Genomic DNA, 57,671 nt, shown 5'->3' on the forward strand with positions numbered 1-57,671 from the left:
AGGTCCTCGACGAGGCACGCACCAACCAGTGCCACGACATGAAGAAGTCCGCCATCGTCGACAACTCCGACGCCCCGGCACTGCCCATCCTCGGCGGCGTCTTCTAAGCTCCCCGGAGCGCTGAGCCGCCAGCGCTGCGGTTACGAGGCTTTCCTCCTTGAGGGCCCCGATCTCGTGAATGAGTCACGGGAATCGGGGCCCTTTTCGTTGTCCGCTTTCCGGCCTACGGTGCCGAGCGTGGCGGCGCCATCGCGGGGAGCCGCAGCCCTATGCCAGGGATGCGCCGACCACCAGGGCGAAGCCCGCCGTGACCAGCAGCGTGCGTACCAGATGCAGGCGGTTCCACCGGGCCTCGAACGCCTTCCGTACCTCACGGTCGGTGCTGCCGGTCCGTTCGGAGGCGGCGAGTGCGTTGTTGAGGGGGATGTTCCCGGCAATCGTGACCAGGTGGTTGAGGATGACGAGCCCCAGGCCGACTGCCAGCAGGACCCACTGCGGCCCCGACCGGTCGTCGCCGGGGACTGCCAGCGCGGCGGCCGGGAAGACCACCGAGGCGAGCATGACCGACACGAACACGCCGCGCGGTACGTCCTCGTTGATACGCCGCATCGCCGCCACGAACTGCTCGTCCGTCAGCCGCCCCAGGGCGGGCATGATGCCGGTGAGGAAGATCAGCATGAAGCCGGCGTACAGCCCTGTGGCGACGACGGCGAGGGCGATCAGGAGAGTGGCCATGGCCCACATCATGGCCGAGCGGGATCAGGAAACGATGTCCTTGCGGCTGAATCCCCGGAACGCGAGCGCGAAGAGCACCAGTGCGTACGTCACCGACACCGCCGCCCCCTTGAGCATTCCGCCCCACTCAAGCTGCGGCTGAAGCGCGTCCGCCCACGCGAACTGCCAGTGCGCGGGAAGGAAGTCGCGCCAGGAGCCGAGTGCGGTCACCGCGTCCAGCACGTTGCCGACGATCGTCAGGCCGACCGCGCCGCCCACCGCTCCCAGCGGGGCGTCGGTCTTCGTCGACAACCAGAAGGCGAGGGCGGCGGTGACCAGTTGGGACACGAAGATGAAGGCCACGACCAGTGCGAGGCGCGGTATCGCGTCGCCGGCCGGCAGCGAACCGCCCGTCGGCAGCTCCAGTGGGCCCCAGCCGTACGCGATCGAACCGGTGACCAGTGCCACGCCCGGCAGCAGCACCATCGCCGCGAGGCTGAAGGCCAGCGCCACCGCGAGCTTGCTCCACAGCAACCGGGCCCGTGGCACCGGCGCCGCCAGCAGGTACCGCAGCGAGGACCAGTTGGCCTCCGAGGCCACCGTGTCGCCGCAGAACAGCGCCACCGGCACCACCAGCAGGAAGCCGGCGGACACGAACAGGCATGTCGCCGCGAAGTTGGCGCCGGACGCGGTGGCGGTGTCCATCAGGGTCACCCGGCCGCCTTCGCGGCCGGGTGTGCCGCCGATCGCGAATGCCGCGATCAGGATGAGCGGCAGCGCGCCGAGCACCACGGCCATGACCATGGTGCGCCGCCTGCGCCACTGCCGCATCGCCTCGACGCGCAGCGGCAGGGTGTGGCCGGCCCGGTAGCCGGGGGCCGATTCGGTGGCCGACTCGGTAGCCGGTTCAGTGGCCCGCTCAGTGGCCGGTGCGGTGACAGGGGTACTCATGCGGAGGTGCCTCCGATCAGGGTGAGGAACGCGTCCTCCAGGCGACGGTTCGGCCCGACACCCGTCAACGGAACGTCCAGGCGAACCAGTTCGCCGATGAGTGCGCTGGGCGATGCCCCGTCCAGCCGTACCAGCAGGCCTTCGTCGGTGCGTACGGCGGTCCCGATGCCCGGCAGCGCCGCCACCTTCTCGGCCAGCGCCTCGCTCACCTCGCCCTCCGTCGTCACGAGCAGCGTGTCCGTGCCACCGGTGATCTCCGCGACGGGTCCGGCCTGCATCAGCTGCCCCCGGTCCATCACGACGAGGTGCGTGCAGGACTGCTCGACCTCCGAGAGGAGGTGGCTGGAGACGATGACGGTGCGTCCCGCGGCCGCGTACCGGATCATCACGTCCCGCATCTCGCGGATCTGGGGCGGGTCGAGGCCGTTCGTCGGCTCGTCGAGGATGAGCAGGTCCGGCATGCCGAGCATGGCCTGGGCGATGGCGAGTCGCTGCCGCATGCCCTGCGAGTACGTCCGTACGGCGCGGTCGATGGGGTCTCCCCTGGTCGAGCGAAGCCGAGAGCTTGGGGAAGGGTCGCCGAGCCCCGCGATCTCCAGGGCCTCGTCCATGCGTGAGTCCTCGGCGGGCCGGCCGGTGGCCTGCCAGTACAGATCGAGGTTGGCCCGCCCGGTCAGGTGCGGCAGGAAGCCCGCGCCCTCGACGAACGATCCGACGCGCGACAGGACGGGCGAGCCCGGCCTGATGGCGTGCCCGAAAACCCGGATCTCGCCGCTGTCGGGCGTGATGAGACCCATGAGCATGCGCAGGGTGGTGGTCTTGCCCGCGCCGTTCGGCCCGAGGAGCCCGAGCACCTGGCCCCTCTCGACGCGGAACGACAGGTCCCGTACGGCATACCGGTCGGCGGACTTGGCGTACTTCTTCGTCAGGCCGGTGATCTGGAGCGGGACCTCGGCGAGCGCCGGGTCGGGCGCGGGCGCCACCGTCCGCCGCCGGGCGGTCAGCAGCAGCGCCACCGCCACGGCCGCGCCGATCGCCGGCAGCCCCCAGACCCACCAGGGCAGCGGGGCCGCCTGGGTCTTCACACCGGTCGCGGTGGGCACGGTGAGCGCCCCGTCCCCTTCGAGGGAGACGGTGTACGCCGCCGGGTCGGCCGGGGACGCGTACCCGAGGTCGGTGGCCGCGAGGACGACGCGCAGCCGGTGCCCGGCCCTCACCTCGTGGTCGATCGCCGGGAGCCGCAGTTCGACGGTGGCGCCGTCCTTCGCACCGGCGCCGCTGACGCGGACCGGCGAGACGAGCTGGGAGGGCAGCACCTGTTGGCGCCCGTCCGCGCTCACGTCGTACACCTTGCCGAACAGGACGGCGTCGTCGCGGTCCGATTTCACCTTGACCTTCACGGTCGGCGAGCCGGTGACGCGCAGGTCGGAGGCGAGCTTCGCGGTCTCGAAGCGCGCGTTCTGCCCGGGGAAGTCGAGGGAGAGCCCGACGCCGAGTCCGGAGAGCTGGGACAGCGCCCCGACCCCCGGTACGGCGGAGATGGCGGGCGGGTTCGCCCCGGCCGGGTTGGTGAAGTGCTGCTCGGGCTTGGCGGCCGCGAGCTTGAGCTGCCGCCGCCCGGCCTCCAGGCCCGGGTAGCGGTCACTCGCCGCGCCCCTCAGCTTGGCCGCGCCGTCCGTGGAGTCGACACCTCCGGTACGGGTGACGCGGAAGGCGGGCCCGGTGTCTGTGCCCTTCTCGCCCTTCAGGTAGCGGTCGAACCAGTCGGTGATCCGGCCCTCCACGCGGGCCGACTCACGGTCCCCGCCGTCGTGCCCGCCCGCGATCCAGTCGACGGCGACGGGCGCGCCGTTGCCGTCGATCGCCTTCGCCATGGCGTCGGCGTGGTCGAGCGGGAAGAGGGAGTCGTTCTGTCCCTGCACGATGAGTGCGGGCACCTTGATGCGGTCACCCACGGCGGACGGGCTGTGCGCCGTCAGCAGGTCACGGGCGGCGGCGTCCGGCTTTCCGGCGACGGCGACCCGTTCGTACATCTCGCACAGCCGATTCTCGAACTTCTCGCAGCCGCCGCCCGTGTTGATGAAGATTCCGGCCCAGAGCTTTTTGAAGACCCCGTCGGGGAAGAGCGCGTCGGCCAGGTTCCAGTAGGTGATCTGCGGTGCGACGGCGTCCACGCGCTTGTCGTGGCCCGCGGCGAGGAGCGAGATCGCGCCGCCGTACGACGAGCCGCTGACGCCGACGCGCGGATCGCCGTCCGCGTCGAGCCGCACCTCGGGGCGCTCGGCGAGCCAGTCGATCAGCCGCGATACGTCCTTGACCTCGCCGTCCGGGTCGTTCAGCCCGATCTTCCCGGTCGACTTCCCGAAGCCGCGCGCGGACCAGGTCAGCACGGCGTACCCGTCGCGGGCCAGTTGCTCGGCCTGCGCCTGTACGTCGCGCTTGCTGCCGCCGAAGCCGTGCCCGAGAAGGACGGCGGGCCGCTTCCCGGCCGCGCCGTCCACGCCGTCCGCGCCGTCCACCGTGAAGAACGAGGTGTCGATTCTCACCCCGTCCATGCTCATGATCCGTTCCTCGCGGTGCACGGTGGGCGCATCGCTGCCGGAGGCTACGGCCGTCCACGTACCGCCCCCGGCGAGGACGGCGAACGCGGCGACCGCACCGGCGAGCGCCCGGCTGCGGGGAATACGTAGCTTCATAACTGAACCCTAGGTCCCGGGTATGACAACCGAAGCTGCCCCCGGATGGAAGTCTCTGGAGTACTCAAGGAGTACGGTGCCCCCGCCCCGTACCGCAGTGGGAGTAGTGCGCGTAGCGAAGGGAGCCCCATGGACACCCGACCGGTCGTCCGCCGCGCGACGACAGTGGCCGAACTGACCGCCGCCGAGCACCTCTACGACGGCCCGGCCCGCCCGGAATGGGCGGAGCGTTTCCTGGCGGCCCCCGGCCATCTGATGCTCGTCGCGTACGTCGAAGGGGAGCCCGTCGGAATGGTCTCGGGCATCGAGATGAGCCACCCGGACAAGGGCACCGAGATGTGCCTGTACGAACTGTCCGTCGACGAGCCGTACCGGCGGCGCGGCATCGGCCGCGCCCTGACGCAGGCGCTGGCGGAGGCCGCGAAGGAGCGCGGCTGCTACGGCATGTGGGTGGGCGTGGAGCGCGACAACGACGCGGCGCTGGCGACGTACCGCTCGGCGCGGGCCGAGGACGACGGCGATTTCGCCATGCTCACCTGGACGTTCGAGTGAGCGGGAGCGGCAGCGCGAGCGCCACACCTTCCCCTTCACCTTCGCTGGCGACCGGCCAGCGCTCGCTCGGCGACCCCGAGGTCCGCTACCCGCTGTGGCCGGTACTCAGCGCCGGCTGCCCGGCACCAGCACCCCATCCATGGCGTACCCCGTCGAGGTGGACTACGCGTACGACGACGTACCGAGCACCCTCTTCGACCCCACGCGGGACACGGACGAGTCCCGCAACCCCACCTGGAGCCACAAGGACCGGCTGAACCGCTGCACGGTCAGCGCGGCGCTCGGGTCGGGCGCGCAGGGCATCGTGGTGGCCTCCTCCGGCAATCACGGCGCGTCTGCGGCGGCGTACGCGGCGCGCGCCGGCCTGCGGCGTGTGGTGCTGGCATCGGCGGGCGCCCCGCCGGCCGTTCAGTCGTTCCTGGACGCGTACGGCGCGGTCGTGCTGCCCGTACCCGAGCACGAGCGGTGGTCCCTGATGCGGCAGATCGTCGACCGCCTCGGCTACCACCCGGTCAGCAACCTCACCGCCGCCGCGCACACCGGCCACGCCTTCGACCCGGAGGGTTACAAGACCGTCGCGTACGAGATCTGCGCCGAACTCGGCGTCCCGGCACAGAGCGGCGGCCGGGCGCTGCGGGTGAGCGACGCGGAGATGGCTGCGGCGCGGGCGGAACTGGCGGCGGGCGGGCTGTGGGCGGAGGTCTCGTCGGCGGCGTCCCTGGCGGGTCTGCGCCAACTGGCGCCGCCGTCCGGCGAAGGGGCACTGGTCTGCGTGTCGACCTCCAGTGGCTTCAAGGACATGGACGTAGGCACGAATCCCCTCGAACCACTCTCTCCGCCCGACTGGGCGACGGTGGCCGGACGCCTCCGCGCCGCAGGCATCTCTTTGGCTTGATTCCGCCGGTAACGCGACCTTGTGCGCTTGTGTGCAGCACGAGACCCTGTGCTGCACATCGGCACCACGACGCACCACGACGCATCACCACGCGCCACGCGCCACGTGCCACCCGCACTCCGCACCCCCGCAATTGCCCGCGATCCGGTCAACGAAAGGTCAGGTGCACGACACATGAGACCCACTTTCCGCCGCGCAGGGGCCCTGATACCCGTCATAGCCCTCGCAGCCGGTCTCCAGCTCGTAGGCCCTCCCACAGCACAGAGCGCGCCCACCGGAGACCTCCGCCTGGCCCCGGCCTCAACGGCGGTCGAAAACAGCTGGATTGTCGTCCTGAAGGACGGCACGACGCGCGCCGCCGACCTGGGCGTCACGCCGAAGCACGTCTACCGCAGCGCCCTCAAGGGCTTCTCCACCACGATGTCCAAGGCACGGGCCGCAAAGCTCGCGTCGGACCCGAAGGTCGCGTACGTCGAACAGGACTCCCAGGTCCAGCTCAACGAGACGCAGACGAACGCCACCTGGGGCATCGACCGCGTGGACCAGCGCAACCTCCCGCTCTCCACGACGTACACCTACAACACCACCGCGTCGAACGTCTCGGCGTACATCATCGACACCGGAATCCGCACCTCCCACAGCGAGTTCGGCGGCCGCGCCACGGTCGGCACGGACACCGTGGGCGGCGGCCAGAACGGTCAGGACTGCCAGGGCCACGGCACGCACGTGGCGGGCACGGTCGGCGGCAAGACGTACGGCGTCGCGAAGGCCGTCAAGCTGGTCGCGGTGCGTGTCCTGGACTGCGCGGGCTCCGGTACGACGGCGGGCGTCATCGCCGGCGTCGACTGGGTCACGGCGAACGCGAAGAAGCCGGCCGTGGCCAACATGAGCTTGGGCGGCGGCGCGAACACCTCACTCGACAACGCGGTGAAGAAGTCCATCGCCTCGGGCGTCAGCTACGCCGTCGCGGCCGGAAACGGCAACATCCTCGGCTGGCCCGCCAACGCGTGCAACTACTCACCCGCCCGCGTCCCCGAGGCCATCACCGTCGGCGCGACCGACAGCAGCGACCGCCGCGCGTCCTTCTCCAACTACGGCACGTGCCTGGACCTCTTCGCGCCGGGTGTGAACGTCACGTCCGCCTGGAAGGACAACGACACGGCCACGAAGACCATCTCCGGTACGTCGATGGCCGCGCCCCACACCGCAGGCGTAGCCGCCCTCTATGTCTCCGTCAACCCGACCGCGACCCCGGCCCAGGTCCGCGACGCCCTGGTCAACAACGCGACCCCCAACAAGGTCCAGGACCCCCGCACGGGCTCTCCCAACAGGCTCCTGTACTCCCTCTTCTAGCCGCGTGATCCACTCCCCCGGGCGCGGCCAGGCGTCGCCGTGCCCGGCGGGAGGCCACGCGGTTGCGGGCGTCGCCTCCGCACGGGTTATCCTCACGCGCAATCTGTCATGCCCGTGACCGGGGGGTTCGCGGTCGGTCGCGGGCAGCCCGAACCATATGGGGATTCATGCGCGTAGCATCCACAGGCGCCCTTCTCGCCGGCGCCTTGGTACTTTCCGGCTCCGCTCTCACCGCCACCGCTCCGGCGGCGTACGCGGCGGAGACCGGTGTGGAGATCAAGAAGGTCTCCGTGAACGGTGGCAAGGCCATCGTCTTCGGCACCTCGCGGACGGAGTCGTTCACCATCTCGGTGACCGCCTCCGACGACTCGGGGATCAGCCACAGCGGCCACCGGTACCTCGGCATCGACCGCGAAGTGGGGGACGACTACTGGACGTACCACGGCACGCCGACGTGCACCGCTTCCAGCGCCACCACCTCGACCTGCAAGCTGACCGTCCGGCTCGAAAGTGACATCGACCTGCCGCGGAACACTCTCGCGGGGCCGTGGAAGGTGAAGGTCCAGCTCACCGCCAAGGACGGCGACTACTACGGGGAGACCTACGGCACCCACCCCGTGCAGCGGCGCTCCACCCTCAGCGTCAACGCCTCGCCGGAGCCGGTCACCAAGGGCAAGACGATCACGGTCACGGGCAAGCTGGCGCGCGCCAACTGGGACAGGTACATCTACGCGGGCTACACCAACCAGTCCGTCCGACTCCAGTTCCGCCCGGCGGGCAGCAACACGTACACGACCGTCAAGACGGTGAAGAGCAACTCGACGGGCAACCTCAAGACCACCGTCACGGCCGCCAAGGACGGCTACTGGCGCTGGAACTTCGCGGGCACGTCCACCACGCCGGCGGTCGTGGCAGCGGGCGACTACGTCGACGTACGCTGACGCCTCAGCTCCGCGGTACCGCTCCCCCGGGCGCCGGCGCTTACGCCGCGCCGCCCGGGGGAGCGAGCGGTTCCGCCGCCGCCAGGGCGAGGATTTCGTGGGCGAGTAATCCGCAAGAGCGGTCACTGACCTGCGGGTTCAAAGTTTTCACATGGTTTGCCACAGGTCGGCCGAGCAGAGTTGCCCACGTGCCTCACACCAGGCGGTCCGTCGCCCGGCAAGGGCGTGGACGGCAGAACACTGCTCGTTGACACCGACGAAAGGGACTGTCATGCGTACCCGCAAGATCCTCGTTGGGCTCGCCCTCGGAACCACACTCGCCCTGGGTGCCGTAGCGGCACCTGCCCAGGCAGCTCCCGCCGCGTCGTCCGTCGATACCAGGGGTCCGGCGGATGCCCGGAACGCGGCCGCGGTCAAGCATTTCTACAGTAGCCACCAGACCATCGGCGCCTGCTACAACCGTGGCAACTACTGGATGAGCCAGCATCCCAGTTGGACGGCGAGCTGCGAAAGGTTTCCCGGCCACGACGGGGTCGTGAAGTGGCACCTCTACATGTGGTACTAGAAGTTACTTCTCCCGTACGCCGCGCCGCCCAGCGGAGCGAGTAGTTCCGCCGCTGCCGGATAGACGCGCTCCTGCGGGAGGAGCCGCGCGGCGGCGTGTGGGTCTCCCGCTCGCACCAAGGCGTGGATCTCGTGGGCGAGCGGGGTTACGTCGGTGATGGACACCGTCCACTCGTCGGCGTACCGCCCCGCCGCCTCCCCCGCCAGCCCCAGTTGAAGCGAGCGGTACGGAAGCGGATTCAGGTGTACGTCGCGCTCCGGGTCCCACTGGACACGGGCCGGCGCCTGCCTCAACTCGCGCTTCCAGGCCGCCTGGTCGGCGTGGACGCCGGGTGCGTAGTGCGACAGGCAGGCGTTGCGCAGCGCCCAGTCGAAGCCGGCGCGGGTGATCTCGATGGCGAGGACGGTCTCCTGGTCCTGCTTCGTTCCCCAGCCGCAGCGGTACATCATCCACAGGAACGACGGCTTGATCCACGTCATCCGTTCCCGCTTCCAGGCAGCGGGGAACCGGCCTTCGCGGGCGGCCGGTACGCCGATTGCCGGTGCGTACGCCTGGTAGACGGTGATGGTCGTCTCCGTGTGCAGCGCGCGCATCTCGCGCATCTCGCGCGTACCGCTCATCAGAGGGCCATGTGCATGATGTGCAGACCGACATAGCCCTGAGTGGGGTGCTTGAATCCTTCGGGGAGCGTCCCGATCACCTCGAAGCCGATCGACTTGTACAAGTTCACCGCATGGACGTTGGTCTCCACGACCGCGTTGAACTGCATCGCCCGGAACCCCGCCTCCCGCGCCCACGCCACGCTGTACTCACACAGCGCCCGCCCCACGCCCCGCCCCGAGTGCTTCGGGTCGACCATGTAGGTGGCGCTGGCGATGTGGGAGCCGTTGCCCATGTGGTTCTGGTTCATCTTCGCCGTGCCGAGGACCGTACCGGCGTCGTCGACCGCGACGACCGTACGGTTCGGAGCGGCCGGGGACCACCACTCACGGGCTTCGTCCCTGCCGAGGTGGAGCGGGTACGTGAGCGTCTCGCCCGCGGCGACGATCTCGTGGAAGAACGGCCAGATGGCGGGCCAGTCCTCGGTGGTGGCTTCCCTGATCAACATGCGCTCAGCATGCCGGTACGTGCCACACGACTGCCAGCGTTTTTCGCCACCAGAGCGCCTGGCTGGGCGTTTCTCCGGGTCAGGCCGCGCCGGTCTTGATAGCGGGGCCCGTACGGAAGCGACATCCGTACGGGCCCAAGCGTGATCCGGTGGATCAGTGGTTGCGCGGGAAGCCCAGGTCGACGCCGGCCGGGGCGTCCGCCGGGTCCGGCCAGCGGGTCGTGGTGACCTTGCCGCGGGTGTAGAAGTGGATGCCGTCGTTGCCGTAGATGTGGTGGTCGCCGAAGAGCGAGTCCTTCCAGCCACCGAAGGAGTGGTAGCCGACCGGCACCGGGATCGGGACGTTGACGCCGACCATGCCGGCCTCGATCTCCAACTGGAAGCGCCGCGCCGCGCCGCCGTCGCGGGTGAAGATCGCGGTGCCGTTGCCGAAGGGCGACGCGTTCATGAGGGCGACGCCCTCTTCGTACGTGTCGACGCGCAGGACACAGAGGACCGGGCCGAAGATCTCGTCGCGGTAGGCGTCGGAGTCGGTGGAGACCTCGTCGAGGAGGGACAGGCCGATCCAGTGGCCGTTCTCGAAGCCCTCGACCGTGTGGCCCGTGCCGTCCAGGACGACCTTCGCGCCCTGCGCGGCCGCGCCCGTGACGTACGAGGCGACCTTGTCACGGTGGGCGGCGGTGATCAGCGGGCCCATCTCGGACGCCGGGTCGTTGCCGGGGCCGATCTTGATCTTCTCGGCGCGCTCGCGGATCTTGTCGACGAGCTCGTCGCCGATCGCGCCCACCGCGACCACCGCGGAGATCGCCATGCAGCGCTCACCCGCCGAGCCGTACGCCGCCGAGACCGCCGCGTCGGCCGCCGCCTCCAGGTCGGCGTCCGGCAGGACCAGCATGTGGTTCTTCGCGCCGCCGAGCGCCTGGACGCGCTTGCCGTTGGCGGAGGCGGTCTGGTGGATGTAGCGGGCGATCGGGGTCGAGCCGACGAAGGAGACCGCCGCGACGTCCGGGTGGTTGATGAGGCCGTCGACCGCGACCTTGTCGCCGTGCAGGACGTTCAGTACGCCGTCGGGCAGCCCGGCCTCCGACGCCAGCTCAGCCAGCCGGACCGACGCGGACGGGTCCTTCTCGCTCGGCTTCAGTACGAACGTGTTGCCGCACGCGATGGCCAGCGGGAACATCCACATCGGCACCATCGCCGGGAAGTTGAACGGCGTGATGCCCGCGACGACACCGAGCGGCTGGCGGATCGAGGAGACGTCCACACGGTTCGACACCTGCGTGGACAGCTCGCCCTTGAGCTGCGTCGTGATGCCGCACGCCAGCTCGACGATCTCCAGACCGCGCGCCACCTCGCCCAGCGCGTCCGAGTGGACCTTGCCGTGCTCGGCGGTGATCAGGGCGGCGATCTCGTCGCGGTGGGCGTCCAGCAGCGCGCGGTAGCGGAAGAGCACCGTGGTGCGCGCGGCGAGGGAGGAGGTGCCCCACGTCGCGTACGCGGCCTTCGCCGACGCCACGGCGGCGTCGACCTCCTCGACCGAGGCGAGCGCGACCTGCGTGGTCACTTCACCCGTGGCCGGGTCGGTCACCGGGCCCCAGTTACCCGACGCGCCCTCGACGGTCTTGCCGCCGATGAAGTGGTTGACGGTCTTCATCCCAGTACTCCTTGTAGTGCAGCGGGGGCGGTCAGAGATGGCGGCGTCGCGCAGCGGCTTGACGGTCGTACTCCTCCCGGGCCTTGACCGTCGACGGGCGGGTCGCGGTCTCGGCCACGGGAACATCCCACCACGCCTGGGCGGCGGGCGCGCCCGACACTGTGTCGGGCGTTCGCGTCTCGACGTAGACACATGTGGGGAGGTCGGACCGGCGCGCCTCCGCAAGAGCTTCCCGCAGGTCACGCACGGTCTCGGCGCGAAGGACCCGCATCCCCAGGGACGCGGCGTTCGCCGCCAGGTCCACCGGGAGCGGCGCGCCGGTGTACGAGCCGTCGGGCGCCCGGAAGCGGTACTCCGTACCGAAACGCTCGGCGCCGACGGACTCGGAGAGGCCGCCGATGGAGGCGTAACCGTGGTTCTGGAGGATGACGACCTTGATGGGGAGGCGCTCCTGCACGGCGGTGACGATTTCGGTGGGATTCATCAGGTACGTACCGTCGCCGACCAGTGCCCAGACCGGGCGGCCGGGGGCGGCGAGCTGCACGCCGATGGCGGCGGGGATCTCGTAGCCCATGCAGGAGTAGCCGTATTCGACGTGGTACTGGGTGCGGGAGCGGGTCCGCCAGAGTTTGTGGAGGTCGCCGGGGAGGGAGCCGGCCGCGTTGATGAGGATGTCGTCGTGGCTGACGAGGCTGTCGAGTACGCCGAGCACCTGGACCTGGGTCGGCCGTGCGTCCCCGTCGGGCGCGGCGTAGGCGGCGGTGACGCGGTACTCCCAGCGGGCCTTGGCCGCGCGGTATTCGGCGACGTAGGCGTCGGGGACGCGGTGGCCGTCCAGGGCGTGCTTGAAGGACTGGAGTGCGACGCGGGCGTCACCGACGACCTGTCGCGCGCCCATCTTGTGGGCGTCGAAACCGGTGATGTTGAGGTTGACGAAGCGGACGTCCGGGTTCTGGAACAGGGTCGCGGATGCGGTGGTGAAGTCGGAGTAGCGGGTGCCGACCCCGATCACCAGGTCGGCGTTACGGGCGAGTTCGTCGGCGGTGGCGGTGCCCGTGTGGCCGATGCCGCCGACGTCCGCCGGGTGGTCGTACGGCAGTGAGCCCTTGCCCGCCTGGGTGGAGGCGACGGGGGTGCCGGTCGCCTCGGCGAAGGCCTCCAGGGCCTGCTCGGCTCCGCTGTGGTGGACGCCGCCGCCGGCGATCAGCAGGGGGCGGCGGGCGGCGCGGAACGCCTCCACCGCCGCGAAGAGTTCGCGCTGGTCCGGCTCTTGGGCCCGTACCCGCCAGACGCGCTCGGCGAAGAACTCCTCCGGCCAGTCGTACGCCTGTGCCTGCACGTCCTGCGGCAGCGCGAGGGTTACGGCGCCGGTCTGCGCCGGGTCGGCCAGGACCCGCACGGCGGCGAGCGCGGCGGGGATGAGGGCCTCGGGGCGGGTGACCCGGTCGAAGTACCGGGACACCGGACGCAGGCAGTCGTTGACGGACACGTCACCGGCGTACGGGACTTCAAGCTGCTGGAGTACGGGGTCGGCGGGGCGGGTCGCGAAGGTGTCGCCGGGGAGGAGGAGGACGGGCAGGTGGTTGATCGTCGCGAGGGCGGCGCCCGTGACGAGGTTGGTGGCGCCGGGGCCGATGGAGGTGGTGACGGCGTGCGCGGAGAGGCGGTTGGACTGGCGGGCGTAGCCGACCGCGGCGTGCACCATGGCCTGCTCGTTGCGGCCCTGGTAGTACGGCATGTCGTCCGAGCCGGGTTCGAGGAGCGCCTGGCCGATGCCGGCGACGTTGCCGTGGCCGAAGATGCCCCAGGTGCCGGCGATCAGGCGGTGGCGGGCGCCGTCGCGCTCGGTGTACTGGCGGGCGAGGAAGGCGACCAGGGCCTGGGCGGTGGTCAGCCGGCGAGTGGTCGGGCGGCGGGTGCTCATCGCTCCTGCTCCTCGGGTCCGTACAACGGCAGTCTGGGGTCGACGGGCTGCGAAGCCCAGGTGTCGCGGATCCAGCGGTGGTCGGGGTGGTCGCGGATCAGCCACTCCCGTTCCTCCCCGGACCCCGGGCCCGCCATCACGTTGAGGTAGTAGAGGGTGTGGCCGGGCGCGGCGATGGAGGGGCCGTGCCAGCCGTCGGGGATGAGGACGGCGTCGCCGGTGCGGACTTCGGCGAGGACGTCCGTACCTCCGGGGCGGGACGGCGAGACGCGGTGATAGCCGAGGCCGCTGTCACGGCCGTGTCCGTCGGGGTCGGCCACCTCGAAGTAGTAGATCTCTTCGAGCTCGGACTCGACGCCCGGTTGGTACTCGTCGTGTTTGTGGGGCGGGTACGAGGACCAGTTCCCGCCGGGGGTCAGGACTTCGACCGCGATGAGCCGGTCGCACGCGAAGGCGCTCGCGGCGGCGAAGTTGTTGACCTGGCGCGAGCAGTTGCCGGTGCCGCGCAGTTCGACGGGTACCTCCGGCGCGGGGCCGTAGCGGGCGGGGAGTCGTCGCTCGCACCTCGCTCCTGCCAAAGCGAAGCGGCCTCCCGCGCCGGAGGTGATCTGGGCGTGGGCGTCACGGGGCACGTAGGCGAAGTCGGTCACCGACTTGAACACGCTTTCCCTGCCCAGCAGTTCAAAGCCCTCGCCTTCGCCTTCCACGTGCACCGCACAACCACCGTTCAGTGGCAGGACGATCCACTCGCTGTCTCCGGCGGCGAGCGAGTGCGAGCCGCCGGGCGGCAGCTCCAGCACGCGCAGGCTCGAATGGCTCCAGCCGGCCCGTTTCGGGTCGATGTCCAGGGCGTACGGACCCTGCGCGGCGGCTCCCGCCCGGAGTACGTGCCTGTCGTTGTCCGTCATGCCTTCTCCCTACCCCTCGGCCTTGTGCTGCAGCAGTCCCACGGCCGTGTCGACCGCGCCCGCCACGTCCCCGTCGGCCGGATAGAGCAGCGACCGGCCGACGACAAGACCCTGGACGGTCGGCAGCCGGAGCGCCTCGCGCCACTTCTCGTACGCCGCGTCCTGGTCGGCGCCGACCTCGCCGCCCAGCAGCACGGCGGGCAGCGTCGAGGTCTCCATGACCCGCGCCATGTCGTCGGGGTTCTCCGTCACGGGGACCTTCAACCAGGTGTACGCCGAGGTGCCGGCGAGGCCGGAGGCGATGGCGATGGAACGGGTGACGGCTCCGGCGCTCAGGTCGTTGTGGACTTTCCCGTCCACGCGGCGGGAGATGAACGGCTCGACGAAGACCGGCAGCCGCCGTTCGGCCATCGCGTCGATGGTGCGGGCGGTGGCGTGGAGGGTGTCCAGGGATCCGGCGTCGTCGTAGTCGATGCGCAGGAGCAGCTTGCCCGCGTCGAAGCCGCGGCGCTCCAGGTCCTGGGCGCGGGGGCCGGTGAAGCGGTCGTCGAGTTCGAACGCGGCGCCGGACAGGCCGCCGCGGTTCATGGAGCCGATGACGACCTTGTCGTCGAGGGCGCCGAGGAGGAGCAGGTCGTCGAGGATGTCGGCGGCGGCCAGCACGCCGTCGACGCCGGGGCGGGAGAGGGCGAGGCAGAGCCGCTCCAGCAGGTCGGGGCGGCCGGCCATCGCGAGTTCGTGGTCGCCGACGCCGAGGGCGCCGCGGGCCGGGTGGTCGGCAGCGATGATCATGAGCCGCCCGCTCGGGCCGATCAGGGGTCGGCGGGGGCGGCGGGCGGCGGCCTCAGCGATCGCTTCGGGGTGGTGGGTCCGTACCCGTACGAGGTCGGGGATGCGCAGGCCGGTGGTCACGACGTCGGCTCCTGCGCGGGGACCGGGCCGCCCGCGAGGACGTGTTCGACCTCGGCCGGGCGGGGCATGGCGGAGGAGCAGGCGAGGCGGGAGGCGACGATGGCGCCGGCGGCGTTGGCGTACCGCATGGTCCACTCAAGGTCCCAGCCGGCGAGGAGCCCGTGGCACAGGGCCCCGCCGAAGGCGTCGCCGGCGCCGAGGCCGTTGAGTACCTCGACGGGTACGGGCGGGACTTCGGCCGTCGTACCGTCGCGGTGCATGGCCAGCACGCCCTTGGGTCCCTGTTTGACGACGGCGAGTTCGACACCGGCGGCGAGCAGGGCGCGGGCGGCGGCGTACGGTTCGCGCTCACCGGTGGCGACTTCGCACTCGTCGAGGTTGCCGACGGCGACGGTGGCGTGGCGAAGGGCCCGGGCGTAGTACGAGCGGGCCTCAGCGGGGTCCACGTTCTTCCGGGCTGGGTCCTTCGGGGGCGCGTCCTTCGGGGGCGCGTCCTTCCGGGGTGCGTCCTTCCGGGGTGCGTCCTTCCGGTCCGCGTCCTTCCAGGCTGCGTTCTTCCAAAACATGGGCCGCCAGTCGAGGTCGAAGACCGTCGTACCGCACGCCCCCTGCGCCCCCCGCGCTTCCAGCGCCGCGAGCGTCGCCGAGCGGCTCGGCTCCTCGCACAGGCCCGTGCCCGTCATCCAGAAGATGCGCGCTGAACGGATCGCGTCCAGGTCCAGCTCCTGGGCCCGCAGCTCCAGGTCCGGCGCCTTCGGCTGCCGGTAGAAGTAGAGCGGGAAGTCGTCCGGCGGGAAGATCTCGCAGAACGTCACCGGCGTCGGCAGGTCGGCGACCCCGGTCACCCAGCGGTCGTCGACCCCGAACTCCCTGAGTGCCTCGTGGAGGTAGTCACCGAAGGGGTCGGTCCCGGTGCGGGTGATGAGGGCCGTGCGCCGGCCCAGCCTGGCCGCCGCGACCGCCACGTTCGCGGCGGAGCCGCCGAGGAACTTGCCGAACGCGTCGACCCGCGCCAGCGGGACACCGGCCCGCAGTGGATAGAGGTCGACTCCGATCCGGCCCATCGTGATCAGGTCGTACGGCTCGTACGAATTGGGCAGCATGCGCGTCCCTCCGGTCCGGCGACTGCACCCAGGTCTAGTGGGCGTCGGCGCATGCTGTCAACGCTTTGTCCTTACATTCGGACGAACCCTTGACACGTTTCACGGGCGGCCGGAAAGCTGGCGCCCATGACGTCTCCTGCACCCGCGCCGACCCGCATCCGCGTCGGTTCCGCCCCCGACTCCTGGGGAGTGTGGTTCCCCGACGACCCACGGCAGGTGCCCTGGGAACGGTTCCTCGACGAGGTCGCCGAGGCCGGCTACCGCTGGATCGAGCTCGGCCCGTACGGCTATCTCCCGACCGATCCAGCCCGCCTCGCCGACGAGACCCGCCGACGGGAACTGTCCGTCTCGGCGGGGACGGTCTTCACCGGACTGCACCGGGGGCCGGAGGTCTGGGACGCCACCTGGCGGCACGTCGCGGACGTCGCCGAGCTGACCAGAGCCATGGGCGCGGAGCATCTGGTCGTGATCCCGTCGTTCTGGCGGGACGACAAGACCGGCGAGGTGCTGGAGGAGCGCACGCTGACGCCCGCTCAGTGGCGGACGCTCGCCCGGCAGACGGAGCGGCTCGGGCGCGAGGTGCGCGAGCGGTACGGGCTGAAGATCGTCGTCCACCCGCACGCGGACACCCATATCGACAGCGAGGAGAACGTCACCCGCTTCCTGGACGCGACCGACTCGGCGCTGGTGTCACTCTGTCTGGACACCGGCCACTACGCGTACTGCGGCGGGGACAGCGTCAAGCTCATCGAGACGTACGGGGAGCGGATCGGCTACCTCCACCTCAAGCAGGTGGATCCGGAGATCCTCGCCGAAGTCGTCGCGAACGAGGTGCCGTTCGGGCCCGCCGTGGGGCGGGGCGTGATGTGCGAACCGCCCGCCGGGGTGCCGGCGCTGGAGCCCGTACTGGCGGCGGCCGGGCGGCTGGACGTCGACCTGTTCGCGATCGTCGAGCAGGACATGTATCCGTGCCCGCCGGACAAGCCGCTGCCGATCGCCCGGCGTACGCGCCACTTCCTGCGCTCCTGCGGCGCCTAGCAGCCCGCGACGCGCCGATCCGCCAACCGCCGACCGCACAGGACCGTCCCGCCCGCCACAAGCGTCACATTCGTTGAACTCCTGTCACACATGTCTCCGTTGTGCGGGTCTTCCGTCACAGGCGTACGACAGCCCCTCCCCGAACATCACCCTGCGTCGTTCAACGAGCACAGGCTGAGTGATCGCCAGCGTTCGCGCCCCAGCCCCCCCGACGGCCCCCCGGCCGCCGCTGAGGCGCGCGCAGGGAGGTGCCACAGATGACTGACCGAAGACTCTGGTCGTACAAGGAGATCGCCGCGCACATCCGGGTCCAGCCGGACACCGTGCGCTCCTATCGCAAGCACGGACTGCTTCCCGCGCCCGACCACGTGGAAAGCGGCAAACCGTATTGGTACGCGGACACCATCCGCACCTGGGTGTCACGCCGCCCGGGCAACAGAGGCCGCAGGGAATGAGCCGCGCGGCGTCGGTCTCCAAGCGCTTGGAGACCGACGCCGCACGCGGCCGATTCCGCCGCTAAATGCCGTTTTCACTTCACCTGTGCATCGATACACCCAAGATCTGGACATCTCACGCCCATCCCATTGCTGATATGCCACGCCCGTCATTAGCGGACTATTTCGTGAGGGCAAAAGTGCAGGTCAGGGGGATGTTGTGGTGCCGAAGTGTGCACCATAAGGAGACCTGGGAGTAAGTTGCCGGGTGGCCCGCGGGCGTGATTGCATCCGCTTCGGGAACCCCATCGCATTTAATGAAAGGGCGAGTAATGCGCAATCACTTCACCTCCGAGGTCGAGACCAGCGAGCTTTCCGACAGCGCGCTGGACAGCATCTCGGGTGGTATGGCCAGCGCCAGCGCCGACGTCTCCGGTCACGCCGCCTCCGCGAGCGTCGGCGACGTCGCCGGTGCTGCCGGTTCCGTCGTGGCCTCCCTTCCCCTTTCGCGGGTCACCGGCCTCGTCTCGGTGCAGACCAACTGCATCTGACAGTAGGCCTGCCAGGACCCCGGAGCTTCCAGCTCCGGGGTCCTGCGCGTTTAGAGATCGTCTCAACTGGCTTGATCGCCAGGCTGCCAACCGCCTTCGCCGGAATCGCCGCCGCCCACATCAAGGAACTCAGGACGGACTATCCGGCCGCCGCGATGGCGATGCTCGGCCCGGCTCAGAACCGCTATGCGGACCCGGCTGCCATGCCTTTGATCCTGGCCGGAGTTCCGTCCGGGGCGAACGAGTGGTGGAAGGTGAAGGCGTGCGGCGCGGAGCCGTGGTCGTGGAGGTGCTCCAGCCTGGAAACCCCGTCCTGCCAGGTGGGTATCACGTCGTTGTCGACCCACCAGAACACGTAACCCGGATGTCCTGTCCTCTCGAACCAGTCGTAACGCCTGTTCAGCGCCTCACGGTGCAGGCCGGTGTAGATGGCGTCGAAGGCGGGGCGCAGGTCGGTCCAGAGCGAGAGGGTCGCGGCCAGGGCGGTGGTTTCCACCGTACGGCCCTTGCCGTACCAGGTCGGTACGGCGAACTCTCCCCATGCACCCCAGTCCGCCTCGAAGTGTGAGCCCCGGTCACCGTCTGCCGCTTCAGCACGCGCGAGGTATCCGGGGTGCTGACTGATCTTCCGGTAGACGGCCTCACCAGTGTCGTACAACTCGCGCGTGAGAGGTGCGGGATCGGCGAGAGGTGACTTCAGGACGCCGAATGTGTACAGAGCAAGATGGGGCATGCTTCTCTCCCTGGTCGGGGTGCCCGGTGTGGACCCGGTTCGGTGGCTTACGCATGGGGGCGAGGATTCGGGGGCGTGACCAACTCATCCCGTCGCGGGTGGCTCAGCCTGAAGGAACTCCCGTACGACCGTGAGCGATCGCCGAAGACCAGGTGAAGGTAGCCGCCTCTGCGGGCCATGTCGAAGTTGCGTTTTCCCTGCCCAAGTGGCCTCTTGCACCGGTCATTGCGGGGGCTGGGGCGGGCCGGCGGGCTGCACACCCCTCGCCCAATGCAACGACGTCTTATTGGGCGAGTCGTTCGGAGTCGCCCTCGGCCAGCTCGGGGCGCGGGGCGCGAAACGCCGGGGGGAGAAGTGGCATTCATACCCCCTAGGGGTATAGTCTGGGCAGTGTCAGGCAGTCACGGCATCCCCGTGGCTTTCTGGGGCACCACGACTGCGTACGCCTTCGAGAGGGAGAACCGACATGACCGCCGAGACCGAGACGAAGACCGAGGCCCCCGCGACCGGCTCCTGCTGCTCGCCGGCCGGCTCCTGCCACGACACGTCGGCCGGGGTCCAGGTGGGCGCCGTCACCACTGTCTACCAGGTGAGCGGGATGACCTGCGGCCACTGCGAGGGCGCCGTCGCCGGCGAGGTCTCGGAGATCCCCGGTGTCACTTCGGTGAAGGCGGTGGCCTCCACCGGGCAGGTGACGGTCGTCTCCGAGGCGCCGCTGGACGTGGAGGCCGTACGCGCCGCCGTCGACGAGGCCGGTTACGAACTCGTTGGCCAGGCCTGAGGGCCCGCCCGAACCACCTGTATCTCCCGTACCACCTTCTTCGGCCGGGCCGTACCGGGCCAGGTTCATACTGGCTCCCGTACGGCCCAGCCTGTTTTCCCTGGAGCGAGCACATGACCAGCACAGCGCAAGAGGCGCCGGCGCCGACCGTGGACACCTCCCAGGTCGAGCTCTCCATCGGCGGCATGACCTGCGCCTCCTGCGCCGCCCGCATCGAGAAGAAGCTCAACCGGATGGACGGCGTCTACGCCACCGTCAACTACGCCACGGCGAAGGCCAAGGTCAGTTACGTCGACGGGGTGGCCGTCGCCGACCTCATCGCCACCGTCGAGAAGACCGGCTACACCGCCGAGCGCCCCACACCGCCCGCCGCCGCCCCGCCGACGCGGGACACGGCGGCGGAGCGCCGGCACGGCGACGACCCGCAGCTCGCTTCGCTGCGGCAGCGTCTCCTCATCTCGCTCACCCTCTCCCTGCCCGTCGTCGTGCTCGCGATGGTCCCCTTCCTCCAGTTCGACAACTGGCAGTGGCTCTCACTGACCCTCGCCGCGCCGGTCGTCGTCTGGGGCGGGCTGCCGTTCCACCGGGCCACCTGGACCAACATCCGGCACGGCGCCGCCACCATGGACACCCTCGTCTCCGTCGGCACGCTCGCCGCGTTCGGCTGGTCGCTGTGGGCCCTGTTCTTCGGACACGCGGGCATGCCCGGCATGCGCCACGGCTTCGAGCTGACCGCGACGCAGCGCACCGACGGCGCCTCGACGATCTACCTGGAAGTCGCCGCCGGAGTCGTCACCTTCATCCTCCTCGGCCGCTACCTGGAGGCGAAGGCCAAGCGGAAGGCCGGCTCCGCGCTGCGGGCGCTGATGGAGCTCGGATCGAAGGACGTGACGGTACTCAGAGGCGGTACGGAGGTACGCATCCCCGTGGACGCCCTCAGCGTCGGGGACCACTTCGTCGTACGCCCCGGCGAGAAGATCGCCACTGACGGCACGGTCACCGAGGGCACCTCCGCGGTCGACGCGTCCATGCTGACCGGCGAGTCCCTGCCCGTGGACGTGACCGCCGGGGACACCGTCACGGGCGCCACCGTGAACGTCTCGGGCCGGATCGTCGTCGAGGCGACCAGCATCGGCGCCGACACCCAGCTCGCCCGGATGGCCCGCCTCGTCGAGGACGCGCAGAACGGCAAGGCGCAGGTGCAGCGCCTGGCCGACCGCGTCTCCGCGGTCTTCGTGCCGGTCGTGCTGCTGATCGCCCTGGGCACGCTCGCCACCTGGCTGCTGGTCACGGACGACCCGACAGCCTCCTTCACCGCCGCCGTGGCGGTACTGATCATCGCCTGCCCGTGTGCGCTCGGCCTGGCCACGCCCACCGCGCTCATGGTCGGCACGGGGCGCGGCGCCCAGCTCGGCATCCTGATCAAGGGGCCCGAGGTGCTGGAGTCGACCCGGCGTGTGGACACCGTCGTACTGGACAAGACGGGGACGGTCACGACGGGCCGGATGGAGCTTCAGGACGTCGTCACGGCGCCCGGCACCGACGCGTCACTGCTGCTGCGCCTGGCCGGCGCCCTGGAGCACGCCTCCGAGCACCCGGTCGCGCAGGCCGTGGCGGCAGGCGCCGCCCGGCGGACCGGACCGCTCCCCGGCGTGGAGAAGTTCGAGAACGTCCCCGGTCTCGGCGTGCGCGGCCTGGTCGACGGACACGAGGTGCTCGTCGGGCGTGCGGCGCTGCTCGCCGAAGCGGGCGTGGAGCTGCCGCCCGAGCTGGCCGACGCCAGGGAAGCGGCGGAGGCCCGCGGGCGTACGGCGATGGCCGTGGCCTGGGACGGGTCGGCGCGCGGCGTCCTGGCCGTGGCGGACGCGGTGAAGGAGACCAGCGCGGAAGCGGTGGCACGCCTGCGCGAACTCGGCCTCACCCCCGTCCTGCTGACCGGCGACAACCGGGCGGTCGCCGATTCCGTGGCGCGTGCGGTCGGGATCGATCCGGGCGAGGTGTACGCCGAGGTGCTGCCGCAGGACAAGGCCGACGTCGTGCGGCGGTTGCAGGCCGAGGGGCGCAGCGTGGCGATGGTCGGTGACGGCGTGAACGACGCGGCGGCCCTGGCCACCGCGGATCTCGGGCTCGCGATGGGCACGGGTACGGACGCCGCGATCGAGGCGGGCGATCTGACGCTCGTACGTGGAGATCTGAGGGTGGCGGCGGACGCGATCCTGCTGTCGCGCCGGACGCTGGGCACCATCAAGGGGAACCTCTGCTGGGCCTTCGGCTACAACGTCGCGGCCCTGCCGCTGGCGGCCGCCGGGCTGCTCAACCCCATGATCGCCGGATTTGCGATGGCGTTTTCCTCGGTGTTCGTAGTGACAAACAGCCTGCGGCTGCGTACCTTCACAGGACACACACAAAGTGACGCACGTCACTGAGATTTGAGGGTAACCATTCGGCCCGCCCGCGAGTCTAAGTGGGCGATGCCAAGAACGTCTTGGGGGACGTTCGCGGAACTGTCTTGGGGGACATTCCGGGCAAGCGTTGGCCGGGACACGTGCACCGGGGAGCTATGAGCGGCCCTCCCGTACGTACGCGTCCCGGCAGACCGCGTGTGGAACTTCCGCACCCGACAGACGCCCGGCCGGATCCCGTGGGGGGAATCCGATCCGGGAAAAGGAAAGCGCCCCGCTTCGTCGACCCGTGGGGGGATCGGCGGGCGGGGCGCTTTCTGCACTGCGCCAGTGCGAGGCCTGAGACGGTCAGCAGCCGTCCATCAGCGGCCCTCGGTCAGCGGCCCTCGACCGGAACGAAGTCGCGCAGGACCTCGCCCGTGTAGATCTGGCGCGGGCGGCCGATGCGGGAACCCGGCTCCTTGATCATCTCGTGCCACTGGGCGATCCAGCCCGGCAACCGGCCCAGCGCGAAGAGCACCGTGAACATCTCGGTCGGGAAGCCCATGGCCCGGTAGATCAGACCGGTGTAGAAGTCGACGTTCGGGTAGAGCTTGCGCTCCACGAAGTAGTCGTCGGCCAGCGCGTGCTCTTCGAGCTTGAGCGCGATGTCGAGCAGCTCGTCGTCCTTGCCCAGGGCGGAGAGAACGTCGTGCGCCGCAGCCTTGATGATCTTCGCCCGCGGGTCGAAGTTCTTGTAGACGCGGTGCCCGAAGCCCATGAGCTTCACACCGTCTTCCTTGTTCTTCACCTTGCGGATGAAGTTGTCGACGTCGCCGCCGTCGGCCTGGATGCCCTCCAGCATCTCCAGGACGGACTGGTTGGCGCCACCGTGCAGGGGGCCCCACAGGGCGCTGATGCCGGCGGAGATCGAGGCGAACATGTTCGCCTGCGAGGAGCCGACCAGACGCACGGTGGACGTCGAGCAGTTCTGCTCGTGGTCCGCGTGCAGGATCAGCAGCTTCTCCAGCGCCGCGACCACGACCGGGTCCGGCACGTACTCCTGCGCGGGGACCGAGAAGGTCATGCGCAGGAAGTTCTCGACGTACCCGAGGTCGTTGCTCGGGTAGACGAAGGGGTGGCCGATCGACTTCTTGTACGCGTACGCCGCGATGGTCGGAAGCTTGGCGAGGAGGCGGATCGTCGAAAGGTGACGCTGCTTCTCGTCGAACGGGTTGTGGCTGTCCTGGTAGAACGTCGACAGCGCGCTGACCACCGACGACAGCATGGCCATCGGGTGCGCGTCACGCGGGAAGCCGTCGAAGAACCGCTTCACGTCCTCGTGCAGCAGCGTGTGCTGGGTGATCTCGTTCCTGAAGGCGGCCAGCTCGTCGACCGTGGGAAGCTCACCGTTGATCAGCAGGTACGCCACCTCGACGAAGGTGGAGCGCTCGGCGAGCTGCTCGATGGGATATCCGCGGTAGCGCAGAATGCCCTGCTCACCGTCGAGGTAGGTGATCGCGGATTTATAGGCGGCCGTGTTGCCGTATCCGCTGTCGAGAGTCACCAGCCCGGTCTGAGCCCGGAGCTTCCCGATGTCGAAGCCCTTGTCGCCGACGGTGCTGTCGATCACCGGGTAGGTGTACTCGCCATCGCCGTACCGCAGTACTACAGAGTTGTCGCTCACGTCATCCCTCACCGACGTAGTGCCTCTTCTTCGAGGTGCCCTGACTGTCTCTACCATCCCCCATTTGGCTCAGCAGAGTGCACTCGGGGTCGGCCATTAGGCCCATTCGCGGCACTCAGTGCCGCCAACCTGCTCATCCTGCCCCCTTACCCCCGGTTCTGGAAGTCGAGCGAGACGTTTGCCATGAACAGTCCCCCTATGGGGCGGTTTGCGCCACGGAAGGGCTCCTCACGATCCGCCCGGCGAGCCGGTGATCCAGCGCCGTACACCGCCTGCCTGCGGAAACGGTACGAACGGCCTGGCCGATCGCCTTGCGGGAGCCGACGAGCACGACCAGCTTCTTGGCCCGGGTGACCGCCGTGTAGAGCAGATTGCGCTGCAGCATCATCCAGGCCCCGGTGGTGACCGGGATCACCACCGCCGGATACTCGCTTCCCTGCGAGCGGTGGATCGTCACGGCGTACGCGTGCGCCAGCTCGTCCAGCTCGTCGAAGTCGTACGGAACCTCCTCGTCCTCGTCGGTCAGCACCGTCAGGCGCTGGTCGTCCAGGCTGAGCGAGGTCACTACGCCCACGGTGCCGTTGAAAACCCCGTTCTGTCCCTTCTCGTAATTGTTGCGAATCTGGGTCACCTTGTCTCCGACGCGGAAGACCCTTCCGCCGAATCTCTTCTCGGGGAGGTCGGGCCGGGCGGGCGTGACGGCTTGCTGAAGCAGCCCATTGAGCGCGCCGGCCCCCGCCGGCCCGCGGTGCATGGGGGCCAGCACCTGGATGTCACGCCTCGGGTCGAGGCCGAACTTGGCGGGGATGCGGCGCGCGGCGACGTCGACCGTGACCCGCCCGGCGTCTTCCGTCTCCTCCTCGACGAAGTGGAAGAAGTCCGGGAGCCCCCGGGTGATGGGCGGGACACCCGAGTTGATGCGGTGGGCGTTCGTCACCACGCCCGACTGCTGGGCCTGGCGGAAGATCCGGGTGAGGCGGACGGAGGGGACGGGACCGCCCTCTGCGAGAAGGTCGCGCAGCACCTCCCCGGCCCCCACCGAGGGGAGCTGGTCCACGTCCCCCACCAGGAGCAGGTGCGCGCCCGGCGCCACGGCCTTCACCAGCTTGTTGGCGAGCAGCAGGTCGAGCATGGACGCCTCGTCGACGACGACCAGGTCGGCATCGAGCGGGCGGTCCTTGTCGTACGCCGCGTCGCCGCCCGGCTTGAGCTCCAGGAGCCGGTGCACGGTGGACGCCTCGGCCCCGGTGAGCTCGGCCAGGCGCTTGGCCGCCCGGCCGGTCGGGGCTGCCAGTACCACCTTGGCCTTCTTGGCGCGGGCCAGCTCCACGATGGAGCGGACGGTGAACGACTTGCCGCAGCCGGGTCCGCCGGTCAGGACGGCGACCTTCTCGGTCAGCGCCAGCTTGACGGCCGCCTGCTGTTCGGGCGCCAGCTCAGCGCCGGTACGGCCCGCGAGCCAGGCCAGCGCCTTGTCCCAGGCCACGTCCCGGAACGCCGGCATCCGGTCCTCGGGCGTGCGCAGGAGCCGCTGGATCTGCGCGGCGAGGGACACCTCGGCCCGGTGGAAGGGCACGAGGTACACGGCCGTGACGGGATCGCCATCGCCGCCCTCCGGGGGCGGCACCTTTTCCCGTACGACGCCCTCGTCCGCCGCCAGTTCGGCCAGGCAGTCGATGACCAGGCCGGTGTCCACCTGGAGCAGTTTCACGGCGTCGCTGATGAGCTGCTCCTCCGGGAGGTAGCAGTGGCCCTGGTCCGTGGACTGCGACAGCGCGTACTGGAGGCCGGCCTTGACGCGCTCCGGGCTGTCGTGGGGGATGCCGACGGACTGGGCGATCTTGTCGGCGGTGAGGAAGCCGATGCCCCAGACGTCGGCGGCCAGGCGGTAGGGCTCGTTCTTCACTATGGAGATGGAGGCGTCGCCGTACTTCTTGTAGATGCGCACCGCGATGGAGGTCGAGACCCCCACCCCCTGGAGGAAAATCATGACCTCCTTGATGGCCTTCTGTTCCTCCCAGGCCGCCGCGATCATCTTCGTCCGCTTCGGGCCGAGCCCCGGCACCTCGATCAGCCGCTTCGGCTCGGTCTCGATCACGTCCAGGGTGTCGACGCCGAAGTGCGCGGTGATCCGGTCCGCCATCACCGGCCCGATGCCCTTGATCAGCCCGGAGCCGAGGTAGCGCCGTATCCCCTGGATGGTCGCGGGCAGCACGGTGGTGTAGTTCTCTACGGTGAACTGCTTGCCGAACTGCGGATGCGAACCCCAGCGGCCCTCCATGCGCAGCGACTCCCCCGGCTGCGCGCCGAGCAGCGAACCGACGACCGTGAGGAGATCTCCGGATCCGCGCCCGGTGTCGACGCGGGCAACCGTGTAGCCGTTCTCCTCATTGGCGTAGGTGATCCGCTCCAGGACGCCTTCGATCACCGCCGAGGCCGCCGCTGGAACACCTGTGGGACTGGGCATGATCCGACGCTACCGCCAGGGTCCGACAGCGCGGCATGGCTGTGGACAAAACCAAGGTCTGTGGACAAAACCAAGGAGGCCCGGTCCGTCGACCGGGCCCCTCAGATTCCCCTCCCGTACAGGCCTCTCCGAATCCCCCCGGATCCCTCCCCAGAGGCCCTGATGCCAAGTAGGACCCGCGAAGGGGCGGGACGGTTGCACGGAGATCTGGATTTATTTGACGAGGACACAAGATGGCCCCGGATGATCAGAGCTTGATCACAGACGCACCGTTTCGGTCATGAACGGAGTACGTGAGTGACATAGCGATCCGCCACTTCGGCCAGGACTTCCGCGCCGTCGCGGGACCAGAGAGTCTCGTTGAAGATCTCCACCTCGATCGGGCCCGTGTAGCCGGTCGCGTCCACCAGTTCGCGGAAGCGGCGGAAGTCGACCACGCCGTCCCCGAGCTGTCCCCGGCCCAGCAGGACGCCCGCCGGCAGTGGGGTGATCCAGTCCGCAAGCTGGAAGGCGGCGATGCGGTCGCCCGCGCGGGCGATGCCGTCCGCGACCCGGTCGTCCCACCACAGGTGGTACGTGTCGACGACCACGCCCACCCGGTCGGAGGGGAAGCGCTCGGCGAGGTCCAGCGCCTGGTCCAGGGTCGACACCACGCAGCGGTCCGAGGCGAACATCGGGTGCAGCGGTTCGATGGCCAGGCGTACGCCCCGCTCGGCGGCGTACGGCGCCAGCTCCGCCAGCGCGTCCGCGATGCGCTCGCGCGCCGCGTGCAGGTCTCGGCTGCCGGGTGGGAGGCCGCCCGAGACCAGGACGAGGGTGCTGGTCCCGAGGGTGGCGGCCTCGTCGATGGCCCGGCGGTTGTCGGCCAGGGCGGCGGCGCGGTCGGCGCCGCCGACGCCCGTCAGGAAGCCGCCCCGGCACAGGCTGGTCACGGTCAGCCCCGCGTCCCGGATCAGGCGGGCGGCACGCTCGACGCCGTACTCCTGGACCGGGGCGCGCCACAGCCCCACGCCGGGGACGCCCGCCTTCGCGCACCCCTCGGCCAGCTCGGGCAGCGACCACTGCCTGATGGTCTCCTGGTTGATGCTGAGCCTGGACAGGTCGCCGCTCACTGATCCACTCCGTGCAGGGTGAGGAAGGTCTTCATACGTGCTTCGGCAAGCAGCGGGTCCGGGAACAGGCCCAGGCCGTCGGCCAGTTCGTACGCCCGCGACAGGTGGGGCAGCGAGCGCGCCGAGTGGAGGCCGCCGACCATCGTGGAGTGCGACTGGTGGCCCGCCAGCCAGGCGAGGAACACGACGCCGGTCTTGTAGAAGCGGGTGGGGGGCTCGAAGAGGTGGCGGGACAGCTCGACTGTGGGGTCCAGGAGTGCGCGGAAGGCCTTCGCGTCTCCCGTGTCGAGCGTACGGACCGCTTCCGCCGCCAGCGGGCCCAGCGGGTCGAAGATGCCGAGGAGGGCGTGGCTGAAGCCGTGGTCGTCGCCCGCGATCAGTTCGGGGTAGTTGAAGTCGTCGCCCGTGTAGCACCGCACGCCCATCGGCAGGCGGCGGCGCAGGTCGATCTCGCGCTGGGCGTCCAGGAGCGAGATCTTGATGCCGTCGACCTTGTCGGGGTGCGCGGTGATGACCTCCAGGAAGGTCTCCGTGGCGGCATCCAGGTCCGTACTGCCCCAGTAGCCGTCGAGCGCCGGGTCGAACATGGGGCCCAGCCAGTGCAGGATCACCGGCTGCCCCGCCTGGCGCAGGAGGTGACCGTACGCCGCCAGGTAGTCCTCGGGGCCGCGGGCGGCGGCTGCCAGCGCCCGTGACGCCATGAGGATGGCGCGGGCGCCGGTCGATTCGACCAGGGTGAGCTGTTCCTCGTACGCGGCGGTGACTTCGGGGAGGGTGCTCTCGCCGGGGGGCAGTTGGTCGGTGCCTGCGCCGCAGGCGATCCGGCCGCCGACGGACTTCGCCTCCGCGGCCGAGCGGCGGATCAGCTCGGACGCCCCCGGCCAGTCGAGGCCCATGCCGCGCTGCGCCGTGTCCATCGCCTCCGCCACCCCCAGGCCGTGCGACCACAGGTGCCGTCGGAAAGCGAGCGTGGCGTCCCAGTCGACCGCGGCGGGCGAGTCCGGCGACACGTCGGCGTACGGGTCGGCCACCACATGCGCCGCCGAGTAGACCGTGCGGGAGGTGAGGGGGGCGCCGTGCGGTGCGAGGGCGAGGGGTTCGGTGCGGGGCTCGTACGTACCGTGCGGCAGCCTGATCGTCACAGCGACAGCTCCGGTACGTCGTAACGGCGGCCCTCGGCCGACGACTTGAGGCCCAGCTCCGCGAGCTGTACGCCGCGCGCCCCGGCCAGCAGGTCCCACGTGTACGGGTCGTCGAGCGCCACGTGGCGCAGGAACAGCTCCCACTGGGCCTTGAAGCCGTTGTCGTACGTGTCGTTGTCGGGGACCTCCTGCCACTGGTCGCGGAAGGAGTGGGTGACCGGGAGGTCAGGGTTCCAGACCGGCTTGGGGGTCGCGCTGCGGTGCTGCATGCGGCAGTTGCGCAGGCCGGCGACGGCGGAGCCGTGCGTTCCGTCGACCTGGAACTCCACGAGCTCGTCGCGGTTCACGCGTACCGTCCAGGAGGAGTTGATCTGCGCCACCGCGCCGCCCTCCAACTGGAAGATGCCGTACGCCGCGTCGTCGGCGGTGGCGGCGTACGGCTTGCCGTGCTCGTCCCAGCGCTGCGGGATGTGCGTCGTGACGTGCGACTGGACCGTTGTGACGCGGCCGAACAGCTCATGCAGTACGTACTCCCAGTGCGGGAACATGTCGACGACGATGCCGCCGCCGTCCTCCGCGCGGTAGTTCCAGGAGGGGCGCTGGGCGTCCTGCCAGTCGCCCTCGAACACCCAGTAGCCGAACTCACCCCGGACGGACAGGATCTCGCCGAAGAAGCCGCCGTCGATCAGGCGCTTCAGCTTGAGCAGACCCGGAAGGAAGATCTTGTCCTGTACGACGCCGTGCTTGATGCCGGCGTTCCGGGCGAGGCGGGCCAGGGCGAGGGCGGCGTCGAGGCCGGTGGCCGACGGCTTCTCCGTATAGATGTGCTTGCCCGCGGCGATGGCCTTTCTGATGGCCTCCTCGCGGGCGGACGTGACCTGCGCGTCGAAGTAGATGTCGATCGTCTCGTCGGCGAGGACGGCGTCCAGGTCTGTGGACCAGTGGGTGAGGTGGTGGTGCTCGGCGATCTCCTGGAGCGCGTGTTCGCGGCGGCCCACCAGGACGGGCTCCGGCCACAGGACCGTGCCGTCGCCCAGGTCCAGGCCGCCCTGCTCGCGGATGGCCAGGATCGAGCGGACGAGGTGCTGCCGGTATCCCATCCGGCCCGTGACGCCGTTCATGGCGATGCGCACTGTCTTGCGTGTCACGAAAGTTTCCTCCGTACGGCCATAGCAAGCGCTTTCTATGCGTTATGAAGCTAGCCTGCGTACCGCGGCTCGTACAAGACCCCATCCGGAGGACGACCAGATGACAGTGACCTTGGCGGACGTGGCGGCCCGCGCCCAGGTGTCACCGGCCACCGTCTCCCGTGTGCTCAACGGCAACTACCCGGTCGCCGCCGCGACCAGGGAGCGGGTGCTGCGCGCCGTCGACGACCTCGACTACGTACTGAACGGGCCGGCCAGTGCGCTTGCCGCGGCGACGTCGGATCTCGTGGGGATCCTGGTGAACGACATCGCCGACCCCTTCTTCGGGATCATGGCCGGGGCGGCTCAGTCGCAGATCGGCGGGCCGGAGGGGGCGGGCGCGGGGCGGGCGGGCGGCGAGAAGCTCGCGATCGTCTGCAACACGGGGGGATCGCCGGAGCGGGAACTGACCTACCTGACGCTGCTGCAACGGCAGCGCGCCGCCGCCGTGATTCTGACCGGGGGCGCGATCGAGGACCCCGGCCACTCGACGGCGGTCGCGGCGAAGCTTGCGAAGCTGGCGGACGGGGGCGCGCGGGTGGTGCTGTGCGGACGGCCGCCGCTGGAGCTGCCGGGGGGCGGGGGCGGGGTGGCGGCCGCGCTGGCCTTCGACAACCGGGGCGGGGCACGGCGGCTGACCGAGCATCTGCTGGCGCTGGGGCATCGGCGGATCGGGTACGTCGCCGGGCCGGTGGAGCGTACGACCACCCGGCACCGGCTGGAGGGACACCGGGACGCGATGGACGCGGCGGGGCTGGGCGGCGTCGTCGAACCTCTGACGGTGCACGGTTCGTACGACCGGCAGTCCGGGTACGACGCGACGCTGGAGCTGTTGCGGCGGGAGCCGGAGCTGACGGCGGTGGTCGCCGCGAACGACACGGTGGCGCTGGGCGCGTGTGCGGCGTTGCGGGAGCGGGGGCGGAGCATCCCGGACGACGTGTCGGTCGCGGGCTTCGACGACCTGCCGTTCTCGGCGGACACGATGCCGGCGCTGACGACCGTACGGCTGCCGCTGTACGAGGCGGGGGCGCGGGCGGGGCGGCTCGCTATGGGGCGGGAGGCGGCGCCGCCGGGGGGTATCGCTTCGGTGCCGGCGGAGTTGATGGTGCGGGGGTCTACGGCGGGTCCGCGGAGCTGAGGTGGGTGTGGTGCGGGGGGCGGCCGGTAGGGGTGGCTGGGCGCCGGTCGGTCTGGGCGGGGGTGGGGGGTGAGCCGGCGCCCCCGGTGGGGGTCAGTGATCAGCCGCCAGCGCCTTCGCCACGCGGGTGAAGAAGGCCGCGTGTGCTGCGCTGCTGGCCGGGAGTTCCGGGTTCCAGGGGATCACGCGGGCGTTGCCCGTGCGGGTCGGGTCGGGCGGGGCGGCGTTGGCGCGGGTGTCCGCCAGGATGATCTGCGGGGTGAGCTCCGCCGCTTCGGGCCAGGCGACGGTGGACCAGTTCGCGCCGCCCCGTGCGGGCGGTTCCACCAGGCGTACGCCCAGTGCGGCCAGGGCACGCAGGTCGGGCCAGGAGTCGGGGCGCGCGAGGTGGACCTGGTCGTCACCGGCCGGGGAGAGGGCCAGGACGCGGGGTGCGTCGTCCGTCGCGACGGTACGGAGCCGCTCGCGCGCGGCCTCCAGGGCGACCGGGGGCTCCGCACCGCCCAGCGCGGCCGCCAGCGCGGCGAAGCGGCCCCGGATCTCGTCGAGCGAACGGCCCTGCCCGACGTCCAGTACGACGACCGGGAGCTGCGCCTCCAGGTGCTTGGCGGCGTCCGGCTCGATTCCGTACACCTGACCGCCTCCGTAGCTGACGGCCACGACGAGGTCCGCTCCGCAGGAGAGCAGGCGGTCGGGGTCGAGGGAGGCGCCCGCGCCGAAGTAGGTGACCGCGCCGAGGGGGAGGTGCCCGGACTTGGCGCGGTCGGGCGCGTCGCCGTCGTGGTACGAGCCGAAGATGCCCAGAGGAAGCAATCCGTGGTCCCAGAGGGTGGCTCCGGCCTGGATGTAGGCGACGATCCTGGTGGGCCACGTGGGGGCCGACGACAACTGCCCGCGGTCGTCGGTGAACTGCCATATGGCTTCTGCTGCTGTCATGGGCGAGTCCTGCCCCGCGGGGAGCTTCCGTACGCGAGCGTCCGATCCGCCTGCTGGTCCGTACGGTGATCGGTTCGCTTGGGAGGCGGGGTATCGGGAAGTCGTGCTGGGGACGCTTGCTTCAGGAAGGAGCATTGACTGTGAAGTACGCCTTTTCCACCCTCGGGGTGCCGGGCATGGCGATGAGCGATGTCGTACGGCTCGCGAACACGACGGGTTACGACGGCGTGGAACTGCGCGCGCACCCCGAGGAACCGGTGCATCCGGGCATCGGTGTGGAGGAACGGGCGGACGTGGTCGAGCGGTTCGACGACGCGGGCGTGCGGATCCTGGCAGTGGCGGGGTACGCGCGGGTGGCGGCCCCGGGCGAGGACGAGCCCGTACACGAGGAGCTTCGCGGCCTGCTGGCGCTGGCGCGGGACCTGGGCGCACCGTACGTACGGGTCTTTCCCGGCGGCGGTGACGAGCAGAGCCAGGAGGAGGCGGACGCGACGGCGGCCCGCCGCCTGGGGCTGGCGGCGGAGACGGCGGCCGACCTGGGCGTACGCATCCTGCTGGAGACCCACGACTCGCACCGCACGGGCGCGGCGGCCGCGCGCGTCCTGGGACCGGTGGGGCACAAGAACGTGGGCGCGCTGTGGGACGTGATGCACACCTGGCTGGGCGGCGAGACCCCGGCGGCAGCACACGCCGTACTGGCCCCGCACCTGGGATACACCCAGGTCAAGGACATCGCGTCGGCCGACGACCCGACGCCGGTGGCGCTGGGGGCGGGAGTGCTGCCGCTGGACGAGTGCGTGGGGCTGCTCGACGACGACGCGTGGGTGTGCTGGGAGTACGAGAAGCGCTGGTATCCGCAGGCCCCTGACCTGCCGGGCATGCTGGCGGCGGGACGGGAGTACGTGGAGCGACTGCGAGGCTGAAGAAGGTCCCGGTGCCGCGTCGGAACCTGCGGGCAGCCGGTTCCGTCCAACCGGCGTACTGCTGGTGAGTCTCCGCAGAGCGGTGTCGGCACTCGCTGACTCCCCTCTCCAACCGCCTGCGGCCGGCAGTACAGCCGCCACTGGTGCGCCCCCCCCTCCGCATGCGCCAGTGGCGGCGTCTCCGGCCGCCTCGCCCCCTTTCCGACACGGGCTCCTTTGTGCTGCCGCACCCTTGACCTGGCAGTTAGTTTCCGGATATCCGTGACTCCTTGGAAGTTTCCTTCAACTCCCTTGTCGAGTACGGCCGTAAGGAGCTCACGTGCACGACCACCGCACCTCCAGACGCACCCTGCTCACCGCGACCGCCGCCGCAGTGGCCGCGACCGCCATCAGCACGACGCCTGCCCTGGGCGTGTCCGAAGCGTCCGTCACGGCCTCCACTCGGGACCGCCTCAAGCACCTCATCTCCCGGATGAGCCTGGAGGAGAAAGTCGGCCAGCTCTTCGTGATGCGGACCTACGGGCACTCCGCGACCGAGCCCGACCAGGTCGACATCGACCTCAACCTGAAGGAGATGGGGGTCAGGACCGCCGCCGAACTCGTCGCGAAGTACCACGTCGGCGGCATCATCTACTTCGCCTGGGCGCACAACACCCGTGACCCGCACCAGATCGCGGATCTGTCGAACGGGATTCAGCGCGCCGGGCTCGCGCAGGACACTCCCGTACCTCTGCTGATCTCCACCGACCAGGAGCACGGCATCGTCGCCCGCGTCGGCAGGCCCGCGACCCTCATGCCGGGTGCGATGGCGCTCGGGGCCGGCGGGTTGCGCTCCGGCGCGCGCAAGGCGGCGCGGATCGCCGGGGCCGAGCTCGCGGCCATGGGCATCGTGCAGAACTACGCGCCCGTCGCGGACGTCAACGTCAACCCGGCCAACCCCGTCATCGGCGTACGGTCCTTCGGAGCCGATCCGCAGGCGGTCGCCGCAATGGTCGCCGCGCAGGTCAAGGGCTACCAGAGCGCCGGAATCGCGGCCACTTCCAAGCACTTCCCCGGGCACGGAGACACCAAGGACGACAGTCACTACTCGCTCCCGACGATCCGTCATACCGCCGAGGAGTGGGAGGAGCTGGACGCCCCGCCGTTCCGGGCCGCCATCGCCGCCGGCATCGACTCGATCATGACCGCGCATATCGTCGTACCGGCACTCGACAAGAACGAGGACCCGGCGACGCTCTCCAAGCCGATCCTCACCGGTGTGCTGCGCGAGCGGCTGGGATACGACGGGGTCGTGGTGACCGACTCCCTCGCCATGGCGGGCGTGCGCCAGAAGTACGGCGACGACCGCGTGCCCGTCCTCGCTCTCCTCGCCGGGTGCGACCAGCTCCTGAACCCGCCGGACCTGCCCGTCGCCTGGAACGCCGTCCTCAAGGCGGTCCGCGACGGCGAACTGAGCACGGAGCGGATCGAGGAATCGATCCTGCGCATCCTGCTGCTCAAGGCCAAGCTCGGGCTGTTCCGCGACCCCTACGTCTCCCACCAGGGCGTCGACCGGACCGTCGGCGTACGTGCGCACCTCGCCGCGGCCGACAGGATCGCCGAGGCGACGACCACCCTGCTCACCAACGACGGCGGCCTGCTGCCGCTCAGCCGTCGTACGCACCGGAACGTGCTCGTGGTCGGGGCCGACCCCGCGTCCCCCACCGGGACCACCGGGCCGCCCACCACCGCCGTCGCCGGAGCCCTGCGGGAACTCGGCTTCACCGCCACCGCCCTGTCGACCGGGACCACCCCCACCCAGGCGAAGATCAAGGAAGCGGTGGCGGCGGCCAAGGGCAAGGACGTGGTGGTCGTCGGGACGTACAACGTCACGGCGAGCAGTCCGCAGCGCACGCTCGTCCGCGAGCTGGCCGCGACCGGGGTGCCCGTCGTCACCCTCGCCATCCGCAATCCGTACGACATCGCCCAGCTCGGCGGGACCGGATTCGCCGCGAGCGTCGCGGCGTATTCCTGGACCGATGTCGAACTGCGCGCGGCCGTACGCGTCATCGCCGGCCAGACGGCGCCGGCAGGGAAACTGCCCGTTCCGGTGCAGCGTGCGGACGATCCGGCGAAGGTGCTGTATCCGGTCGGGTACGGGCTCACGTATTAGCTCAGGCATGCGGCGTACGCGCCCGTACGCCCGGACCACCGGCGCACCACCTCCAAGTGGCGCAAAGCCCCCCGCGCGTCTGGCGTGCGCCCGCTCCGGCGGGTCACGCTGGGTGGACGTACCGGGGGGGTCGCATGCGTCGCACGGATCGGTCCAGGGGGGTGGCGTGCGCGCTGCTGCTCGTCGCGGTGGGCGTCGCGGCGCTGACCGGCTGCCAGGGACCAGCGGGTGAGGCGGGTAGGGCTGGTGCGTCCGCCGGGAGCGTCACCCCATCGGGTTACCGCGCCACGTTCCTCGGCACCGGTGAATGCAGCTCGCGCGGGCGCGCCTTCCGTGAGGTGTCCTGCGTGAGTGAGAAGGCCGCTGCCCGCGTGCTGTCCCGACACGAGGGGCTCCAGGGCGACGGGCCCGCGTGTCCGCCCCGTACGGACTTCGTCCTGCACATCTCCGAGAGCCGGCCCGCCTTCGACGAGGACGGCGACGGGTCCGTGCCACGCGGGTTCGCGTGCATGCGCAATCTGGAGGAGCCGCATCCCGGTGATCCGGGCAAGGGCGGCGGGCCCCGGACGGTCGTCGGGGACTGCCTCTACACCGCGCGCAAGGGGCAGGTGAAGGAGACGCCGTGCGACGGATCGGGCGAGATGGCGGCGCAGTACACGGTGGTGGCCGCCGTGCGGCGGCGGGCGCAGTGCCCGCCCGCGACGCAGTTGTACGTCCGGCTTGGCGGGGACAAGGCGGTGGGCTGCGCCCGCCGGGTGTGAGGGTCCACATCGGCGGGCGCAGTCCTGCCGTGCGTTACGGGCGCAGGGTCTGCCGCTGCTCGACGTCGCGCTTGTCGAGCTTCGCGTCGTACTTCGCCAGCGGCCTGGCCTTCGCCGGGTCCTTCTGGACGGCGGCCGGAGCGACCCCCGCCCATTCGAGGATCTCGGCCGTCGCCTTCGCCTTCTCCTCCGGGACGAGGCCCGCGACGTTGGCGCCGTGGTTGGCACCGGGCGCGGTGTAGACGTACGCGTCGCGCGCGCCCTTGCCGAGGCGGAACGGTTCGGCGCTCCACGGGTCGTTCTGCCCGTTCACGAACAGCATCCGCGTGGCGTTGTGCCGCACCCAGCCGTCCACGTCCCGCATCACGCTCGGGTTGAACTTCATCGGGATGTCACGCGGCACGTAGACGCGCGGCTGGAAGAAGTCCGGGCCGTACTTCATCAGGCCATCGAGGTGCGGGTACTTGACCTGCGGCGCGCCGAGCTGGGTGCCCGCCTGGTAGTAGTACGGCGTGTACGTCGCCAGGCTCTCGTCGCTGTAGGCGGCGAAGCCGGAGATGGCGTCGACGTAGTCGTAGATGACCTGGTCGGAGGAGTCGGCCGCGGGCACGTCCGCGCAGTCGCTCGCCTTGCTGTACTGCCAGAAGGCCCACACGAAGTCGAGGACCGTGGACTCGTACGCCTTGTCCAGGCTGCCGATGGTGTCGAAGGTGGCGTTGTTGGCGTCCGCCCACTCCTTCACCTTGGCGCTCAGCGGGCCGCGCCGCTCAAGTGCCTCGCGCTGTACGGCGTTGAGCGCGTCGCGGCACTCCTTGGTGCCGACGTTCCGGAAGAAGCGGTCGTACGCCGCGTCCTGTTTGTTCACCACGTCGTTGGGGGCGACGTACGCGACGACGCCGTCCATGTCGCGCGGATAGAAGCGCTCGTAGTACGTCGCGGTCATGCCGCCCTTGGAGCCGCCCGTCGAAATCCACTTCTTGGAGTAGATCTTCTTCAGCTCGGTGAAGATGCGGTGCTGGTCGCTCGCGGCCTGCTGGATGTCGAGCTTCGACCAGTCCGCGGGCGACGGCCGGGACGGAGTGAAGAAGCGGTACTCCATCGACACCTGGTTGCCGTCGATGATCTGCGTCGGCTCACTGCGACGCGGTGTTGTCGAGACGTTGTATCCGCTGGTGAAGAAGACCGTCGGGCGGTTCGTGTCCTTGTGCAGCACGGTGATTCGCTGCTTGAAGGTGCCCTTGGACGGCTGCCGGTGGTCGACCGGCTGGGTGTAGTTCAGTACGAAATAGCGATAGCCGGTGTACGGCTTCTCCTCCACCAGGCTCATGCCCGGTATCGCGAGTATTCGCTCCTTGATGTCCTGCTGCTGCTCCTGCTGCTCTGCTTCCGGCTCCGCGGTGGTGACCGCCCCGGCCGGTGCGCTGCCGAGTCCCACGGTGCCTATGAGCACCGCGAACGACAGCAGCAAGCTGCGCGCCTTGCGCATTCGCCCTCCCCTGTAGTCACAGACGACGGGGCGAACCTAGCGGGGCAACTCCCGTACCACCAGCCTCAGCAGAGAATCCAGCCAGTGGACGCCTTCCGCGTGCCGACCACACCGTGCGCCCGCACACAGCGGTTGAGGGCGTAGACCGTCACCGGTCCGGCGCGGTGGGTGAAGCGGCCGCTGTCCTTCGCGACGCGGCTGCCGCGTGCCTGGATGGTGACCACCATGACCTGCCGTACGCCGGGGCGCTTGGAGACGGTGATGGCGCAGGCGTAGCGGCGGCTCTTGTAGATGCGCAGTTCGCCGGTGGTGAAGGTGACTGTCTTCACCTTGCGGCCCGAGCAGGCGGTTGCCGCCTCCGCGCTGCCGGCGCCGGGGCCCGCGAGGGTCAGGCCCGCCGCCGCGATCACGATGGCAAGTCCGTACATCAGGTGTTTTCTCATCGCCTTGCCCGCACTTGCCCCACCCGCATCACCGAACACGCGTATCCCCTTCCCCCACTTGAGCGTACGTACGTGCGTACGACGCTCAGAGCGTACGGCGTGGTTGCGGAGCATCCGGGCGAAGGTGCGGGACAGCACGTGAAGGCCTGGGCGGCGCGTCCCGGTGCTCAGACAGCCGCCGGCTCGTCCTCGCCCACGAACGTGCGCCACAGGCGGGCGTACGTGCCCTCCAGGGCCAGCAGTTCGTCGTGCGTGCCGTCCTCGACGACCCGGCCGTGGTCCATGACGACGACCCGGTCCGCGCGCGCCGCCGTCGTCAGGCGGTGGGCGACGACCAGGGTGGTGCGGCGGCCGGTCAGCCGGTCCGTGGCCTGGTTGACCTGGGCCTCGGTCGCCAGGTCCAGGGCGGCGGTGGCCTCGTCGAGGAGCAGGATGTCCGGGTCGACGAGTTCGGCGCGGGCGAGCGCGATGAGCTGGCGCTGGCCGGCGGAAAGGTTCCGGCCGCGCTCGGCCACCTCGTGCAGGTAGCCGCCCTCCAGCGTCGCGATCATGTCGTGCGCGCCGACCGCGCGGGCCGCCGCCTCCACCTCGGCGTCGGTGGCGTCGCGGCGCCCGTAGGCGATCGCGTCGCGGACCGTGCCCGCGAAGAGGTATGCCTCCTGCGGTACGACGCCCAGACGGTGCCGGTACGCCGTGATGTCCAGGTCACGCAGGTCCGTGCCGTCGGCCGTGACCCGCCCCGAGGTCGGGTCGTAGAAGCGGGCGACGAGCTTGACGACGGTGGACTTGCCCGCCCCCGTCTCGCCGACGAAAGCGACGGTCTGGCCGGCCGGGATGCGCAGATCGATCCCGCTGAGCGCTTCCTCCTCTTCACCCTTGCCGCCGTACTGGAAACGCACGTCCTCGAAGGCGATCTCGCCGCGCAGCGACAGGACGTCCTTGGGCCGGTCGGCGGCGGCGGTCGAGGTGGGCTCCCGGAGGAGTTCCTGGATGCGCCGCAGGGAGACGGTGGCCTGCTGGTATCCGTCGAAGACCTGGGAAAGCTGCTGTACGGGGGCGAAGAACAGCTCGATGTAGAGGAGGTACGCGACGAGCGCACCGGTGGTGAGGGTGCCCGCGTCCACCCGCCCGGCGCCGACGATCAGCACCGCGGCGGCGGCGACCGACGACAGAAGCTGGACGAACGGGAAGTAGATGGAGATCAGCCACTGGCCGCGCACGCGCGCCTGCCGGTAGCTGTCGCTGCGCTCCGCGAACCGCTCGGCGCCGGTGCGCTCGCGCCGGAACGCCTGGACGATGCGCAGTCCGGACACGGACTCCTGGAGGTCGGCGTTGACGACACTGACGCGGTCGCGTGCCAGCTCGTACGCCTTGACGCTCGACTTGCGGAAGAAGTACGTGCCGATGATCAGCACCGGCAGGGTCGCGAAGACGACCAGCGCGAGCTGCACGTCGATGACGAGGAGCGCGACCATGATGCCGAAGAAGGTGACGACGGAGACGAAGGCGGTGACGAGGCCGGTCTGGAGGAACGTCGACAGGGCGTCGACGTCGGTCGTCATGCGGGTCATGATGCGGCCGGTCAGCTCGCGCTCGTAGTAGTCGAGGCCGAGGCGCTGGAGCTGGGCGAAGATCTTGAGCCGGAGTGAGTACAGCACGCGCTCGCCGGTCCGGCCGGTCATCCTTATCTCGGCGGTCTGCGCGATCCACTGCACGACGACGGACAGCAGCGCGAGCCCGGCCGCCGCCCAGACCGCGCCGAGCGCGAGCTGGGTGACGCCCTCGTCGATGCCGTGCCGGATCAGGACCGGCAGGAGCAGACCCATGCCGGCGTCGACGGCGACGAGCGCGAGGCTGACCAGCAGGGGCAGGCCGAAGCCGCGCAGGAGGCGGCGCAGTCCGTACGACTCCTCGGGCTGGACGGCGCGGGTCTCGTCGATGTCGGGCACGTCGTCGGCCGGCGGCAGCGCGTCGACCTGGGCGAGCAGTTCGGGGGTGGCCGGCATGCCGGGCGCGTGGTCGGTGGCCGTGTCCGGGGAGGACTCGTCCCGTACCCACAGATCGGGGGTGATGCCGCGCTCGGCGTCGAACTCGGCGTCCAGCTCGGCCTGCACGGTCCGGTCGTCGGCCGGTTCCGGTGCTTTGGTGAGGACGTGTCCGGGCGATACGCCGCCGAGCTCGTCGGGGTCGGTGAGCAGCCGCCGGTAGAGGGCGGAGCGCTCCTGGAGTTCCTCGTGGGTGCCGATGGCGGCGAGGCGGCCGCCGTCGAGTACGGCGATGCGGTCGGCGAGGTTGAGGGTGGAGCGGCGGTGGGCGATGAGCAGCGTCGTACGCCCGGCCATGACGGACTTCAGCGCCTCGTGGATCTCGTGCTCGACGCGGGCGTCGACGGCGGAGGTGGCGTCGTCGAGGAGGAGCAGGCGGGGGTCGGTGAGGATGGCGCGGGCGAGCGCGATGCGCTGGCGCTGGCCGCCGGAGAGGGTGAGGCCGTGTTCGCCCACGGTGGTGTCGTAGCCGTTCGGCAGCTCGGAGATGAAGCGGTCGGCCTGGGCGGCGCGGGCGGCGGAGACGACCTGCTCGTCGGTCGCGTCCGGCAGGCCGTACGCGATGTTGGCGCGCACGGTGTCGGAGAACAGGAAGCTGTCCTCCGGTACGAGTCCGATGGCGGCCCTGAGCGAGTCGAGGGTCAGCTCGCGTACGTCGTGCCCACCGACGAGGACGGCGCCGCGGGACACGTCGTAGAAGCGGGGCAGGAGCAGCGAGACGGTGGACTTGCCGCTCCCCGACGAGCCGACGACGGCGACGGTCTCGCCAGCCCGGATTTCGAGGGAGAAACCGTCGAGAACCGGCCGGTCGTCGTCGTAGCCGAAGGACACGTCGTCGAACTCGACGGTCGCGGGGGCGTCGGCGGGAAGCACTTTGGTCCCGTCCTCGATGGACGGCTCGGTGTCGATCAGCTCCAGTACGCGCTCCACACCGGCCCGCGCCTGCTGGCCGACGGTCAGCACCATGGCGAGCATGCGCACGGGCCCGACGAGCTGGGCGAGGTAGGCGGAGAAGGCGACGAACGTACCGAGGGTGATCTGGCCGCGCGTCGCGAGCCAGCCGCCGAGCGCCAGCATGGCGACCTGGCCGAGGGCGGGCACGGCCTGGAGGGCGGGGGTGTAGCGGGAATTCAGCCGGACGGTCCGCATGCGTCCGGCGAAGAGCCGCCGGCTGACCTCGCGCAGCTTGCCGGTCTCCTGGTCCTCCTGGCCGAAGCCCTTCACGACGCGTACGCCGGACACGGCCCCGTCGACGACGCCCGCGACGGCGGCGGCCTGGCCCTGGGCGTACCAGGTGGCGGGGAAGAGCCGCAGGCGGCTGCGCTTCGCGATGAACCACAGGGCGGGGGCGACGGCGACGGCGACGAGGGTGAGCAGCGGCGAGAGCCACGCCATGATCACGAGGGAGATGAGGAAGAGCAGGAAGTTCCCGATGGTCATCGGGAGCATGAAGAGGAGGCCCTGGATGAGCTGAAGGTCGCTGGTGGCCCTGCCGACGACCTGGCCGGTGGAGAGCTCGTCCTGGCGGCGCCCGTCGAGGCGGGTGATGGTCCCGTACATCTCGGTGCGCAGGTCGTGCTGGACGTCGAGTGCGAGACGTCCGCCGTAGTAGCGGCGGACGTAGGTGAGGGCGTAGACGACGACGGCGGCGGCGATGAGCAGGCCGGTCCATACGGCGAGGGACCGGGTCTTGGTCCCGATGACGTCGTCGATGACGACCTTGGTGATCAGTGGGACGAGCGCCATGACGGCCATGCCACCCAGTGACGATCCGAGTGCGAGCACGACATTGCGCCGGTACCTCCAGGCATAACCCGCCAGCCGCCGCGCCCACCCTTGATCTGCCCCCGCCACTGCTGCCTCCCGGTCGTCCCGACGTCCTGCCCTGCCGGAAGTCACCAACGCGGTGAGGTGCGGATTTCATCCCACCGGTGAGAATACGGGTCTCTGGTCCCAGGACTCCTGGGAGGACTCCTGGGACCAGAGACCCGTTCGGCGGGCTTCAGGGGGGCGGCCGCCCGCCGCCCGGTCAGGACTCCGGCACCGCCGGGATCGCCTCGCGCGGGGTTTGCGTGGGGGCGTACATGGTGGAGGGGGAGGCCGTCGGGTTGAGGGCCTTGTGGATGGCGCGGGACACGGCCTGGATGGTGTTCACGCCGTCGTTCATGGTGGCGTTGTCGTACGTGAGCACGGTTATCGTGTAGTCGTGGCCGCGGCCCGTGAAGGCGCCGATGGAGTGCACCCGCCAGCCGTGCGTGGAGCGGGGCAGCCAGCCGTTCTTGACGTGGATCTTGGCGGAGGACGGGGCGCCGGCGGGCGTGCCCCAGCGCTGGGAGGCGATGACCTTGCCCATGAGACCGAGGGTGTACGCGCGCGAGTTGTCGCTCAGGACGGTGTTCTTCGCGGTGAGCAGCGCGAGCAGCTTCTGCTCGTCGCGCGCGGTGATCTGGGTCAGGCCCCAGTAGCCGCCGGTGCCGGGGATGGTGTCGGTCATCCTGGCGGCCGCCAGGAAGCCCTTGATCTTCGTCATGCCGAGCTGGCGCCACAGGGTGCTGGTCGCGTTGTTGTCCGACTTGGTGATCATGTCGGTGGCGAGCCTCGTCTCACGCGCCGTCAGGTAGCGGTTGGTCTTCTTGGCGTCCCACAGCAGCGCGGCGAGGACGGTCACCTTGACGACGCTCGCGGAGTCGTACTTCTGCGTGGCGCGCAGGGTGCAGGTGGTCCGGGTGGTGCGGTCGTACAGCGATATCGCGGTCGTGGACTTCCGTCCCCTGAGCGCCGCGGTGATGTCGTTGACCAGCTTGGCCGCGAGCCCCGCCTTCTGCGAGGTGCAGACCACCGTCGGCGCGGTGGCGGCAGCGGCGGGCGCCGCGGCGACGAGCGGCGCGAGCACGCCCCCGGCGAGTGCGGCGGCGGTCGCGGCGCGGGCTATTCGGCTGTGCGTCATGGTGTGGTGTCCCCGTCCCCTTGTGTTTCTGCTTCAAATGAGACCCACGAGGGGCGGAAAGGTTGTACGGGACTCGCGGGCCCGCGCCGCCGCGCGGGCTCAGAGGCTCACAGGTGCGTCGGGGCGAACATCCGGAGCAGGGCCGGGAGTACGAGCACCGAAGGGCCGGGGGAGGCAAGGGACTTGGACAGGTCCTCGGCCAGGGTCTCCGGGGTGGTGCGCGTGGCCGGTACGCCGAAGGACTCCGCCAGGGCTACGAAGTCCGGGCGGGCGAGTTCCGTGCCGGTGGCCTCGTCGAAGGCGTCGGTCATGTACTCGCGCAGGATGCCGTAACCGCCGTCGTCCACGATCAGCCAGGTCACCGGGAGGTTGTGCTGGCGCGCGGTGGCGAGTTCCGCGATGGAGTACATCGCGCCGCCGTCGCCGGAGACCGCCAGTACCGGACGCGTACGGTCCGCCGCCGCCGCGCCGAGTGCCGCCGGGAAGCCGTAGCCGAGGCCGCCCGCGCCCTGCGCCGAGTGCATGGTGTTGGGGTGGCGGGGGTCGAACGCCGACCAGGCCCAGTAGGCGAGGATCGTCATGTCCCAGAAGCTGGGGGAGGTGGCGGGGAGCGCCTCGCGAATCGATGCGAGCAGTTGCTGCTCCAGGGGCAGGTCCTGGGACGCGATGCGTGCCCGTACCTTCGCCAGGACCTCACTCACGTGCTCGCGCGCCCGCTCGTCCGCGCGGTCCTCCGCCGTCTCCAGCAGCGCCGAGAGCGCCAGGCGGGCGTCCGCGTGGATGCCGAGCGCCGGGTGGTTGGACTCCAGCTTGCCGAGGTCGGCATCGATCTGGATGATCCGGCCGCGCGGGCTGAACGTGTGGTAGTTCGAGGAGAGTTCCCCCAGGCCCGAGCCGACGACGAGGAGTACGTCGGCGTCCTCCAGGAAGTCCGTCGTGTGGCGGTCCTCCAGCCAGGACTGGAGGGAGAGCGGATGCGTCCACGGGAACGCGCCCTTGCCACCGAACGTCGTGACGACCGGGGCGTTCAGCTTCTCCGCGAGCGCGAGCAGCTTTCCGGAGGCGTCGGACCGTACGACACCGCCGCCCGCGATGATCGCCGGACGGGCGGCCGTCGACAGCAAGTGGGCTGCCACGGCTGCCAGTTCGGGACGTGGGGGCAGTTCGCGGGGAGTCGCGTCCATCGCCGTGACGACGGGGAGGGTCGTCTCCGCGAGGAGTACGTCCTGGGGGATCTCGATCCAGACGGGGCCGTGCGGGGCCGTCAGGGCCGACTCCCACGCCTGGGCGATCGCCGACGGGATCTGCGACGCCGTACGGACCGTGTGGACCGACTTCACGATGTCGCGGAACGACGCCTTCTGGTCGCGGAGTTCGTGCAGGTAGCCGTGGCGGCCGCCGCCGATGCCGGCCGACGGGACCTGGCTGCTGATCGCGAGGACGGGGGCCGACGCCGCCGCCGCCTCCTGGAGCGCGGCGAGGGAGGTGAGGGCCCCCGGCCCGGTGGACAGGAGCAGCGGGGCCGCCTCCCCGGTGATCCGGCCGTACGCGTCGGCGGCGAAGCCCGCGTTGTTCTCGACGCGCAGGCCGACGTACGAGAGGGAGGAGCGCCGCAGTGCGTCGAACATGCCGAGCGCGTGCTGGCCCGGCAGCCCGAAGACCGTGGTCGCGCCGAGGCCGGTCAGGGTCTCGACGACGAGGTCGCCGCCGTTGCGGCCGGGGGGCGGGTTCAGCGCGGCCGTCGTCTGCGCGGCGGTGGGCCGCAGCACCAGGTCGTGGTCGTGGGTCACGTGGCGTCCTTTCGATCTTGCGCCCGAGAGGGGCGACCACCGGGCCGTACGGGGCCGGTGGGGCCGCGGGGCCGCACGGGCCAGTGTGGCCGACCCGGTGCAGCCCACGGGTCGGTGGGGCCACACGGGCCGGTGGGGCCACACGGGCGGGTGCGGCCACACGGTCGGGTGCCGCTGAGCCGTGGGTGGCGCTCGCGAGCACGCCCGACGGTCCGGCGGCGGTGCTGGGTGCCGGCGCGTGGGCCGTGGATGGCGGTCCGGCCGGCCGGCCGCCGAGGTGCCGCGGACCGTGGGCGGTGCCGGCAAGCACGCCCGACGGTCCGGCGGCGGGGGGTTACTTCGCGGACTGCTCCGCGCCGGAGGCGCGCTGCGCCGCGATCTGGCGGGACATGATCGTCGTCAGCTCGTACGCCGTGTGGGAGGCCGCGACGGAGGTGATCTCCGCGTGGTCGTACGCCGGGGCGACCTCGACGACATCCGCCGAGACGAGGTTGCAGGAGGACAGGCCGCGCAGGATCTCCAGCAGCTCGCGGGAGGTCATGCCGCCCGCCTCCGGCGTGCCGGTGCCGGGCGCGTGGGCCGGGTCCAGGCAGTCGATGTCGATGGAGATGTACAGCGGGCGGTCGCCGATGCGCTGGCGGAGCTGGTCGGCGACCTCGTCGGCGCCGCGCCGGTAGACGTCGGACGACGTGACGATGCCGAAGCCCATCTTCTCGTCGTCGGTCAGGTCCTGCTTGCCGTAGAGGGGACCGCGGATACCGACGTGGGAGAGCGCCTCGGTGTCGAGGATGCCCTCCTCGACGGCCCGGCGGAACGGCGTGCCGTGGGTGTACTCCGCGCCGAAGTACGTGTCCCACGTGTCCAGGTGCGCGTCGAAGTGGAGCAGCGCGACCGGGCCGTGCTTCTTCGCGACCGAGCGCAGGAGGGGAAGGGCGATGGTGTGGTCGCCGCCGAGGGTCATCATGCGGGCGCCGGAGCCGATGAGGTCGTCGGCCGCGGCCTCGATCGTCTCGACGGCCTCGTTGATGTTGAACGGGTTGGCGGCGATGTCACCGGCGTCCGCGACCTGCGCGAGCGCGAAGGGCGACGCGTCCTGCGCCGGGTTGTACGGGCGCAGGAGGCGCGAGGCCTCGCGGATCGCGTTGCCGCCGAAGCGCGCGCCGGGGCGGTAGGAGACCCCGGAGTCGAAGGGCACGCCGACGACGGCGACATCGGCGGTGCCGACCTCGTCGAGACGGGGCAGCCGCGCGAACGTCGCCGGGCCCGCGTACCGCGGGATGCGGGAGGAGTCGACGGGGCCGCGGAACTGCTGCTCGCTGCTGCTGCTCATGTGAATTGCCTTCTTTCCTACGCTTCGTTGCGTTATCTGACTTTAGCCCGCCGTGGGTACGGACTCGGACGCGGCCCGGTGCTCGGGCTCGGCGCCCCGCCCTGCCAGCCGCTCGCGCCACGCGGCCAGGACGGCCGCGTCGGTCGGGCGGGTGGCGAGGCTGACGGCGACGTACGCCGCGAGTGACAGCAACAGGCCGTAGTAGACGGGCTCGTTGGCGAGGATTCCGTACCACCACATCAGGCCGAGAACCCCGACGCCGCCGACGCTGACGGACGCCAGGGCGCCGTACACCGTGCCGCGCTTCCAGAGCAGGCCGCCGAGGATCGGCACCAAGAGGCCGCCGACCAGCAGGTTGTAGGCGACGGTGAGCGCCTCGACGACGTTGTTCAGGGCGATGGCGATACAGACGACGGCGATGCCCATGATCAGGATGAAGACGCGGTTGCCGCGCACCTCGTCGTGGGGTTGGCCGTTCTTCTCGCGGGAGATCACGCCGCGCAGCCGCGACCAGATGTCGTTGTTGGCGACGGTGGCGCAGGCGATCAGCGCGCCGGACGAGGTCGACATCACGGCCGCCAGCGCCGCCGCGAGCACCAGGCCGCGTACGCCCATGGGCAGCTCGTCCCTGACGATCGTCGCGAAGGCGTCGTCCGCGTGGGCGAGGTCGGGGTAGAGGACCTTGGCCGCGGTGCCGATGATGGCGCCGGCGAGGGCGTAGACCAGGCAGTACGTACCGGCGACCGTGCCGCCGTAGCGGGCGACCTTGTCGCTGCGGGCGGTGAAGACGCGCTGCCAGATGTCCTGGCCGATGAGCATGCCGAACGTGTAGATCAGCACGTACGTGAAGATCGTCTCGCCGCCGATGCCGAGCGGGTCGAAGTATTCGGTGGGCAGTTGCGCCTTCATCTCGCTGAAGCCGCCGGCCTTGACGACCGCGATCGGCAGGAGCAGGAGCAGCACGCCGATCGTCTTGACGACGAACTGCACCATGTCGGTCAGCGTGATCGACCACATGCCGCCGAGCGTCGAGTATGCGACGACGATGGTGCCGCCGAGGATGATCGACAGCGAGCGGTCCATGTCGAAGATGACGTCGAAGATCGTGGCGTACGCGATGGTCGACGTGACGGCGAGCATGAGCGTGTACGCCCACATGACGACGCCCGAGATGATGCCGGCTCGACCCCCGCCGTAACGGAGGTCGAGCATCTCGCTGACCGTGTAGACCTTCAGGCGGGCGATGCGCGCGGAGAAGAAGATGCTGAGGGCGAGGAGTCCGAGGCCGATGGTGAAGACCATCCAGGCGCCGGAGAGACCGTACTGGTAGCCGAGGCCGACGCCGCCGATGGTGGAGGCGCCGCCGAGGACGATGGCGGCCATCGTGCCGGAGTACATGCCGGGCCCGAGGCGGCGGCCGGCCACCAGGAACTCGCTCTTGGACTTGGCGCGGCGCATGCCCCACCAGCCCATGGCGAGCATTCCGGCCAGGTATATGACGATCACCGCGTAGTCGACGGCCATGGGCCATCCTCCTTCGAGCACCTCAGTGGCGTGTCGTGCAGGGAGTACAGGGGATCGGTGGCTCTTGTGCGGGGACATCCGCCCGTACCCGCGGCCGCCGGCTCGCTCGACATTAAGTGGCTGGAAGGCGACGCTGAAGTGTACGTTTCATCCACTTCGCCGACCTCAGATGGATGGACCATCCATGCCGGACGCCCTGGCCCCCTCTCCCGCCCCTTCGGCCCCTCCCACCCCACCGGTTTCGCTGGCGGCGTTGCTGGCGCGGGAGGAGCTGGGCCTGCGCCGGATCGCGGGGCCCGAGGACGCGGATCTGCACTGGGTGCATACGTCGGAAATGGGCGACCCGTACCCGTACCTGCTCGGCGGTGAGCTTCTCCTGACGGCGGGGGTCCAGCTGACGGACCCCGACCACTACGTCTCGCGGGTGGTGGCGGCGGGGGCGGCGGCGCTCGGCTTCGGTGTCGCGCCGGTGTACGACACGGTGCCGCCGGCCCTGGTGGCGGCCTGCGAGCGGTACGGGCTGCCGCTGGTGGAGGTGCCGCCGCCGACCACGTTCACGGCGATCGCCCGCGCGGTGTGGCGGCTGATGGCGGAGGCCCGCCACCGCGAGCTGCGGCGCGTCGCGCAGGCGCAGCAGGGCCTGGCCACGGCGGCGGCCCGGCCCGACCCGGTCCCGGCGGTGCTGCGGCAGCTGACCGCGCGGCTCGACGGGGCGTGGGCGGTGCTGCTGTCGGCGGAGGGGGCGCCGCTGGCCACGGCGGGGCGTCCGCCGTCGCCGGAAGCGCACGCGGCCCTGACCCGGCTCGCTCGCGTGGTCAACCCGCCGCAGCCGGAGCCGGCCGCGAGCGAGGCCGCCGCACCCGGCACCGCACCCACCGGCACGACCACGCCGGCGACCGGGCCCGCGCCCAGGTCTACACCCGCGACCGCGACCGGGGCCGCGCCCAAGACCACACCCGCACCTGCAACCGCGCCCGGCCCCACCCCCAGGACCACACCCACCCCCACGACCACGCCCGCCCCCAGGACCACCCCCGCATCCGCCACCGACACCGCCGGCGGCAGCCATCTCGCCGCCTATGCCCTCGCCGGCGGCCAGCGGCTCGTGCTCGGGGTGGCCTCGGACCGGCGCGAGGCCGGCGACCACACCATCGCGGGCGTCGCCGTCGTACTCCTGTCGCTGCTCACCACGCCGCATCAGGGGGCCGCGGAATCCGCCCGCGCCGCCGCGCTGGTGCGGCTGCTGCTCGGGGCGGACGCGGCCGAGGTGGCGCCGCTGCTCGGCGCGGGCGGGTGGACCGTGGTGCACGCCCGGCCGGTGGCCACCCCCGCCGGGCCCGATCCGCTGGCCGCCGCGGCGCTCGGCGCGGCCCTCGGCAGCGCGCTGGTGGACGCGACGGAGGAAGGGGTCGTACGGGTACTGCTCGCGGGCGACGCCCGCGAGATCGAGCCGCAGCCCGGCTGGACCCTCGGCGTCAGCTCCCCCGTACCCGCGTCCGACCTGCCCACCGCCGACCTCCGCGCCGAACGCGCCGTACGCCGGGCCGAGGCCACCCGCAGCCCCCTCGTGCGCGACCGGGCCGAGACGGGCGAGGGGCTCGCCTCGCTGATCACCCCGGACGAGGCCCGGGCCCACGCCCGCGTACAGCTCGCGCCGATCGCCGACTCCCCCGCCCTCACCGCCACCCTGCGCACCTGGCTCTCGCTGCACGGGAGCTGGGACCGTACGGCCGTCGCGCTCGACGTCCACCGCAACACGGTCCGCCAGCGCATCGCCCGCTGCGCGACCCTCCTCGACGCCGACCTGGACGACGCGGACGTACGGATGGACCTGTGGTTCGCGCTGCGCTGGCTGTGACGCGTACGACCGCCCCGGAGCCTGGACAGCGCTGGTGACCAACCGGTAACTTCGGGCTGAGCAAGCGCTTAGAACAGCAGCGTCAATTGAGCAACCCAAACGGCGAGCAACCACCTCCGCGAGAGCGGCGGCGGTTTAGCCGCAAAGGAAGGGGGCGTCCCGTGCGCCGGACCGTATTCAACGAGGACCACCAGGCGTTCCGGGAGACCATCCGCGCCTTCATCGAGGCCGAGGTCGTCCCCGTCTACGACGAGTGGTTCGCCGCCGGACAGGCGCCGCGCGACTTCTACTACAAGCTCGGTGAGCTGGGCGTCTTCGGTATCCGGGTCCCCGAGGAGTACGGCGGCGCGGGCATCGAGTCGCACAAGTACGAGGCCGTGATGTACGAGGAGACCGCGCGCGCGGGAGTCTCCTTCGGTGGCTCCGGGGTGCACGTGCTGCTCGGCCTGCCGTACATCGAGATGCTCGCCACCGACGAGCAGAAGAAGCGCTACCTGCCGAAGTTCGTGTCCGGCGAGGAGATGTGGGCGCTGGCGATGACCGAGCCGGGCACCGGCTCCGACGTCGCGGGCATGAAGACCACCGCCAAGCTCTCCGAGGACGGCACGCACTACGTCCTCAACGGCGCCAAGACCTTCATCACCGGCGGTGTGCACGCCGACCGCGTCATCGTGTGCGCCCGCACCTCCGCCCCGCGCGAGGACGACCGCCGCTTCGGCATCTCCCTGTTCGCCGTGGACACCCAGTCCGAGGGTTATTCGGTGGGCCGCAAGCTGGACAAGCTCGGTCTGAAGACCTCCGACACCGCCGAGCTGGCGTTCGTCGACGTGAAGGTCCCCGTCGACGACCTGCTCGGCGAGGAGAACAAGGGCTTCGGCTACCTGGGCAAGAACCTGGCCTCCGAGCGCTGGGGCATCGCCTTCGGCGCGTACGCGCAGGCCAAGGCCGCCATCCGGTTCGCCCAGCAGTACGTGCAGGAGCGCACGGTCTTCGGCAAGCCGGTGGCCGCCTTCCAGAACACCAAGTTCGAACTGGCCGGCTGCCAGGCCGAGGTGGACGCCGCCGAGGCCGTCGTCGACCGCGCCCTGGAGGCCCTGGACGCGGGCGAGCTGACCCCCGCCGAGGCCGCGTCCGCGAAGCTGTTCGCCACCGAGGTCGCGCACCGCGTCATCGACAAGTGCCTCCAGCTGCACGGCGGTTACGGCTTCATGAACGAGTACCCGATCGCCCGCCTGTACGCGGACAACCGCGTGAACCGCATCTACGGCGGCACCAGCGAGGTCATGAAGATGATCATCGCGAAGGACATGGGCCTGTAGGACCCACCCTGTCGACGTGTAGACATCCCTTATGCACAAGGAACTTGACGCCCTCCTCGATCTCCTCGACCTGGAGCAGATCGAGGAGGACATCTTCCGAGGCGTGAGCCGTTCGGCGATCATCCCCCGCGTGTTCGGCGGTCAGGTCGCCGCCCAGGCTCTCGTCGCGGCGGGCCGCACCGTCCCCGAAGACCGTCTCGCGCACTCCCTGCACGCGTACTTCCTGCGCGCGGGCGACCCGGGCGCGCCCATCGTCTACACCGTCGACCGCATCCGCGACGGCCGCTCCTTCACCACGCGCCGCGTCGTCGCCGTCCAGCACGGCCAGCCGGTATTCCATCTCTCCGCGTCCTTCCAGACGTACGAGGAGGGCATGGAGCACCAGGCGCCCATGCCACCCGCTCCGGACCCCGAGACGCTCCCGACGGCCGCCCAGATGCTGCCCAAGTACGCCGGCCACTTCCTCGACGCGGGCGTCGTCGACCGCATGCTCGAAGCCCGCGCGGCGGTCGATCTGCGGTACGTCGACGCACCGCCGTACGGCAGCATCGGCGAACCGCGCGAGCCGCGCTCGCAGGTCTGGTTCCGTACGAACGGCAAGCTCGCCGACGACCCGCTCCTGCACGTGTGCCTCGCCACGTACGTCTCCGACATGACGCTGCTCGACTCGGTGCTGCTCGCGCACGGGCGCGGCGGCTGGGCCACCGGCGATGTGGTCGGCGCGTCGCTCGACCACGCGATGTGGTTCCACCGGCCGTTCCGGGCCGACGAATGGCTGCTGTACGACCAGGAGTCGCCGTCCGCGTCGGGCGGGCGGGGCCTGGGGCAGGCCAGGATCTACACGCAGGACGGCCGGCTGGCGATCTCCGTCATCCAGGAGGGCGTGGTCCGCGTACCACGCTGACCGCTGCCTGCTGGTTTACGTCAGGAGGCCGAGCCGGCACCGTCCGACAGGCCGGCCGAGTCCAGCAGGTACGCCGTCATCGGGTCGTAGAAGCGCGGGTCGGTGACGTGGTCGTCGAGCGGGACGGTGACCTGGAGCGTGCCTTCCGCCTCTGCGATGAAGAGCGCCGGGTCGTTGCAGTCGGCGTATCCGACGGCGTCGATTCCGCGCTGTCCCGCGCAGCCCGCCCACCCGTGGTCCGCGACGACCAGGTCGGGCAGCGGCCGCCCCTCGTGCTCCATACCGTTGAGGATCGCCGCCATGGGCTCGGGCGAGTGCGTGTGCCAGAGCGTCGCGCCGCGCTCCAGCATCGCGACGTCCGCGAACTGGAACACCATGCCCTCGTCGGCCATGAGCCCGCCCGGAATGCGTACGATCTCGCAGCCGGCGCGGCGCAGCGCGTCCGCGGTCTGCCGGTGTACGTCGAGCAGCCCGCCCGGGTGCCCGGTCGCGAACAGCACCCGCTCCTTGCCCGCGGCGGCCTTGCGCAGCCGCGCCGCCATCCGCTCCAGCGCGTCGACCGTCAGCTCGGGGTCGATGGTGTCCTGGCCCATGCGGTGCTCGGGGTCGTCGTTGACGCCGCAGCGCTCCGCCATCACGGCGAGAACGTCCTGCTCGTCGGTCCAGCGGTCACCGAGTTCGAGACCGAGCCAGTAGTGGCGGTCGCCGTTCGCGAGCTTGCGGTAGTGGGAGAGGTTGTTGTCGCGGGGGGTGGCGACGTCACCGGCGATGCGGGTGCGGGCGAGGTGGTCGACAAGGGCGGCTCGGCTGGGTATCGGCATGAGCCCATTGTGCCGTCCGCCTCCGCCCCCCGTCCGGCAAAGCCACCGCAGCCTGCGAGGCAACCCCCGTCCGCCGAACTCGCCACCGCCCGGCAAATCCAGCCCATCCACCGAACTCACCGCCACCCGGCCGGCTCCCCGCCACCCGGCTGACTCACCGCCGCCCGGCAAATCCAGCCCGTCCACGAAACCCGCCACCGTCCGGCAAATCCAGCCCGTCCGGCGTTTGAGGACCGGGGCCCGGGGCGGAGCCCCGGCGGGGCTCAGGCCGCCGTCCGTGGCGCGAGGGCCGCGAACGCGCCGTGGGCCAGCCGGCGCAGCAGGCCCTCCATCGCCGCCCGCCCCGGCAGGCCGTTGCCGTACGCCCCCAGGTGCGGTGTCGAGTTGAGCAGCCCGAACACCGCGTGCACGGCCGACCGTGCCTCCGCCTCCGGTACGTCGGGGTTCAGCTCCCGTACGACGGTGACCCACAGCTCGACGTACTGCCGCTGGAGCTGACGCACCCGCTTGCGGTCGCTCTCCCTGAGCCGGTCCAGTTCGCGGTCGTGCAGGGTGATCAGCGGCCGGTCGTCGAGCGCGAAGTCGATGTGACCGTCGATGAGGGAGCCCAGGACGGCTGCCGGGCTGTCGGCGGACTCCGCGGCGGCGCGCTGCCTGCCGCCGTCCAGCAGCCGCTCGCTGATGCCGACGAGCAGCTCGGCGAGCATGGCGTCCTTGCCCGGGAAGTGGCGGTAGAGACCAGGGCCGCTGATGCCGACGGCGGCGCCTATCTCGTCGACGCCCACGCCGTGGAAGCCGCGCTCGGCAAAGAGGCGGGCGGCCTCCTTGAGGATCTGCTCGCGGCGGGTCGGGGCCGCGACGCGGGCGGCGGCGTTGGTGCTCATGACGCCATTCTAAACCGGCGTGTTAGCGCTCGTTAACCTGACGGGGGCGCTCGCGCAAGTGGGTGAACGCGCGCAGCACCCATTCCACGGGACCGAGCCGGTACCGCCGCATGAGCGGGCCACTGAGCGCGAGCTGCGCCGCGTACAGTACGAGCGCTATACAGACGGGGGCGGCGATGCCCAGGCGTCCGTACAGGCCGAGACCGTACCCGGTGAAGATCAGTGCCATGACCAGCGACTGGGTGAGGTAATGGGTCAGTGCCATGCGCCCGGCGGCTGCGAGCACCCCGGCGGCCCGCGCCCCGCCCGGCGTACCGAACCAGAGCAGCAGCCCGGCGACGTACGCCGCACTGAGTGCCGGTGCCACGACGACGCCGGTTATACCGGCGAGCAACTCCCAGCGGGGGGAGAGCGGGCCTGCGACGCCGGCGGCCGAGAAGGCGGTGGCGGGCACGCCCACGCACAGGCCGGCCACGAGGACGCGCCGCAGAGCGACCCGGCCGACGCGCGTGAGCCACTGCCGCTTGCCGGCCGAGAGCCCCAGCAGGAAGGCGGCGACGACGAAGCCGCTCATGGTGAACAGCGCGAGGACGGCGAACGGCAGCTCGCCCAGGTTCGCGCCGACGACGTCGGTGAAACCGCCCCGGTAGGCAGCGGTGAGTTCGGCGGCTTCGGCGGCCACGGCAGCCTGCGCGGCCCCGTCGTCGGGACCTGCCGGCGTGCCGAGCACGCCGAGCAGCAGCAGAAGCGAGCCGAAAACGCCCCACACCCAGAGCGCGGCGCGGTACGCCCCTTCGGGGGTGGCCCGGCGGGCGGCGAAGAGGATCAGGCCGAGCAGGGCATACGTCGTCAGGATGTCGCCGATGTAGAGGAACACCACGTGCAGGGCCCCGAGGACGAACAGCCCCAGCAGCCGCCGCATCGTCCGCGGCCCGAAGCGGGCGCCGGCGCGCTCGGCCGAGGCGGCCTGGAGGGTGAAGCTGTAGCCGAAGAGGAACGAGAAGAGCAGATAGAACTTGCCCTGCGCGAGGAAGTCGACCAGCCACAGGGTCACGGTGTCGGCGGTGGCGGGCGGACGGCCGCCCAGCAGGCCGTACGGGCCCGCCATGGTCAAGGTGTTGACCAGCAGGATGCCCAGGAGCGCGAAGCCGCGGAGGGCGTCGACCTCCAGGACGCGCTGTCGCGGCTGCGGCTGTATCGCCGTGTCCTGTATCGCCGCGCCGTGTATCGCCGTGTCCCGCAGTGTCGTCACAAGTCCCGTCCCCGTGTGTGGCCGGGTCAGATCCTGACACGTCCGGATCTTGAACACGTCATACCGAAGGAGGAATCCACAGCCCTGGACACGTCGGTTAGCGCTCGTTAACCTGAAAGGGCGTTAACGCTCACTAACATCACATCGACCGGGCAAGGGGGCTCAGGAGATGCGGCAGGCACCGGTGCTGACCAGCACCGCCGATCCGGCAGCCGAGACATGGCGGGCCAATGAAGCGGCCCACCAGGAGCTCGTGGAGGGGTTGCGCGGGCGGCTGGCCGCCGCGCGGCTCGGCGGCGGTGAGAAGGCCCGTGCCCGGCACACCGCGCGCGGCAAGCTGCTCCCCCGCGACCGTGTGGACACGCTCCTCGACCCCGGATCACCCTTCCTGGAGCTGGCTCCGCTGGCGGCCGAGGGGATGTACGGCGGGGCGGCGCCGGCCGCGGGAGTGATCGCCGGGATCGGGCGGGTGAGCGGCCGTGAGGTGGTGATCGTCGCCAATGACGCCACGGTCAAGGGCGGCACGTACTACCCGGTGACCGTCAAGAAGCACCTGCGCGCCCAGGAGGTGGCTCTGGAGAACCGCCTCCCCTGCCTGTACCTGGTGGACTCCGGCGGCGCCTTCCTCCCCATGCAGGACGAGGTCTTCCCGGACCGCGAGCACTTCGGGCGGATCTTCTACAACCAGGCCCGCATGTCGGGGGCAGGCATTCCGCAGATCGCGGCGGTGCTCGGCTCCTGCACGGCGGGCGGGGCGTACGTGCCCGCGATGAGCGACGAGGCCGTGATCGTGCGCAACCAGGGCACGATCTTCCTGGGCGGGCCGCCGCTGGTGAAGGCCGCGACGGGCGAGGTCGTCACGGCGGAGGAGCTGGGCGGCGGCGAGGTCCACTCCCGTACGTCGGGCGTCACGGACCACCTGGCGGAGGACGACGCCCACGCCCTGCGCATCGTGCGGAACATCGTGGCGACGCTCCCGGAGCGCGGCCCGCTGCCGTGGTCGGTCGAGCCCGTCGAGGAGCCCAAGGTCGATCCCGCCGGGCTGTACGGCGCGGTTCCGGTCGACTCCCGCACGCCCTACGACGTACGGGAAGTGATCGCCCGCACGGTCGACGGCTCACGCTTCCAGGAGTTCAAGGCGGAGTTCGGGCAGACGCTGGTCACCGGCTTCGCCCGGATCCACGGGCACCCGGTCGGCATCGTCGCGAACAACGGCATCCTGTTCTCCGAATCCGCCCAGAAGGGCGCGCACTTCATCGAGCTGTGCGACCAGCGCGGCATCCCCCTGCTCTTCCTCCAGAACATCTCGGGCTTCATGGTCGGCAGGGACTACGAAGCGGGCGGCATCGCCAAGCACGGCGCGAAGATGGTGACGGCGGTGGCGTGCACGCGCGTGCCCAAGCTGACGGTCGTCGTCGGCGGGTCGTACGGTGCGGGCAACTACTCGATGTGCGGCCGGGCGTACTCACCTCGCTTCCTGTGGATGTGGCCCAACGCGAAGATCTCCGTGATGGGCGGCGAGCAGGCGGCTTCGGTGCTGGCGACCGTCAAGCGCGACCAGCTCGAGGCGCGGGGCGAGGAGTGGCCCACCGCGGAGGAGGAGGCGTTCAAGGCGCCGATCCGCGAGCAGTACGAGGCCCAGGGCAACGCCTACTACGCGACGGCGCGGCTGTGGGACGACGGGGTGATCGACCCGCTGGAGACCCGGCAGGTCGTGGGCCTGGCCCTGACGGCCTGCGCCAACGCGCCCCTGGCCGAGCCCGCCTTCGGCGTCTTCCGGATGTGAGAGACAGATGACGGAGTTCCCGGTGGTTCCCATGGTTCGCATGTTCGACACCGTCCTGGTCGCCAACCGCGGCGAGATCGCGGTCCGCGTCATCCGCACGCTGCGGGAGCTGGGCGTGCGCTCGGTGGCCGTGTTCAGCGACGCGGACGCGGACGCCCGTCATGTACGGGAGGCGGACACGGCGGTCCGGATCGGCCCGGCAGCGGCGTCGGAGAGTTACCTCCGCACGGACCGCCTGCTGGAGGCCGCCGCCCGGACGGGTGCGCAGGCCGTCCACCCGGGTTACGGCTTCCTCGCCGAGAACGCCGCGTTCGCGCAGGCGTGCGCGGACGCGGGCCTCGCCTTCATCGGCCCTCCCTCCTCCGCCATAGCTCTTATGGGCGACAAGATCCGGGCGAAGGAGACGGTACGGGCGGCGGGCGTGCCGGTCGTTCCCGGCTCGTCCGGCAGCGGCCTGAGCGACGACGAACTGGCGGCGGCGGCACGGGAGATCGGCATGCCGGTCCTCCTGAAGCCCTCGGCGGGCGGCGGCGGCAAGGGCATGCGGCTGACACGGGTCGAGTCGGCGCTGGCCGACGAGATCGCGGCGGCGCGGCGTGAGGCGCGGGCGTCGTTCGGCGACGACACGCTGCTGGTGGAGCGGTGGATCGACCGCCCCCGGCACATCGAGATCCAGGTTCTGGCGGACGCCCACGGAAACGTGGTGCACCTCGGTGAGCGCGAATGCTCCCTCCAGCGCCGGCACCAGAAGATCATCGAGGAGGCGCCGTCGGTCCTCCTGGACGAGGCGACGCGCGCGGCGATGGGCGAGGCGGCGGTGCAGGCGGCACGCTCCTGCGGCTACCGGGGTGCGGGCACGGTGGAGTTCATCGTTCCGGGCAACGACCCGTCGGCGTACTACTTCATGGAGATGAACACCCGCCTCCAGGTGGAGCACCCGGTGACGGAGCTGATCACCGGCCTGGACCTGGTGGAGTGGCAGGTGAGGATCGCGGCCGGTGAGGAACTGCCCTTCACGCAGAAGGACATCACGCTCACGGGCCACGCGGTGGAGGCCCGTATCTGCGCGGAGACCGTGTCCGTCAAGGCGGGCTCCCGCGGGTTCTTCCCCTCGGGCGGCACGATCCTCGCCCTGAACGAGCCGCAGGGCGACGGCGTACGGACCGACTCGGGCCTCACGGAGGGCACGGAGGTGGGCAGCCTCTACGACCCCATGCTGTCCAAGGTCATCGCGTACGCCCCGGACCGGGCCACCGCCCTGCGCCGGCTGCGAGCGGCCCTCGCGGACACCGTCACCCTGGGCGTCCCGACGAACGCGGGCTTCCTGCGCCGCCTGCTGGCCCACCCGGACGTGGTCTCGGGCGCGCTCGACACGGGCCTGGTCGAACGCGAAGCGGACAGCCTGGTCCCGGACGGCGTGCCGCCGGAGGTATACGCGGCGGCGGCGCTGCTGCGGGCCGGGGAGACGGACGTCGCCGGCGAACCCCCGGCGTGGACGGACCCCTTCTCCGCCCGCACGGGCTGGCGCCTGGGCGGCGCCCCCGCCTGGACGGTGCACCACGCCCGCGTACCGGGCCACGAAC

The 57,671-nt window shown here is 70.8% G+C and carries 45 protein-coding genes (1 of these 45 running past the window's edge); 18 read left to right on the top strand and 27 right to left on the bottom strand.

What is annotated here, in order from left to right:
• Positions 1-267: 267 nt before the first annotated feature.
• The 3 genes from G412_RS0107320 to G412_RS0107330 are packed head-to-tail and all read right to left on the bottom strand — an operon-like array spanning position 268 to position 4,361.
• Positions 268-735 carry an anthrone oxygenase family protein gene (locus G412_RS0107320; protein ID WP_037648124.1) on the bottom strand — a complete coding sequence of 156 codons (468 nt, stop codon included), beginning with the start codon at positions 733-735 and terminating at the stop codon, positions 268-270.
• Between the two features lie 24 nt (positions 736-759).
• Positions 760-1,665, bottom strand: coding sequence for an ABC transporter permease (locus G412_RS0107325; protein ID WP_028811513.1), 906 nt, complete (start codon positions 1,663-1,665; stop codon positions 760-762).
• Positions 1,662-4,361 carry an alpha/beta fold hydrolase gene (locus G412_RS0107330; protein ID WP_028811514.1) on the bottom strand — a complete coding sequence of 900 codons (2,700 nt, stop codon included), beginning with the start codon at positions 4,359-4,361 and terminating at the stop codon, positions 1,662-1,664. The genes G412_RS0107325 and G412_RS0107330 overlap by 4 nt, the downstream gene beginning before the upstream one ends.
• A gap of 129 nt (positions 4,362-4,490) precedes the next feature.
• Here G412_RS0107330 and G412_RS0107335 point away from each other — a divergent pair, with 129 nt between their 5' ends.
• From G412_RS0107335 to G412_RS0107350, 4 genes are all read left to right on the top strand, one after another.
• The gene (locus G412_RS0107335; RefSeq protein ID WP_028811515.1) at positions 4,491-4,913 is read left to right on the top strand and encodes a GNAT family N-acetyltransferase; all 423 of its coding nucleotides are present in this window, start codon (positions 4,491-4,493) and stop codon (positions 4,911-4,913) included.
• 94 nt (positions 4,914-5,007) lie between these two features.
• Positions 5,008-5,808 (top strand): pyridoxal-phosphate dependent enzyme, encoded by an 801-nt coding sequence (locus tag G412_RS33590; protein ID WP_051338193.1) that lies wholly within the window; start codon positions 5,008-5,010, stop codon positions 5,806-5,808.
• 174 nt (positions 5,809-5,982) lie between these two features.
• Positions 5,983-7,161, top strand: coding sequence for a S8 family peptidase (locus tag G412_RS0107345; protein WP_028811516.1), 1,179 nt, complete (start codon positions 5,983-5,985; stop codon positions 7,159-7,161).
• A gap of 167 nt (positions 7,162-7,328) precedes the next feature.
• Positions 7,329-8,102 (top strand): hypothetical protein, encoded by a 774-nt coding sequence (locus G412_RS0107350; protein WP_028811517.1) that lies wholly within the window; start codon positions 7,329-7,331, stop codon positions 8,100-8,102.
• A gap of 561 nt (positions 8,103-8,663) precedes the next feature.
• On the opposite strand, the gene G412_RS0107360 is transcribed toward G412_RS0107350, so the two are convergent.
• From G412_RS0107360 to iolC, 7 genes are all read right to left on the bottom strand, one after another.
• Positions 8,664-9,287 carry a DUF4291 domain-containing protein gene (locus G412_RS0107360; RefSeq protein ID WP_028811519.1) on the bottom strand — a complete coding sequence of 208 codons (624 nt, stop codon included), beginning with the start codon at positions 9,285-9,287 and terminating at the stop codon, positions 8,664-8,666.
• The gene (locus G412_RS0107365; RefSeq protein WP_028811520.1) at positions 9,287-9,775 is read right to left on the bottom strand and encodes a GNAT family N-acetyltransferase; all 489 of its coding nucleotides are present in this window, start codon (positions 9,773-9,775) and stop codon (positions 9,287-9,289) included. The genes G412_RS0107360 and G412_RS0107365 overlap by 1 nt, the downstream gene beginning before the upstream one ends.
• 154 nt (positions 9,776-9,929) lie before the next feature.
• On the bottom strand, positions 9,930-11,429 hold the full coding sequence (locus G412_RS0107370; RefSeq protein WP_028811521.1) for a CoA-acylating methylmalonate-semialdehyde dehydrogenase: 1,500 nt from the start codon (positions 11,427-11,429) through the stop codon (positions 9,930-9,932).
• 31 nt (positions 11,430-11,460) lie between these two features.
• Entirely contained in the window at positions 11,461-13,353 is a 1,893-nt protein-coding gene (gene iolD / locus G412_RS0107375) for a 3D-(3,5/4)-trihydroxycyclohexane-1,2-dione acylhydrolase (decyclizing) (RefSeq protein ID WP_028811522.1), read from the bottom strand.
• Positions 13,350-14,261, bottom strand: a complete 912-nt coding sequence (gene iolB / locus G412_RS0107380) for a 5-deoxy-glucuronate isomerase (protein ID WP_028811523.1) — start codon at positions 14,259-14,261, stop codon at positions 13,350-13,352. The genes iolD and iolB overlap by 4 nt, the downstream gene beginning before the upstream one ends.
• Positions 14,262-14,270: 9 nt before the next feature.
• The gene (locus G412_RS0107385; RefSeq protein WP_028811524.1) at positions 14,271-15,155 is read right to left on the bottom strand and encodes a Cgl0159 family (beta/alpha)8-fold protein; all 885 of its coding nucleotides are present in this window, start codon (positions 15,153-15,155) and stop codon (positions 14,271-14,273) included.
• A 14-nt stretch (positions 15,156-15,169) separates the two neighbouring features.
• A complete protein-coding gene (gene iolC, locus G412_RS0107390) occupies positions 15,170-16,276 on the bottom strand; it encodes a 5-dehydro-2-deoxygluconokinase (protein WP_037648031.1) in 1,107 nt (368 codons plus the stop codon).
• Between the two features lie 126 nt (positions 16,277-16,402).
• On the opposite strand from iolC, the gene G412_RS0107395 reads away from it, so the two are divergent.
• From G412_RS0107395 to G412_RS0107405, 3 genes are all read left to right on the top strand, one after another.
• A complete protein-coding gene (locus tag G412_RS0107395) occupies positions 16,403-17,314 on the top strand; it encodes a sugar phosphate isomerase/epimerase family protein (RefSeq protein ID WP_028811526.1) in 912 nt (303 codons plus the stop codon).
• A 257-nt stretch (positions 17,315-17,571) separates the two neighbouring features.
• Entirely contained in the window at positions 17,572-17,769 is a 198-nt protein-coding gene (locus G412_RS0107400) for a helix-turn-helix transcriptional regulator (RefSeq protein WP_028811527.1), read from the top strand.
• A gap of 311 nt (positions 17,770-18,080) precedes the next feature.
• Entirely contained in the window at positions 18,081-18,299 is a 219-nt protein-coding gene (locus G412_RS0107405; RefSeq protein ID WP_037648034.1) for a hypothetical protein, read from the top strand.
• 184 nt (positions 18,300-18,483) lie between these two features.
• Here G412_RS0107405 and G412_RS0107410 read toward each other — a convergent pair whose 3' ends face one another.
• Complete coding sequence (locus G412_RS0107410) at positions 18,484-19,032, bottom strand: DUF3291 domain-containing protein (RefSeq protein ID WP_028811529.1); 549 nt, start codon at positions 19,030-19,032, stop codon at positions 18,484-18,486.
• A 466-nt stretch (positions 19,033-19,498) separates the two neighbouring features.
• On the opposite strand from G412_RS0107410, the gene G412_RS0107415 reads away from it, so the two are divergent.
• Both G412_RS0107415 and G412_RS0107420 read left to right on the top strand, forming a co-directional pair.
• Positions 19,499-19,813 (top strand): heavy-metal-associated domain-containing protein, encoded by a 315-nt coding sequence (locus G412_RS0107415; RefSeq protein ID WP_028811530.1) that lies wholly within the window; start codon positions 19,499-19,501, stop codon positions 19,811-19,813.
• 113 nt (positions 19,814-19,926) lie between these two features.
• Positions 19,927-22,239, top strand: coding sequence for a heavy metal translocating P-type ATPase (locus tag G412_RS0107420; RefSeq protein WP_028811531.1), 2,313 nt, complete (start codon positions 19,927-19,929; stop codon positions 22,237-22,239).
• 352 nt (positions 22,240-22,591) lie between these two features.
• Here the strand turns inward: G412_RS0107420 and G412_RS0107425 are convergent, their stop codons facing one another.
• From G412_RS0107425 to G412_RS0107445, 5 genes are all read right to left on the bottom strand, one after another.
• Positions 22,592-23,881, bottom strand: a complete 1,290-nt coding sequence (locus G412_RS0107425) for a citrate synthase (RefSeq protein ID WP_028811532.1) — start codon at positions 23,879-23,881, stop codon at positions 22,592-22,594.
• 196 nt (positions 23,882-24,077) lie between these two features.
• Positions 24,078-26,348, bottom strand: a complete 2,271-nt coding sequence (gene recD2 / locus G412_RS0107430) for an SF1B family DNA helicase RecD2 (RefSeq protein WP_051338194.1) — start codon at positions 26,346-26,348, stop codon at positions 24,078-24,080.
• A 278-nt stretch (positions 26,349-26,626) separates the two neighbouring features.
• Positions 26,627-27,460 (bottom strand): sugar phosphate isomerase/epimerase family protein, encoded by an 834-nt coding sequence (locus tag G412_RS0107435; RefSeq protein ID WP_028811534.1) that lies wholly within the window; start codon positions 27,458-27,460, stop codon positions 26,627-26,629.
• The gene (locus G412_RS0107440; RefSeq protein WP_028811535.1) at positions 27,457-28,602 is read right to left on the bottom strand and encodes a dihydrodipicolinate synthase family protein; all 1,146 of its coding nucleotides are present in this window, start codon (positions 28,600-28,602) and stop codon (positions 27,457-27,459) included. The genes G412_RS0107435 and G412_RS0107440 overlap by 4 nt, the downstream gene beginning before the upstream one ends.
• Positions 28,599-29,750, bottom strand: coding sequence for a Gfo/Idh/MocA family protein (locus tag G412_RS0107445; RefSeq protein ID WP_028811536.1), 1,152 nt, complete (start codon positions 29,748-29,750; stop codon positions 28,599-28,601). Before G412_RS0107445 ends, G412_RS0107440 begins: the two co-directional genes overlap by 4 nt.
• A 100-nt stretch (positions 29,751-29,850) precedes the next feature.
• On the opposite strand from G412_RS0107445, the gene G412_RS0107450 reads away from it, so the two are divergent.
• Positions 29,851-30,927, top strand: coding sequence for a LacI family DNA-binding transcriptional regulator (locus G412_RS0107450; RefSeq protein WP_028811537.1), 1,077 nt, complete (start codon positions 29,851-29,853; stop codon positions 30,925-30,927).
• 93 nt (positions 30,928-31,020) lie between these two features.
• On the opposite strand, the gene G412_RS0107455 is transcribed toward G412_RS0107450, so the two are convergent.
• Positions 31,021-31,863: a hypothetical protein gene (locus G412_RS0107455; RefSeq protein WP_028811538.1), complete on the bottom strand. Its 843-nt coding sequence runs from the start codon at positions 31,861-31,863 to the stop codon at positions 31,021-31,023.
• Between the two features lie 140 nt (positions 31,864-32,003).
• Between G412_RS0107455 and G412_RS0107460 the strand changes: the two genes are divergently transcribed.
• From G412_RS0107460 to G412_RS0107470, 3 genes are all read left to right on the top strand, one after another.
• Positions 32,004-32,786 (top strand): sugar phosphate isomerase/epimerase family protein, encoded by a 783-nt coding sequence (locus G412_RS0107460; RefSeq protein WP_028811539.1) that lies wholly within the window; start codon positions 32,004-32,006, stop codon positions 32,784-32,786.
• Positions 32,787-33,105: 319 nt separating this feature from the next.
• A complete protein-coding gene (locus G412_RS0107465; protein WP_028811540.1) occupies positions 33,106-34,938 on the top strand; it encodes a glycoside hydrolase family 3 protein in 1,833 nt (610 codons plus the stop codon).
• Positions 34,939-35,072: 134 nt separating this feature from the next.
• On the top strand, positions 35,073-35,699 hold the full coding sequence (locus tag G412_RS0107470) for a hypothetical protein (RefSeq protein ID WP_051338195.1): 627 nt from the start codon (positions 35,073-35,075) through the stop codon (positions 35,697-35,699).
• A 34-nt stretch (positions 35,700-35,733) separates the two neighbouring features.
• Here G412_RS0107470 and G412_RS0107475 read toward each other — a convergent pair whose 3' ends face one another.
• The 7 genes from G412_RS0107475 to G412_RS0107505 all read right to left on the bottom strand — a co-directional run bounded on the left by G412_RS0107475 (position 35,734) and on the right by G412_RS0107505 (position 47,264).
• Complete coding sequence (locus tag G412_RS0107475; RefSeq protein WP_028811542.1) at positions 35,734-37,185, bottom strand: S28 family serine protease; 1,452 nt, start codon at positions 37,183-37,185, stop codon at positions 35,734-35,736.
• A 65-nt stretch (positions 37,186-37,250) separates the two neighbouring features.
• A complete protein-coding gene (locus G412_RS0107480; protein WP_244282875.1) occupies positions 37,251-37,613 on the bottom strand; it encodes a hypothetical protein in 363 nt (120 codons plus the stop codon).
• A 182-nt stretch (positions 37,614-37,795) separates the two neighbouring features.
• Entirely contained in the window at positions 37,796-41,527 is a 3,732-nt protein-coding gene (locus G412_RS0107485) for an ABC transporter ATP-binding protein (protein ID WP_028811544.1), read from the bottom strand.
• Between the two features lie 175 nt (positions 41,528-41,702).
• Positions 41,703-42,620, bottom strand: a complete 918-nt coding sequence (locus tag G412_RS0107490) for a serine hydrolase (protein ID WP_028811545.1) — start codon at positions 42,618-42,620, stop codon at positions 41,703-41,705.
• A gap of 107 nt (positions 42,621-42,727) precedes the next feature.
• Positions 42,728-44,410, bottom strand: coding sequence for a thiamine pyrophosphate-binding protein (locus G412_RS0107495; protein ID WP_028811546.1), 1,683 nt, complete (start codon positions 44,408-44,410; stop codon positions 42,728-42,730).
• A gap of 334 nt (positions 44,411-44,744) precedes the next feature.
• On the bottom strand, positions 44,745-45,740 hold the full coding sequence (speB, locus tag G412_RS0107500) for an agmatinase (protein ID WP_028811547.1): 996 nt from the start codon (positions 45,738-45,740) through the stop codon (positions 44,745-44,747).
• Between the two features lie 42 nt (positions 45,741-45,782).
• Positions 45,783-47,264: a sodium:solute symporter family protein gene (locus tag G412_RS0107505; protein ID WP_028811548.1), complete on the bottom strand. Its 1,482-nt coding sequence runs from the start codon at positions 47,262-47,264 to the stop codon at positions 45,783-45,785.
• 184 nt (positions 47,265-47,448) lie between these two features.
• On the opposite strand from G412_RS0107505, the gene G412_RS0107510 reads away from it, so the two are divergent.
• From G412_RS0107510 to tesB, 3 genes are all read left to right on the top strand, one after another.
• Positions 47,449-49,122, top strand: a complete 1,674-nt coding sequence (locus tag G412_RS0107510; RefSeq protein ID WP_244282876.1) for a PucR family transcriptional regulator — start codon at positions 47,449-47,451, stop codon at positions 49,120-49,122.
• A gap of 161 nt (positions 49,123-49,283) precedes the next feature.
• Positions 49,284-50,441, top strand: a complete 1,158-nt coding sequence (locus G412_RS0107515; protein WP_028811550.1) for an acyl-CoA dehydrogenase family protein — start codon at positions 49,284-49,286, stop codon at positions 50,439-50,441.
• Between the two features lie 31 nt (positions 50,442-50,472).
• On the top strand, positions 50,473-51,345 hold the full coding sequence (gene tesB / locus G412_RS0107520) for an acyl-CoA thioesterase II (protein ID WP_028811551.1): 873 nt from the start codon (positions 50,473-50,475) through the stop codon (positions 51,343-51,345).
• A gap of 20 nt (positions 51,346-51,365) precedes the next feature.
• Here the strand turns inward: tesB and G412_RS0107525 are convergent, their stop codons facing one another.
• From G412_RS0107525 to G412_RS0107535, 3 genes are all read right to left on the bottom strand, one after another.
• Positions 51,366-52,166, bottom strand: coding sequence for a phosphatase (locus G412_RS0107525; RefSeq protein WP_028811552.1), 801 nt, complete (start codon positions 52,164-52,166; stop codon positions 51,366-51,368).
• Positions 52,167-52,429: 263 nt separating this feature from the next.
• Positions 52,430-53,050, bottom strand: coding sequence for an SACE_7040 family transcriptional regulator (locus tag G412_RS0107530; RefSeq protein WP_028811553.1), 621 nt, complete (start codon positions 53,048-53,050; stop codon positions 52,430-52,432).
• A gap of 22 nt (positions 53,051-53,072) precedes the next feature.
• Entirely contained in the window at positions 53,073-54,302 is a 1,230-nt protein-coding gene (locus G412_RS0107535; RefSeq protein ID WP_244282877.1) for a DUF418 domain-containing protein, read from the bottom strand.
• A gap of 169 nt (positions 54,303-54,471) precedes the next feature.
• Here G412_RS0107535 and G412_RS0107540 point away from each other — a divergent pair, with 169 nt between their 5' ends.
• The gene (locus tag G412_RS0107540) at positions 54,472-56,088 is read left to right on the top strand and encodes a carboxyl transferase domain-containing protein (RefSeq protein ID WP_028811555.1); all 1,617 of its coding nucleotides are present in this window, start codon (positions 54,472-54,474) and stop codon (positions 56,086-56,088) included.
• Between the two features lie 40 nt (positions 56,089-56,128).
• Positions 56,129-57,671 carry the 5' portion of an ATP-binding protein gene (locus G412_RS0107545; protein WP_028811556.1) on the top strand. The gene runs 707 nt beyond the window's last position, so only the first 1,543 of its 2,250 coding nucleotides appear in the window; the start codon lies at positions 56,129-56,131; its stop codon lies beyond the right edge, outside the window.

Origin of the sequence: Streptomyces flavidovirens DSM 40150 (assembly GCF_000429085.1) — a bacterium.
Lineage (GTDB): Bacteria > Actinomycetota > Actinomycetes > Streptomycetales > Streptomycetaceae > Streptomyces > Streptomyces flavidovirens.

Bases quoted from the DNA above. Each gene is read 5' to 3' on its own strand.
- iolD (WP_028811522.1), bottom strand. From the start codon at position 13,353: ATGAGCACCCGCCGCCCGACCACTCGCCGGCTGACCACCGCCCAGGCC.
- G412_RS0107330 (WP_028811514.1), bottom strand. From the start codon at position 4,361: ATGAAGCTACGTATTCCCCGCAGCCGGGCGCTCGCCGGTGCGGTCGCC.
- G412_RS0107450 (WP_028811537.1), top strand. From the start codon at position 29,851: ATGACAGTGACCTTGGCGGACGTGGCGGCCCGCGCCCAGGTGTCACCG.
- G412_RS0107405 (WP_037648034.1), top strand. From the start codon at position 18,081: ATGCGCAATCACTTCACCTCCGAGGTCGAGACCAGCGAGCTTTCCGAC.
- G412_RS0107525 (WP_028811552.1), bottom strand. From the start codon at position 52,166: ATGCCGATACCCAGCCGAGCCGCCCTTGTCGACCACCTCGCCCGCACC.
- G412_RS0107415 (WP_028811530.1), top strand. From the start codon at position 19,499: ATGACCGCCGAGACCGAGACGAAGACCGAGGCCCCCGCGACCGGCTCC.
- G412_RS0107400 (WP_028811527.1), top strand. From the start codon at position 17,572: ATGACTGACCGAAGACTCTGGTCGTACAAGGAGATCGCCGCGCACATC.
- G412_RS0107365 (WP_028811520.1), bottom strand. From the start codon at position 9,775: ATGTTGATCAGGGAAGCCACCACCGAGGACTGGCCCGCCATCTGGCCG.
- iolB (WP_028811523.1), bottom strand. From the start codon at position 14,261: ATGACGGACAACGACAGGCACGTACTCCGGGCGGGAGCCGCCGCGCAG.
- G412_RS0107335 (WP_028811515.1), top strand. From the start codon at position 4,491: ATGGACACCCGACCGGTCGTCCGCCGCGCGACGACAGTGGCCGAACTG.
- G412_RS0107540 (WP_028811555.1), top strand. From the start codon at position 54,472: ATGCGGCAGGCACCGGTGCTGACCAGCACCGCCGATCCGGCAGCCGAG.
- G412_RS0107360 (WP_028811519.1), bottom strand. From the start codon at position 9,287: ATGAGCGGTACGCGCGAGATGCGCGAGATGCGCGCGCTGCACACGGAG.
- G412_RS0107530 (WP_028811553.1), bottom strand. From the start codon at position 53,050: ATGAGCACCAACGCCGCCGCCCGCGTCGCGGCCCCGACCCGCCGCGAG.
- G412_RS0107455 (WP_028811538.1), bottom strand. From the start codon at position 31,863: ATGACAGCAGCAGAAGCCATATGGCAGTTCACCGACGACCGCGGGCAG.
- tesB (WP_028811551.1), top strand. From the start codon at position 50,473: ATGCACAAGGAACTTGACGCCCTCCTCGATCTCCTCGACCTGGAGCAG.
- G412_RS0107420 (WP_028811531.1), top strand. From the start codon at position 19,927: ATGACCAGCACAGCGCAAGAGGCGCCGGCGCCGACCGTGGACACCTCC.
- G412_RS0107325 (WP_028811513.1), bottom strand. From the start codon at position 1,665: ATGAGTACCCCTGTCACCGCACCGGCCACTGAGCGGGCCACTGAACCG.
- G412_RS0107370 (WP_028811521.1), bottom strand. From the start codon at position 11,429: ATGAAGACCGTCAACCACTTCATCGGCGGCAAGACCGTCGAGGGCGCG.
- G412_RS0107475 (WP_028811542.1), bottom strand. From the start codon at position 37,185: ATGCGCAAGGCGCGCAGCTTGCTGCTGTCGTTCGCGGTGCTCATAGGC.
- G412_RS0107480 (WP_244282875.1), bottom strand. From the start codon at position 37,613: ATGTACGGACTTGCCATCGTGATCGCGGCGGCGGGCCTGACCCTCGCG.
- recD2 (WP_051338194.1), bottom strand. From the start codon at position 26,348: ATGCCCAGTCCCACAGGTGTTCCAGCGGCGGCCTCGGCGGTGATCGAA.
- G412_RS0107395 (WP_028811526.1), top strand. From the start codon at position 16,403: ATGACGTCTCCTGCACCCGCGCCGACCCGCATCCGCGTCGGTTCCGCC.
- G412_RS0107490 (WP_028811545.1), bottom strand. From the start codon at position 42,620: ATGACGCACAGCCGAATAGCCCGCGCCGCGACCGCCGCCGCACTCGCC.
- G412_RS0107510 (WP_244282876.1), top strand. From the start codon at position 47,449: ATGCCGGACGCCCTGGCCCCCTCTCCCGCCCCTTCGGCCCCTCCCACC.
- iolC (WP_037648031.1), bottom strand. From the start codon at position 16,276: ATGCTGCCCAATTCGTACGAGCCGTACGACCTGATCACGATGGGCCGG.
- G412_RS0107410 (WP_028811529.1), bottom strand. From the start codon at position 19,032: ATGCCCCATCTTGCTCTGTACACATTCGGCGTCCTGAAGTCACCTCTC.
- G412_RS0107470 (WP_051338195.1), top strand. From the start codon at position 35,073: ATGCGTCGCACGGATCGGTCCAGGGGGGTGGCGTGCGCGCTGCTGCTC.
- G412_RS0107320 (WP_037648124.1), bottom strand. From the start codon at position 735: ATGGCCACTCTCCTGATCGCCCTCGCCGTCGTCGCCACAGGGCTGTAC.
- G412_RS0107350 (WP_028811517.1), top strand. From the start codon at position 7,329: ATGCGCGTAGCATCCACAGGCGCCCTTCTCGCCGGCGCCTTGGTACTT.
- speB (WP_028811547.1), bottom strand. From the start codon at position 45,740: ATGAGCAGCAGCAGCGAGCAGCAGTTCCGCGGCCCCGTCGACTCCTCC.
- G412_RS0107345 (WP_028811516.1), top strand. From the start codon at position 5,983: ATGAGACCCACTTTCCGCCGCGCAGGGGCCCTGATACCCGTCATAGCC.
- G412_RS0107505 (WP_028811548.1), bottom strand. From the start codon at position 47,264: ATGGCCGTCGACTACGCGGTGATCGTCATATACCTGGCCGGAATGCTC.